We start from the raw sequence: 56808 nt of genomic DNA, 5'->3' as shown, positions 1-56808 counted from the left end.
CGAACAGTTCGGCGGCATGGACCAGATGGCGGAGGACAGCCCCAACGCCGGTGACACCGGCGGCCAGGTCCTCGTCGTGGTCTCCGCGATCAAGGAGGCGGAGCTGACCAAGCTGTGCCAGAGCGTCGAGCTCGGCGGCACCTATCTGCACATCACCGCGGGCGGCAAGGGCACCCCCGTCACCGCCACCGACCTGACCACCGACTCCACCGTGCTCACCGGCAAGACCGCGGACTTCGACAACATCGAGATCGGCGGCGACGCCAGCACCTTCACCAAGGCCGGCGTCAAGGGCCCCCTCGGCGTCTTCGGGCAGCAGGCCGACAAGGTCACCATCACCAAGCTGCGGCAGACCAACTGGGCGACCACCGCCGTCAAGTTCCGGCTGCCCGACCTCAACCTCGGGTTCAGTTCGAAGGGCTGCTGAGCGTGGCCCCCGCGCACCAGGAACCCCCGGCCGGGACCACCGTTCCGGCCGGGGACCGCCGTCCGCCGAGCGGCTTCTCCGCCTGGCGCGGCCGCCGCCCCTTCTGGGGCGGTCTGCTGCTCCTGCTCGGCGGCGGGGAGATCCTGCTCACCGAGCAGGCGTCCATCTCGGTCGTGCTCCAGGCGGGCGCGGGCGGCATCGCCGCCTATCTGCTGCCGGTGGTGATGGCCGTGTGCGGGATCCTGCTGCTGGCGAACCCGGGGCAGCGGCTCTTCTACTCGGTCGTCGGCGTGCTCGTCTCCCTGGGCACCTGGGTGACCTCGAACCTGGGCGGCTTCTTCGTCGGACTGCTTCTCGGCCTCATCGGCAGCTGTCTGGCGTTCGGCTGGCTGCCCGACCAGGAACCGCGCCGACGGCGGCGCCGCGGGCCGCGCGCGAGCGCCCCAGTCGATTGAACGGACGCTCCACCAGGTAGTGGGAGGCGAGCGCGGCGGCGATGCTGGCCACGACCGTGGCCGTCCCCTGCCACGGCTCCGCCACCACGTCGGCGGAGAGCCGGCTCAGCGGGTAGTGCCACAGGTAGAGGCCGTAGCTGAGGTTCTGTCCGATCCAGACCAGCGGCGTCAGGGACAGCGCCCGGGTCAGCCACGCACGGGGCCGCAGCTCCAGCGACGCCACCAGTACGGCGGACAGGACGGCGGCCACCAGGAAGCCGGCCGTGTACCAGGACGCGGTCCACGCGCTGGCACCGGTCAGCGGCACCTGCCAGACGATCAGGGCCAGCACCCCGAGTGCGGGCCAGGCCAGCCGTCCCGACCACCGCGCCAGCACGGCCAGCAGCCGGTCCTCCCGGTGCAGCCGGGCGACCACCAGGGCCAGCAGGGCGCCGATCAGCAGTTGGTCGGCGCGGGTGTCGGTGCCGTTGTAGATGCGGTGGGCCGCGGTCTCGGACCACAGTGTGAGCCGCCACAGCACGGGTAGCAGACACAGCACGGCGGTGGCGATCAGCACGGCCCGCGCCCCCACCCGGCGCAGGAGGAGCAGCAGAAGGGGCGGCCAGAGCAGGTAGAACTGCTCCTCCACACCGAGTGACCAGGTGTGCGAGAGCAGGGAGGTGTCGCTGGAGTAGACACCCGGCTGGGCGGCCCTGACGATATTGATCAGGAAGGTGGCGGACAGCACGACGGCCGTCCACGCCTGGTCGAGGGACGGCAGGTCGGTGGTGAGAGCGAGGAGCGCGCACACCGCGCACACCGTCAGCAGCGCGGGCACCAGCCGCAGCCAGCGCCGCAGGTAGAACCGGCCCATCGCCACGTCGCCGGTCCGGGCGAACTCGACCAGCAGCAGCCGTGTGATCACGAAGCCGCTGATGGTGAAGAAGATGTCCACCCCCAGGGCGCCGCCCGGCAGTACGCCCGGCGCCAGGTGGTAGACCATGACCAGCGCGACGGCCAGGGCACGCAGCCCGTCCACGCCGCGGACCCGGCCGCCGGCCGCCGCGGAGGGGAACCCGCGGCCGCCCCGTGCGGGCCGGCCCCGTACCCGTACCGGCATGAGTTCGAGCGCGGGAGCGGGCCGGTCGCCGTCGCGACCGGCCCGCCGGTCCAGTTGTACGGTGCCGTCGGTACCGGGTCTGTCCGTCCGGCCCTCCTCCTCGCCGAGGTCGGCCGCCTCGCTGGTGGCGTCCGCGCCACCACCCGTCACTTCCGTGGTCCGTGTGCTCTCCATGGACAGCGCGTGCCCACACAGCGCGGGCGCACGCCGTTCCTCATCGAATACTCAGGAAGAAACGTCAGGGACCCGGGGCCGGCCGGGCGTCCGGACGTCGGGGCTACGGGGTGACGGGCGGCCAGGTCACTTCAGCGGCGCGGCGAACAGCGGAACGACCTTGTCCAGGGCGTACACCACCGACAGCACCGAGTCCGTCGCGAAGGCCGAGCTGAGCGTCTCGTCGTCGAACACCACGTCACGGCCGTCCTTGACGGAGGGGACCGCCTGGTACAGCGGATCGTCGGTGATCTTCGACGCCTCGACCCCGATCGGGGTCATGACGGTCAGATCGGCGTCGAGCAGGTCGAGGTTCTCCCGGGAGAGAGTGACGGAGAAGGACGCGTCGGCCCTGGCCTCCACCTTCGGGTTGTTCGTGAAGCCCAGACGCTCGACGAAGTCGACCCGGCCGGTGCCGTGCACGTACGCGCCGAACGTGCTGCCGGTCCGGGAACCGAGCGTGATGGTCTTCCCCTTGAACTCCGGGTGCGCGGCGGCCGACCGGGCGAACTTCTCCTCCGTCTCGGCGATCAGCGCCTTGCCCTTGCCGGCGAGTCCCAGCGCCGTCGAGACCATCTCGGTCTGCTTCTCCCAGGAGGTCTTGTACTGCTCGCCCCCGCGGGGGACGCCGATGGTGGGCGCGATCTTGCTGAGGGTCTCGTAACGCGTCCGGTCGCCGCTGGACTTGGTGTCCAGGATGAGATCGGGCCGCAGGGCGGCGATCTTCTCGAACTCCGGCTCCAGCGTGCCGATCATCCGCGGGCTCTTGTCGTACCTGCCCTTGGCCCAGGGGCCCACCCCGTCCCCGCCGAACGCCAGCCAGTCGCTGGCACCCACGGGCTGCACGCCGAGCGCCAGCGCGGCCTCCGCGTCCCCCCAGCCCAGGGCCACGACGCGGGTCGGCTTCTCCTCGACCGTGACCTTGCCGAACTTGGTCGCGACGGTGGCCGGGAAGGCTCCCGCCGAGGCGCCGGAGGAGTCCTCCGCCCCCTTCGGCGAGGCGCCGTCGCCGGACGACGAGCCGCAGGCCGTCAGGGGCAGCAGCAGGGCGCAGAGCGCGACCCACAGTGCGGCCGGGGCCCGCCGGAGACGGCGGGCCGGGGGAGTGGAGGCTGTTCTTCGCATTCGCATGAAGTGAGGTTAGCCTATCCTAATTTTCTATGAAATAGCGGTGGTCCTCCCGCTCTTCCCCGTGCTCGCCGGCCCCCGGTCCCGTCCCCGCTCCGCCGCCGGCGCGGCGGAGACGTGGTGCCGCCCCATCGGCACGATCAACGGTGTCCCCGACGCCGGATCCTCGGTGACCGAGCAGCGCATCCCGAACACGTCGGTGACCAGCTCGGCCGTCACGATCTCCGACGGCGCCCCCTCCGCCACGATCGCACCGTCCTTCATGGCGATCAGATGACCGGCGTACCGGCACGCCAGGTTGAGATCGTGCAGCACCGCCACCACCGTGGTGCCGTACTCCCGGTTGAGGTCCGTCAACAGGTCCAGCACATCGAGCTGATGGCTGATGTCGAGGAACGTGGTCGGCTCGTCCAGCAGCAGGATGTCCGTACGCTGCGACAGCGCCATGGCGATCCACACCCGCTGCCGCTGCCCGCCCGACAGCGCCTCCACCGGCCGCGCCGCCAGCTCGAGCACATCGGTGGCCAGCAACGCCTCCGCCACGGCCGCGTCGTCCTCGGCCGTCCACCGCCGGAACCACCCCTGGTGCGGATAGCGGCCCCGCCCCACCAGATCGCTCACCGTGATCCCGTCGGGCGCCACCGGACTCTGCGGCAGGATGCCGAGCACCGTGGCGACCTCCTTCGTCGGCATCTCCTGCACGCTCCGGCCGTCCAGCAGCACGCTCCCGGAGGTCGGGGCCAGCAGGCGCGCCATCGAGCGCAGGAGCGTCGACTTCCCACAGGCGTTCGGCCCGACGATCATGGTGATCCCGCCCGGCGGGATGTCGACGCTCAACCCCCCGACGACCTCGCGGCCGTCATAGCCGAGCCGGACGTCCCGCGCCCGCAGAGTGTGCTCCGCACTCATGTGCAGGTCCCGCCTTTCACGCCGTGAGTGGTCCGTGGTGTCCGCGCCCCGCCGTTCATCCGCCCCTGCCCACCCGGTTGGCGCGGGCCAGCAGCCACAGCAGGTACGGGGCGCCGACCACGCTCGTCACCACCCCCACCGGGTACTGGGTGGACCCCAGCAGATGCTGCGCGGCGAAGTCCGCCACCAGCACGATCAGCGCCCCCGTCAACGCTGCGGGCAGCAGCGCGGCGCCCTGACGGGGCGACAGCCGCCGGGCGATCGGCGGCGCGACGAACGCGACGAAGGCCACCGGCCCGGCCGCGGCCGTCGCCACCCCGACGAGCAGCACCGCACAGCCCAGCAGCGCCCGCCGGCCGGACTCGACCCGCGCGCCGAGCCCCGCCGCGGTGTCGTCGCCGAGTTCCAGCGCCGGCAGCGTCCGCGCGGCGAGGAAGGTCAGCGGCACAAGCACCGCGAGCGCCACCATCAGTGGCCACGCCTGCTCCCAGGACCGGCCGTTGAGGCTGCCCGTCAGCCAGGCCAGCGCGTCCTGCGCCACCGACAGGTCCGAACTGGTCAGCAGGTGCGACACGACGGCGGACAGCGCCGCGCCGACACCGATGCCGACCAGGACCAGCCGCTGGCCGGCGACACCCCTGCGCCAGGTGAGCCCGTAGATCGCCGCCGCGGCCAGTACCGCCCCGGACAGCGCGCTCGCGGAGAGCCCGTAGCCGCTGACGCCGAACCCCGCACTGGCCAGCACCGCCGCCGCGCTCGCGCCCGAGCTGACACCGATGACGTCGGGGCTGGCCAGCGGATTGCGCAGCAGGGTCTGGAACACGCTGCCCGCCAGGCCGAAGGCCGCTCCCACGAGCAGCCCGATCAGCGCGCGCGGCAGCCGCAGTTCGACGACGACGAACCGGGAACCGGCATCGCCGCCACCCAGCAGGGCGGCGAGCACGTCCCGGACCGGGACCACCAGGTCGCCGTACGCGACCGACACGCACAGAGCCGCCGCCACGGCCACCGCGAGCCCGACGCGGACCGCGGTCCCCCTGGCCCGGCCCGCCCGCCGCACCCGGGCGACCTCTCGTACGGCGCCCGCCAGGTGCTCCTGACGGACCCCGGCCGCCGCCGCGGGCCCGGTCCCTCCGCCCGCGGCCCGTCCCCGCGCCACCGACACGTCGGATCCCCTCACCACTCCACCGGTCACAGCTCCACCAGCCGGCGACGACGTACCAGGACGATGAACGGAACCGCGCCGAGCACCGCCGTCACGATGCCGACCTGCACCCCGCCGGGCTGGTCGAGCAGCCGGCCCACGACGTCGGACACCAGGACCAGCACCGGGGCCAGCAGCGCGCTGTACGGAAGGACCCAGCGGTAGTCGGGGCCGGTGAACAGCCGGGCGGCATGCGGCACGACGAGGCCCACGAAACCGATCGGGCCGGCCACCGCGGTGGCCGCCCCGCACAGCAGCACCACGGCCGCGGCCGCCGCCAGCCGGGCCCGGCCCACGCGCTGCCCCAGGGCCCGCGCCAGGTCGTCCCCGAGGGAGAGCGCGTTCAGCCGCGGCCCCAGGGTCAGCGCGAAGACCACTCCCACCGCGACGAACGGCAGCGCCTGCCACAGCACCTCCGGGTCCGGGACGGAGAGCGAGCCGACCCGCCAGAATCGGAAGCGGTCGAAGAGCACACGGTCCCTGAGCAGCAGCGCCGTGGTCAGCGAGCCGAGGACGGCACTCGCCGCCGCGCCCGACAGGGCGAGCTTCACGGGCGTGGCGCCCTCCCGCCCCAGCGAGCCGATCCCGTAGACCAGGACGGCCGCGAGCAGCGCGCCGAGGAACCCGCACCAGAGGTACTGCGTCGGCGCGGTCAGTCCGAGCACACCGATCCCGAACACCACCGCCACCGACGCCCCCGCGTTGACCCCGAGAATGCCCGGGTCTGCCAGGGGGTTACGGGCGACGCCCTGCATGACCGCCCCGGCGAGCCCCAGTGCGACACCCACCAGCAACCCCGTGACCGTGCGCGGCACGCGCTCCTCCCGCACGATCAGCCGGCCCTTGTCCGACACATCGGGGTCGAGGAGACCGGCGACGACGTCCCGCACGGAGACGTCACCGGGACCGACCGCCAGACTCGCCCACACCGCGGCGACGAGCAGGACCACCGTCGCCACCACACCCAGGGCGAGCGCGGGCCGGCTCCGGACGGGGCGGACGTTGCCCGCGGCGGACTCCGGCTCGCGCGACGGCTCGCACGCGGATCCTCGCGCCGCTCCGCCCGCCACGGGTCCGGCCGTCACGCGTCACCGCCTTCCACGTGGTGCGCCCCACCCTGCATCCGAACCGCCCTCAGCCGTGCGTCACCGTGCGCGGGCGGACAGGCGCCGGCGGCGCACGGAGCGTCGTGATCTCGTGAAGTAAGGTGAGCCTAACATTACCTGCGTCTTCCCTGAACTGCCCTCGCACCGGAAGAACCACGGTCCAACCCCCGACGCCCCCACCCGCCGTCACGGAACCCGGGCCATTACCATCTGCGGGTCGTACACACCCGATCGCACCCCGGGCAGCTTCCGCCCGATCCGTACCTCCGCACCCTCCCCGACCCGACCGGAAGCAGGAGAGCACGTGAAACCACCGCCCTACCTCGCCGAGGACAGCCGCTACACGGCCATGCGTTACCAGCGCTGCGGCCGCAGCGGCGTCCAACTGCCGCTCGTCTCCCTCGGCCTCTGGCACAACTTCGGCGACACCAGCCCCCTGGAGACACAGCGCGCCGTCCTGCGCCGCGCCTTCGACCTCGGTGTCACCCACTTCGACCTCGCGAACAACTACGGCCCGCCGTACGGCAGCGCCGAGGCGAACTTCGGCACCATCTACACCCAGGACTTCCGCCCCTACCGCGACGAACTGTTCCTCACGACCAAGGCCGGATACGACATGTGGCCAGGCCCTTACGGCGAGTTCGGGTCGCGCAAGCACGTGCTCGCCAGCCTGGACCGGTCGCTGGCCCGGATGCGTGTCGAGTACACCGACGTCTTCTACTCGCACCGGTACGACCCCGACACGCCGCTGGAAGAGACGATGGGCGCGCTGGACTCCGCCGTACGACAGGGCAAGGCCCTGTACGCCGGGCTGTCCAACTACCCGCCGGAGAAGATGCGGGAGGCGGCCGGCATCCTGCGGCGGCTCGGCACCCCGCTGCTGATCAATCAGCACGCCTACAGCCTGCTGGACCGGGGCATCGAGGACAACGGCCTGATAGCCGCCTCCGCGGAGGAGGGCGCCGGGGTGATCGCCTATTCCCCGCTCGCCCAGGGCCAGCTGACCGGCAGGTACCTGAACGGTGTGCCCGCCGACTCCCGGATGGCCGTCGGGCACTTCCTCACCCGCGACCAACTCACCGACGCCAAGCTCACACTGCTGCGCGCACTGGAGAAGATCGCGCGGGAGCGGGGCCAGAGCCTGGCCGAGCTGGCACTGACCTGGGTGCTGCGCGACCGGCGGGTCACCTCCGTACTGATCGGCGCGAGCGGAGTCGGGCAGCTCGAGCAGAACCTCCGGGTCCTGGAGGCCGCACCGCTGGAAGAAGGGGAACTGTCCGCCGTCGAGAGCGCGCTGGAGGAGTACGCGGCGGCCACCTCCTGAGCGCGGCACGGCCGGCGGGCCCGCCGGACCACGCTCCGGGGTGAACGGCGGTGTACGGCGGTGTACGGCGGTGGCGCCCGCGTGCCGGGGAGCGCCGGTGCCGGGCCGTACGATGAGCCTTACGGTCCGGCACCGGTTCCGGCGCGGCCCGCGCCGCAGTCCCGACGCGTCATCGCCGTCCGCGGCGTCACCGCGCCGGCCGGTCACCGCGGCTGTGTCGTTGCGGTCCGGCGGGGCGGCCGGCCGGTGTGATGTCATCTGACGGCACCGGCGCGGGCCCCGGGCCGCCGGGAAGCGACATGTGGGAGGTGGCCGTGTCGGACGAGGACGGTGCGCGCGCGGGAGTCGCCGCGCGGCTGCGCCTGATGGAACGGGCCCCCGAGCTGATCGGCACCACCCTCGACCGGGTGACCACCGCGCAGGAACTCGCCCAGTTCCTGTGCCCCGGACTGTGCGACGCCGTCGCGGTCGACCTGCTGCCCGACGACGCTCCGGCACACCGGCCACCGCCCGTGGCCCTCCTGGAGCGCGTCGCGCAGACCGGCAAGCCGGACCTGGTGGACGCGTGCGGCCCCGCCGGGGACCGGGCCGGGCAGCACGCCGACACCGCGTGGGCACGGGCCCCGGCCGAAGGCCGTGCGGCCACCGTGCCCACGGCCGCGGACGGGGCCCCGCCGACGGCGCTCCGCGTCCCGCTCCTCGCGCACGGCCGGGTCCACGGCGCGCTGCTCGCCGTCCGCGAGAGCGAGCGCTTCACCGACGACGAGACGGCGGCCATGGCCTTCGTGGCCCGTCTGGCGGCCGTCCACCTCGGGCACGCCGGCCGGCACTCGGCGGTGCGCGACACCGCGCTGAACCTGCAACGGGCCCTTCTGGCGGAGCCCGGGCGACCGCACCCCAACCTGGAACTCGCCACCCGCTACCTGCCCGCGGGCGGCGGCGCCCTGGTCGGCGGGGACTGGTGCGAGAGCGTCCGGCTGCACTACGGCCGCACGCTCCTCGTCGTCGGAGACGTGATGGGGCACGGCCTGGACGCGGCGGTCGACATGAGCGCCTACCGCTCCGCCCTGCGGTACATCGCCTCCACCGACCTGCCGCCCCACCGGGTGCTGCGCCAGGTCGACGCCGCCGTCGCCGAGAGCGACCACCGCCGCCCGGCGACCTGCCTGCTGGTACGGATGGACCCCGTGCGCGGCAAGGCGTCGGTGGCCGCCGCCGGTCATCTGCCGCCGGTGGTGTTCTCCGGTGACGGCACCGCCCGCGTGCTTCCGGTGTCCGTCGGCCCGCCCCTGGGGACGGGGTTCGGCGGCTACGAGCTGACCACGCACACGATCACACCGGCGGAGACGCTGCTGATGTTCACCGACGGCCTGGTGGAACGCCGGGACGAGGACATCGACGTGTCCCTGCGCCGGCTCGCGGCCCACCGGCTGCCGCCCGGGGCGCCGGTCGAGGACGTGCTCGAGCGGATCCTCGGCCTGGTGGACCACCACCGCGCGGAGGACGACGTGGCGCTCCTCGTCGCCCGTATCCGGCCCCGCCCCGGCAGGCCCGGGCACCCGGCGGGCCTGGCATGATCGGACGTATGGGTGAACGCGTTATCGCCGCGTGTGACGGGGCGTCGAAGGGAAATCCCGGGCCGGCCGGCTGGGCCTGGGTCATCGCCGACCGTGCTGAGGAGCCGGTGCGGTGGGAGGCCGGAGCGCTGGGGAAGGCGACGAACAACGTCGCCGAACTCACCGCCCTGGAGCGCCTGTTGGCGGCCACCGACCCGGCGGTGCCGTTGGAGGTCCGGATGGATTCGCAGTACGCGATGAAGGCGGTGACGACCTGGCTGCCGGGCTGGAAGCGGAAGGGCTGGAAGACCGCCGCGGGCAAACCGGTGGCCAACCGGGAACTGGTCATGACGATCGACGAACTGCTGGGCGGCCGCTCGGTGGAGTTCCGCTACGTGCCCGCGCACCAGGTGGGCGGGGACCGGCTGAACGACTTCGCCGACCGGGCGGCGAGCCGGGCGGCGCTCACCCAGGAGGACGCGGGCAGCGCGCTCGGCTCCCCGCCGCCCCCGCCCGCGGCGGACACGGCGCGGCCGAGGTCCGGGCCGGGTTCAGGTGCCGGTGGCGGGTCACGGTCGGGGGGCGGAGCGGCGCGGAAGCGGGCCTCGGGCAGGACCCTGAAGGCGAAGTTCCCGGGCCGGTGCCGGTGCGGGGGTGCCTACGGGGCCGGTGAGCAGATCGCCAAGAACGCGGACGGCTGGGGGCACCCGGCGTGCGCGACCGCCACCGGCGGCGGCGCGTAGCGCTTCCCGGGGCACTCCCGCACCCGCCCGCCGGCTGCCCGTACCGTGTCCGTGCCCGTGATCCGGGGAGGGAGCTGTGCCGACGACGCGTACGAACGGACGGCAGGTGGGGGTGGTCGCCTCGTTCGACTTCGAACGGGAGGAGGAACCGCGCCGGTGGGTCCCCGACCCGGTGCGGTGCTGCCGCGGCTCTGAGGCCGGTGTGCACCGCGCTCCCGCCCTGCCGCCCGCCCCGTACCCTGACAGCGCGGAGGGACTGATCGACGGCGGCCCCGGGTCCTTCGGACGGGGCGAGTGGGAGGGGCGGGCCATGGGTGACCTGGGGGAGCGTCACGCGGTGGCGGGGGCGGACGACGTGGTGTCGGTGGTGATGGCGGCGGCCCGGCTGGTGATGGGGATGTCGGCCCGGGCGCTGGCCGAGGTGGACGAGTCGATGTCGCTCCCTCAACTACGGACGCTGGTGGCCCTGGAGGGGTGCGGGCCGGTCAAGCTCGTGGAACTGGCCGACGTGCTGGGGGTGAACCCGTCGACCGCGCTGCGCGCGGTGGCGCGGCTGGAGAGCACGGGGCTGGTGGACCGCCGTACCAATCCGGACAGCAGGCGCGAAGTGGTTCTGTCACTGACGCCCCGGGGAGAGGAACTGGTGAAGAAGGTGCTGGCACACCGGCGACGCGAGGTGGAGAAGCTGGTGGAAGGAGTGCCGGCGCAGGTACGGGCCGGTCTGGTCGACGGCCTGTGCGCCCTGCTGGCGGCGGCGGGCGACCGGTCCATCGCGGTGCCCGGGACCGCGGAGGAGTTCCGCAGGACGGTGCCCTGATCGGCGGTCGGCCGGCAGCCGCAGGGCGGGCACCTCCCGCCGGACCGTCGCCCCCTCCTCGTCGAAGCGGGGCAGCACCACCGGCGCGGTCACCGCGCCCGGCCGCTCGTACAGGCTCAAGCACGGATCGACGTCTCCGAGCGCCAGATTCCAGCGTCCCTCGCCCGCCTTGCTCCACCGGTCGCCCAGCGTGCCGTTCGGCACCACGGTCCGCCCGCTCGCCGCGTCCATGAGCACCGGCATCCAGCGGCGTGTGCCCGCCTCCGCGTCCCGCGCCAGGTTACGGCACCTGCCGCTCGACGAAGAACTCGCGCAGGATCACGTGCCCCATCGCCATGGCCAGGGCCCCGTCGGTGCCCGGATGCGGATGCAGCCACTCGTCGGCGAACTTCGTCGCGTCGGCGTAGTCCGGGGAGACCACCACCACCTTCTGACCGCGGTACCGGGCCTCGGCCATCCAGTGCGCGTCCGGGGTCCGGGTCACCGGCACGTTGGAACCCCACAGCATCAGATACGCCGCGTCCCACCAGTCGCCCGACTCCGGTACGTCGGTCTGGTCGCCGAAGACCTGCGGCGAGGCGATCGGCAGGTCCGCGTACCAGTCGTAGAAGGACAGCATCGGCGCGCCGATCAGCGACATGAAACGCGCGCCGACCGCGTGGGAGGCCATCGACATCGCCGGGATCGGGGAGAATCCCGCGATCCGGTCCGGCCCGTACTCCCGCAGTGTGTGCACGTGCGCGGCGGCCGCGATCTCCAGGGCCTCGTCCCAGCCGATCCGCACCAGACCGCCCTTGCCGCGCGCCGACTGGTACCGGCGCCGCTTGTCCGGATCACCGGTGATCTCGGCCCAGGCCGCGACCGGGTCACCGCCGAGGCGCCGCTTCGCGTCGCGGAACATCTCCACCATCACACTGCGCGCGTAGGGGTACCGCACCCGCGTGGGGGAGTAGGTGTACCAGGAGAAGGACGCCCCGCGCGGGCAGCCCCGCGGGGCGTAGTCGGGCCGGTCCGGACCGGTCGAGGGATAGTCGGTCGCCTGCGTCTCCCAGGCGATCAGACCATCCTTGACGTATACCTGCCAGGAGCACGAGCCCGTGCAGTTCACCCCGTGCGTGGAGCGCACCACCTTGTCGTGCGACCAACGCTCCCGGTACGGCTCGTCGTTGACTTCTGATCATGGCGAAAGACCGCCCGTCCTTCGGGTGTCGTCGGTGACCGCTGTAACAACCGCCCGGCGGCGAGCAGTCGTTCGGCCGCGTCCCCCACGACTCGCTCCGCCTTGTCCTTGCCACGCCACATGCCGGAAACTCCCCTCGGAGGTCGCGCGACCGGACCGGTCGTCTTCGGCGCGCACCTCAACGGACGAGGGTCAGATTGCTCCTGTCAGCACGGTCGCGGATAACGCTTTTTCGCCACTTGGATGTGTCTGGACGTTATTTTTCTTGCGCTTTGCAATGATCCGCATGCCAGTCCGTGAGGCGTGTGTGAACCAGGAGGCGCGGAGGGGTGGCCTCCGCCCGGACGGCAGGGCCCGGTCGCCCTCCGCCGGGCGCCTCGAACTCTTTTGTTTTCGTCACGTACGAGTTCTATTTTTTTATGCGCAGCAGTCTCGCGGGATACTCGAGTCCCATAAGAGTGCACGGCCTTTGTCCGAAGGGAACACCGGGCCGGTATTCAACCGGCCGTCGCCGGGATTCCGTTGGCCGTGCCGGTGCGAAAGGCGTCCCTGGAAGTTATTGTCACCCGGCGTATGCTCATGCATACTGCTGAAGGCGTCCTGGGGGTCAATTGCGGGAAAGGATGGTTCACGGCGTGCCGGCACGGCAGTTACCGCTTTTGTCCATCGGCCGACATGTTCTCCGCTCGGCGCGTACCTGTTCCTTTCGGTGCGGCGACGCCTGCGCCCAAGACGCTCCGAACACCTCGGGGAACACCTACTTCGGAACCGTCCTGCGTGAGGCGATCTCGCGCCGGGCCGTCCTCGGCGGCGGGGCACTCGCGCTGCTCGCCCCGTCGACCGGCCTCACCGCGCGGACCGTACCCGCGGCGCCCGGGCTGTCCGGGGCGGAGCCCGGCGGCCATCCGGACTTCGAGCCCGTGCCGCCCGACAGCCGGGATCGCGTCACCGTGCCCGCGGGATTCGAGTACGAGGTGCTCATCGGCTGGGGAGACCCGGTTCTCCCGGACGCCCCGCCCTTCGACTTCGACCGGCAGACGGAATCCGCGCAGTCCCGCCAGTTCGGCGTGAACAACGACTACTGCGCCCTCGTCCCGCTGCCGGGCGGCGACCGCTGGCTGATGGTCAGCAACCACGAGTACGCCACCGAGCCGCTGATGTACCCCGACTGGGACCCCGCGGCGCCGTCCGAGGAGCATGTGCGCACCGCCTGGGCCGCGTACGGGATGTCCGTGGTGCTGGTGGAGCGCTCCGCGCGCGACGGGCGCCTGCGGGCGCGCGCCGACGGGCGGTGGAACCGGCGCATCACGCTGACCACCCCCTTCGAGCTGCGCGGGCCGGCCGCCGGGTCACCGCGCCTGCGCACCTCCGCGGACCCCGAGGGACGGCACGTCCTGGGGACGATGGCCAACTGCTCCGGCGGCACGACCCCCTGGGGCACGGTGCTGTCGGGCGAGGAGAACGCGCACATGCCGTTCGCGTACGCGGAGCGCGTGACGGACCCGCCGACGAGGGAAGGCCTGCGGCGCCACGGTTTCGCCGAGGGCGCCTCGCCGCGCGCCTGGGAGACGTACGACACCCGCTTCGACCTGGGGCGGGAGCCGAACGAAGCGCACCGCTTCGGCTGGATCGTCGAGATCGATCCCCTCCGGCCCGACTCGGTACCGGTCAAGCACACGGCGCTCGGCCGCTTCAAGCACGAGGGCGCCAACATCTCGGTCGCCCCGGACGGCCGGGTCGTGGCCTACATGGGTGACGACGAGCGCTTCGAGTACCTGTACAAGTTCGTCTCGGACGAGCGCATGCGCGAGGGCGACGACCGGCGCTCCCGCGAGCACAACAAGCGACTGCTGGACTCCGGCACGCTCTACGCGGCGAGATTCACCGGTGACAGCCCCGCGCGCGAGATCGACGGTCGGGGGAAGCCGCCGCGGGACGGCGAGTTCGACGGTACGGGCACCTGGATCCCGCTGGCGCACAACGACCGCAGCTTCGTTCCCGGCATGACCGGCGACGACGTCTACATCTTCACCAGGCGGGCGGCGGACCTGGCCGGGGCGACCCCGATGGACCGGCCGGAGGACGTCCAGCCGCACCCTCGTACGGGCCGGGTCTACGCGGCGCTGACCAACAACGACTACCGGGGCGCCGCGGGGGTCCCGGGGCCGGACGAGGCCAACCCCCGCACGCGCAACCGCGACGGGCACATCCTGGAACTGCGCGAGCGCGGTGACGACCCGGCATCCGAACGTTTCGTGTGGCGGCTGATGCTCGTCTGCGGTGACCCGCGGTCCCCGGGGACGTACTACGCGGGCTTCGACAAGAGCCGGGTCAGCGCCATCTCGTGCCCCGACAACCTGGCGTTCGACGAGCACGACAACCTGTGGATCGCGACGGACGCCGGCCGTCGGGGCGGGCTCAACGACGGGCTCTACGTGGTCCCGCTCAGCGGCCCGGAACGTGGCCGCGTCCGGCGCTTCCTGACCGTGCCGACCGGCGCGGAGTGCTGCGGCCCGGTCATCGGCCCCGACTTCGTGCTGGTCTCCGTGCAGCACCCCGGAGAACTGCCCGAAGCCGACGCCCGGGACCCCGCCTCGCACTGGCCGGACGGTGGCGACAGCCAACCGCGCGCCGCGGTCATCGCCGTACGAAGAACCGACGGCGGTCCTCTTGTCCGAAGACGGCCGTGACACAGGTCCGTCTTCCGAGGGCGGCCGTATTTCCGCCCTCGCCGCATTCGTATCCGCATTCGTATCCAGATCCGTATCCGCATCCTCTCCGTCGCCGTGAAAGCTCCGCAAGGGCAGGGATGTGGTCCCGCACTTTCGTAACTGCACGTTCCTGATCGGTGTTCCGTGACGGAAGTCCAACAGAAAGTAGATATCCGCACGCTATTGGTTCGAGTAAGTGGGTGACCGTGCAGTCGTCTGTGAACTTTTCCCCGGCAGCAGATTTCTACGACCAGACACGCGGAGGTGAGGCGCGGGGCCGCAGGATCGCCCCCGCCATCAGCCGTCGCACCGCGAAGGACGAGCTCCTCCTCGACGCGGGAACGGGAACCGGTGTGGTGGCCCTCGCCCTCACCGAACTGGGGCACACGGTGATGGGGATCGACCTGTCCCACTCCATGCTGACGAAGGCGGTCGGTCGCGTCGGCCAGGTCGTGGCGGCCGCCTCCCTCACCGCCCTGCCCTTCCCACCGGCCACCTTCAGCCAGGTGTACAGCGTCTGGGTCACCCATGTCGTCGGGGACCTGCGCAAAGGACTCGCCGAGGTCCATCGCGTCCTCGAACCCGGCGGGCGGTACGTGGTGATCCCCGGCATGATCCTCTTCGACGACCACCCCGTCAGCAGGATCATGGAGGAGATCCAGTCCCGTACCGCCGAAGCGGACGACCGGGCCGAACACGTCGTACCCCTCGCCGAGTCGGTCGGTTTCAAGGCCGTAGAGGTCGGTGAACTGGAAGCCGCGACGCACGAACACAGCCCCGAGCAGATCGCCTCCGGCCTGGAACAGCGCATGCTGTACCACCTGTGGGCCGTGGACGACGCCGTGTTCGACGAGAAGGTCGCGCCGCTCGTACGGGAGTTGCGTGCCCTTCCCGATCCGGCGGCCCCGGTCGTCCGGCGGACCCGGCGGCAGATCCTCGTCCTCGAAAAGCAGGCGTGACCGTGACCGGGACGAGCCCCCTCGACATCGCCGCCGAGGTCGCCGGCACCCCTCTGATCGCCATGCTCACCGAGCCCGGCTCGCCGGCCGTGCCCGAGGTGACCGAGGAACTCGGCAAGGCCGGCATCCGCGCCGTGGAGATCACCCTCACCTCGCCCGACGCCCTCCGCTCCGTGGCACGCGGTGTGGCCACCGGTGCCGCCCTGGTCGGTGCCGGGACCGTCCGTGACCGCGAGACCGCCGCGCGGGCGGTGGACGCGGGTGCGCACTACCTCCTCACCCCCGGGGTGCTGCCCGAGGTGCTGGACGAGGCGCGCACGCTCGGCGTTCCGGTGGTGTGCGGTGCCTTCACCACCACCGAGGTGATGGAGGCGTGGTGGCTCGGCGCCGCGCTGGTGAAACTGTTCCCCGCGCGGCTGGGCGGCCCGGCCTACCTGGCCTCGCTGACGATGGCCTTCCCCGACATCCCCATCGTCCCGACCGGAGGCATCACCGCCGACGACGTGTCGGACTACTTCACGGCTGGTGCCCATGCCGCCGCGCTGGGACGGCCGCTCGTCGGTGACGCCCTGCGCGGCGGGAGCCTTCCGGACGTGCGGCACCGGGCAGCCGACCTGCTCGACCGGGTGCGCGCCGCACAGGCCGGATAACCGCCCCTCCGCCCCTTACGCCGCGGCGCCCGGCGCAGCGTGCGCGCGGCGTCGGCCACAAGCCCCGCTGCGCGGCGGGCGCTCCTCGACGGGCGACCTTGCCGGTCGCGGCACTAGCCGAAAGGGACTCCCTTGGGCCTGGACCATTCCTTCGAACTCGATCGCAGGGCCGAGCAGATCGACGCCCTCGCGGCCAAGCGCAAGAACGTCATCGCCTCGGACCAGATGGTCGAGGGCCACTACCCGATCTTCGCCGACCGTGCCCAGGGAGCCCACTTCTGGGACGTCGACGGCAACAAGTACCTGGACTTCTTCCTCTCCTACGGAACGGTCATCCTCGGCCACGCCGACCCGGACGTGGACGAGGCCGTCGTCAGGGAGATCCGGCGCGGCTTCGCCACCGGCCTGATGAAGCCGATCCAGACGGAGCTGATCAGCGAGCTGCTGGAGATCATCCCCGGTGCCGAGATGGGCATGCTCCTCAAGACCGGGTCGGACGCGACCGGCGCCGCCGTACGGCTCTGCCGTGCCTTCACGGGACGCGACCGCGTGGTGCGCTGGGGCTACAACGGCTGGCACGACTGGTGCGCCCAGTGGGACCACGGCATTCCCGCCGTCAGCCGCGCACTGGTGGACACCTTCACCTACAACGACCTCGACTCACTGCGCGCGCTCCTCGAACGCCACCGGGGGCGGATCGCCTGCGTGGTGATGATGCCGTTCATGATCGAGCGCCCGGCCCCCGGCTTCCTGGAGGGCGTGCGCGAACTGACGCGCGAGCACGGCACCCTGCTCGTCTTCGACGAGATCCGGTCCGGTTTCCGCCTCGCGATCGGCGGCGCGCAGGAGCACTACGGTGTCACCGCCGACCTGGTGACCCTCAGCAAGGCGTTCGCGAACGGCTATGCGATCTCCGCGCTGACCGGGCGTGCCGATGTGCTGCGCACCCTCGACACGGTGCACATCTCGTCCACGTACTACGCCAACGCCGACGCCATGGCGGCCGCCCTGGCCACCGTGCGCAAACTCCGTTCGGGAGAGCACCTCGAGCGGGTCCGGCAACTCGGCGAACGCCTCCAGAGCGGACTGCGGGAACTCGTCGCCGCCTACCGGGCACCCATGAAGGTCGTCGGCCACCCACCGATGCCGTTCCTCGACTTCGGCTTCGGAGGCGAGGAGCGCGACCAGCGGGCGAAGCGCTCGTTCTACGCGGCCACCATCCGTGAGGGCGTCTTCCTGCACCCGAACCACCACTGGTTCGTGTCCGCCGCCACCACCGAGCAGGACATCGACACTGCGGTACGCGCCGCACGGAGCGGCTTCGAGGCGCTGGCCAGGGACGGTTGGCTCGCCGGGGAGAGGGCGGAGGCGGTATGACCGATTCCCGGACGGCACGCCCCCTGCCGGTTCAGGCCCCACCGACGCGCCCCCCGGTCGCGCACCCCGTCACCGGTCCGCCCGCCCCCGCCGGCCACGGCTGGGGCATGCTCCGGCCGCGTACCGCCACCGAGCGGCACTGGGCCGAGGAGCAAGAGGTGATCGGCCCCGGACTCCAGGCCGTGATGCTGCTCTCCCGGCTGTGTGTCGCCGACGCGGACGGCGCGGTGCTCACCGACATCGACGGGAACCGGATCATCGACTTCCAGGGGGCCGGTGGCGTCAACTCGCTGGGCCACGCCGAACCGCGCTTCACGGCCGCTCTCGCCGAGGAACTCACCCGGGCCACGGCCGGTGCCTTCGCCACGCCCGCCCGCCTGGAGATGGTGCGGGTGCTGCGGGACTTCCTGCCCGACGACCTGGACACGATCCAGCTCTACAGCGGCGGCACCGAGGCGGTCGAGGCGGCCCTGCGGCTGGCCAAGTCCGTCACGGGCAAACACGAGTTCCTCTCCTTCTGGGGCGGCTTCCACGGCAAGACGATGGGGAGCCTGGCCCTCACCGCCGGCGCCCGGTCCGGGCTCGGGCCGCTGCCGCCCGGTTACTTCTCCGCCCCGTACGCCAACTGCTACCGCTGCCCGTTCAAACTCGCGCCGCCCGGCTGCGGGTTCGCCTGTGTCGAGCACGCCCGCGATGTGATCAAGGAGAACTCCACCGGGGCGTTCGCCGCGATCGTGGTCGAGCCGGTGCAGGGCCGGTCCGGCAACGTGGTGCCGCCGCCCGGCTACCTCACCGCCCTCGGCGAGGTGGCGGAGGAGTTCGACGCCCTGCTGATCGCGGACGAGATGATGACCGGCTTCGGGCGTACGGGCGCCGCGTTCGCCCACCAGCACGAGGACGCCCGCCCCGATGTGCTCACCGTCGGCAAGGGCATGGGCGGCGGTTATCCCGTCACCGGGGTGATCGCGGCCGGGTCCACCATGGCGGCGGCGCCCTTCTCCGACCCCAGCGCGAGCTCGTCCAGCTTCGGCGCCTTCCCCATGGCCTGCCGGGCGGTGGCCAGCACGACGTCGATCCTCACGAGTGACGGACTCGTCGGGAACGCGGCCGAACGCGGCCGGGAGATGCTGTCCCAACTCCTCGACCTGACCGAACTCGCCCCGCTGGTGGGCGAGGTGCGCGGCGCGGGGCTCGCCCTCGGCATCGAGCTGGTCGCGGACAAGGAGACCCGCGAACCCGCTCCGAAGAGCGTGGTGCGACGCGTCTACCTCGACCTCATGGAGGCCGGTGTGCTGGTGATGCTGGGCGGCAGCACGTTACGGCTCTACCCGCCGCTCTCCATCGGCCGGGAACAGGCCGGGACGGCCGTCGGCATCATCCGCGAGACGCTGATCCGCGCGCGAGGTGAAGGATGACCGTCACGCTCGACACGGACCGTCTCACCGAGACGGCGGCACTGGCCGCCTCGGCCGCCGCGGAGGAGCTCCTGAGACGTCGCGCCGCGCCGCACCAGGTACGCGTCAAAGAGGGCGACGCACCGGTCAGCGACGCGGATCTGGCGGCCGAGCGCCTCGCCCTGGCCGTACTGCGGGAGCGGACCCCGCGGTTCGAGATCGTGTCCGAGGAGGAGAGCCCGGAGGGCGGTGACGACGGCCGGCCCACCTGGATCGTCGACCCTCTGGACGGCACCACCAACTATCTGCGCGGACTGAGCGACTACGCGGTGGCCCTCGCCCTGGCCGTCGACGGCCGGACGGTGCTGTCCCTGATCCGCCTGCCCGAGTCCGGAGCGGTCTACCGGGCCGTCGCCGGTCAGGGCGCGTACCGCGACGACGTACGCCTGCGCGTGTCGGTCCCACGGACCGGCCGGCCGTTGGCGGGCACCGGCTTCGGTACGGACGGCGTGGTACGCGGACAGCAGCGCTGCGTGGCGGACCGCCTGCTCGACGCGGGATTCGAGATCCGGGAACCGGGCAGCGCCTCCACCGGGCTGTGCCGGGTCGCCTCGGGCGCGTACGACGGATACCTGGAGTTCGGCATCGGGGTGTGGGACACCGCGCCCGGTGCCCTGCTGGTCACCGAGGCGGGGGGAACGGTCACCGGCTGGGGAGGCGAGACGTTCGTGGCGGCGCGCGGACACCTCGTCGCCGCGGCACCCGCCTTCCACCGGGCCCTCGTCGAGGCCGGGGGCCCGCGCCCGCCGGCGGCCGAGCCGGGAGGTCGGGCATGAGGGTGGCGATCGTGGGGTTCGGCACGGCCGGCACCGCGCGGCTGAGCGGCTACCGGTCCGTCGAGGACGCCGAGGTGGTGGCCGTCGTGGAACCGTCCGAGGAGCGCCGCCGGGCCGCGGCCCGGCTCCTCACGGGCGGGCGTGTCTCCGCCACGCTCGGCGAGCTGTTCGCGTCGGGCGGCCCGGACGCCGTGGACGTCGTGGACGTCTGCTCGCCGCCGGTGTTCCACGTGCCGCTCACCCGTGCCGCGCTGGTGGCGGGGCGCCATGTCATCTGCGAGAAGCCGGTGGCGGTCCGCGCCGAGGAGGCGCGCGGCCTCGCGCGCGAGGCGGCCGCACGGGGCCGGCTGCTGTTCCCGTCGCACAACTACGGGACCTCACCGGTGATGCGGACCCTGCGGGAGGCCGTGGCCGACCGCCGGATCGGCCGGCTGGAGTCGGCGACGTTCCGCGTCCTGCGCGACCGTCACGCACGCGGCGTACCGGGATACGCGCCCGACTGGCGCCGCTCCCGCGCGCTGGCGGGCGGCGGCATCCTGCTCGACCACGGCACGCACTGCGTCTACATGGCGCTGCGGCTGTTCGGCCGGGCGCCGGAGAAGCTGTCCTGCACGGTCGTACGGCCCGGCGGTGATCCCGACGCGGTGGACGAGGCGGCCCGGCTGCGGCTCGAGTTCGGCGACGCCCGCTGCGACATCGAGCTGAGCTGGACCAGTGGCGAGCGGTCCAACCACTACGGGGTGGCCGGATCCGCGGGCCTGGTCCGGATCGACGACGGGCAGGTCACCGTCCGGTCCGCGGCCGGGGTCCGGCGGCACGCGCTGGTCTCGCCCAGCAAGGACCAGACACACCTGGAGTGGTTCCCCCCGATGTACGCGGACTTCCGCCGGGTCCTGGCCGATCCCGCGCTGTGGCACGAACCCGCGCGGGAGATCGTCGACACCGCGCGCGTCGTGGAGACGGCGTATCTCTCGGCCGCCGAGGACGGCCGGGTGATGCCCCTGTGACCAACGCGTGGGCGGCCGGCCCCGATGGACGGACGGCCGCCCGCGTCACCGGGCGGATGGCCGCCCGTTCACCGGGCGGATGGCCGCCCGTTCACCGGGGCCGGACCGCCGGTCAGCCGGCGGTGTCCGGCGCGAGGCCGAGCGCGCGGCGGAGCAGCGGCCCCTCGCCGGCCAGGTTGTCGAAGGCGCTGGAACGTTCGTGGGAGGCGAAATAGTGGCAGATCACGCGGTCCTCGATCGCGGGCAGCCAGGCGAGCCGGCCGGACCGGTAGGGCTCGCCGAGGTCCAGCGTCCGGTCCTCGCCGAGCCGCCCGCCGAGCAGGGAGTACGCCATCTGCGTCACATAGCGCGGCGCGAAGCTGATCTCCCGGGGCAGCGCCGCCAGGATCCGCTCCAGGAACGCCGGGTCGAAGAACGCGGCGGTGTCGGCGGCCGCGAACCCGCAGCACATGTACGGCACGTACGGCGTGCCCGGCAGGTGTTCGGCGATCCAGTGCACGCCCTGCGGCTCCCAGCCGAACTCCGGCGAGTACAGGAAGGCCGGCCGGCGCGCGGGCGGCGCGGCGGCCCACTCGATCAGCGTGGCCGGACGCGACAGGAAGACCACGTCACTGTCCATGCCGACCACCATCGAGGCCTCGCTGAGCAGGAAGTAGTCCACGAGCTGCAGGACACGGACGTTGTTCCGGCGTACGGCCCGGAGCACCGGGTGGTCCACCAGCAGCGCCTCCACCCGGCGGTCCGCGTCGGCCCGGCCGATGATCCGCGCCTCGGGGACGTGCCGGCGCAGCCGCGCCGTGTCGCGCCCGGTCAGCGTTCCGTCGTCGTGCACGACAGGGGTCACCTCGGGCCAGTGACGGGCCAGGGACTTGGCGGCGAAGAGGTAGAGGGGCACGTGGTCGGCGGAGACCAGGCTGTGCACCTCCACCCCGTGACGGCCGGTGAACCGGGGGGCCCTGGTGGCCAGCAGCCGCCGGGTGAGGGCGAACGCCCCGTCCTCGGCGTCGGGAAGGGACTGACCGGCGGCGGGGGACACGGCTTCCGGGGATACGGCTTCGGTCCTGTTCATGCGGGTCTCCTCGACTCCGAGCACGGAAGGAATAAATGTGTCGACACTGGATGATTATGGTCAAAACCCCTGTGCTGGAGAAGAGTTGGCGTTCAGCTTCTTCGACGCTCACCAGGCCGAGGCGGTGCGCGAGGCGACGGCGCTGCTCATTCCCGGCCCCGCCGACGCCCCGGGCGAGAGCGACCCGGGCGCGCGCGAGGCGGACGCCGTGCGCTACGCCGACCGGCTGCTGGGCGCGTTCACGGTCGAACCGCCGCTCATCTACGCGTCCGGGCGCGACGACGGCACGTTCCTGCCGCTGACCCCCGCCCAGCGGGTGGGCTGGCGCCGGCGTGTCGAGGTACTCCAGGAGGCCTACCGCACCGGGATCGCCCTGCTGGACCGCCTGGCGGGCGGCGACTTCGCCGCGGCCCCGGTGCCGGCGCGGCACCTGGCGCTGCGGGCCCCGGAGGCCGAGGAGTTCCGCGGACTGCTGTTCGACCATGCCGTCGAGGCGACGTACGGCGATCCGGTCTACCGGGGCCTCGCCCCCGGCCGCGCGGCCCGCCCGGGGCGTCCGGCCCCCGGCGGGCACCACCACCTGGGGATGCCCCGGCCGCCGGCCCGCCCCGGGCCCGGCGCCGCGCCCCGCTCGCCCCGTACGGCCGGGCACGCGGACGCGGCCGCGGGACCCGCGGCGCCGCGCCCGTACACCGGTGACGGCGACGACCCCGTCGCCGTCCTGGCCCGGCACTTCACCGAGGCCGCCCGAGCCCTCGCCGCCGGAGGATCCGATGGCTGAGCGAGCCGTGGTGATCGGCAGCGGTCCGGGCGGGGCGGTGGCCGCCATGGTCCTCGCCGAGAACGGCTGGGACGTCATCGTGCTGGAACGCGGCCCGAACCACTTCGCCGACCTGCGCGATCCCGCGCCCGGCCACACCTTCTCCGCCGACGAGATCAAGGGCCCGGTGCGTGGCTTCGAGTACCCCGACGCGCTGGCCGAACCGCGCGTGTACCACGACCGGGCCTTCCCCGGGCCGCCGTACACCGGTTTCGTCAACGCGCTGCCGGCCGCCGTCGGAGGCGGCTCGGTGCACTGGGACGCCAAGACGCCCCGGCTGTGGGACCTGGACTTCGCCAAGCGCACCCTCCTCGGTCCCCTCCCGGAGTGTGATGTCGTCGACTGGCCGTTCGACTACGCCGAACTCGTCCCCTTCTACACCGAGACCGAGGCGCTGCTCGGCGTACAGGGCGCCCTGGCGGCCCTGCCTGCCGCCCCGACGCTGCGCCACGCGCCGCGGGACCTCGACTTCCCGATGCCCCCCGGGCCGGACCAGGCGTCCTCGGTACGGGTGGCCGACGCGGCACGGCGGCTGGGCCTCGCGCCCTATCCCATGCCGATGGCCGCCAACTCCCGTCCCTACGGGGGCAGACCGGCCTGCACCGACTGCGGGACGTGCTGCGGCTACGGCTGTCCGAACCAGTCGCGCGGCAGCGCGCTGCCCGCGTTGCGCCGGGCCGTGCTCGCCGGCGCGGAGGTCCTGCCGCTGTCCACCGCCACCGGTGTCCGGTACACGGGGCGCAGGGCCGGCGGTGTGCGGTACGTGGACGCGGCGGGCAGGAGCCGTGAACTGGGCGCCGACCGGGTGGTGCTGGCGGGGTCGGCGGTGGAGAGCTGCCGGCTCGCCCTGCTGTCGGAACTGCCCGATCCCTCGGGCCTCCTCGGCCGCCACCTGATGTTCCACTGGTACTCCGTCGCGTACGGGCTGTTCCTGACCGAGCGGGTGCGCGGCGACCGGGGCCGCAACATCACCCATGCCCTGGACGACTTCGCCGATCCGGAGCACCCCGGGGCCCGCGAGGCGGCGCGTGAGGCGGGGCTCACGTACTTCCGGGGCGGTGTGGTGGAGCTGGGGGCCGGTCCGCCGGGACGGGTGGGGGAGGGCCGGATCTACCGCCGTCTGCTGCGCGGGCTCGCGGACGTGCCGTACGGCACCGCGTTCAAACGGCTGATGCGCGAAAGCCCGCTGCGCGACCGGCTGCTGGGCGTCCAGATGCACGGCGAGGACGTCTCCCAGCGGGACAACCGCGTCGGTCTCGATCCCCGTACGCGCGACTGGCTGGGTGTGCCGGTGCCCCGCATATCCTGGGCGCCGCACCGCCACGAGACGACGGCCCAGCGCTTCTACCTGCCACGACTGGCCGCCCTGCTGCGCGCGGCCGGGGCCGACGAGGTCGCGGCCGTGCCCGAGACGCGCTCCCGCGCGTTCCCCGGTGAACCGGCCACCGTGCCGGGCAACTTCCACACCCTCGGCGGCATGCGGATGAGCACGGACCCGCGCGCCGGCGTCACCGACGGCGTCGGCCGCCTGCACGCCCTGGACAACGTCTTCGTCGCCGACGGCAGTCTCTTCCCCACCTCCGGGGCGCACAACCCGACCCTGACGATCATGGCCACCGTGCTGCGGAACACCAGGAGGACGACGTGAGCGCCGACCGCACCGCCCGGACGTCCACGGAGCCCGCCGGCCGGCCCCGGGGCCCCCGGCCCTATGTCTTCGATCCGGCCACCGCGCTGGGCTGGCAGAACATCGGCCTCGACGGTCTCGGCTGCTTCCTGCGCTCGGTCGAGGCGGTGCTCCTGCACCGCGGTTACGGCGCGAAGGAAGTGGCACAGGGGCTGGCCGGGCCGCTGGACCTGGTGCGCCGGGGCGAGTGGTACGGGCCGATGAGCGAGTTCCCCGCGTGCACCGCGCGCTGGTACCTGACCGGCATCGGGACGGGCTCGCGGCACTGGCCGCGGATCGCCGCGCTGGTCGAGGGCGGCACCCCCGTGGTGCTGATGCCCGACGGCCACCACTGGCCCGGCGACGAGCACGAGGGGAAGGAGCACTTCCACCACCACATGGTCCTCGCGCACCGGTTGGACGAGGAGGGACTGCACCTGCTCGACACCGACGCCCCGGCGACCGCGGGGTACCGGCGGGTGCTCCCGGTCACCGACGCGCTCAAGGAGTCCTGTACCCGGTACGCGGTGCTGGAGCGCGTCGAGCCGCCGGCCGAGCGCCGGCCGGAGGAACTGGCCGCCCGGCTGGTGCCCGCCTCCCTGCTGCCCCTGGCGCGGGACATCGCCGAACTGCGGGCCTTCCACGGGCGGGTGTGGTCCGGGGCCCGGCTGCCGCTGCTGCTGGCCAAGGGCATGGACGTACTCGTGCTCGGCGACATCCAGCCGCAGCTCTTCCTCCTCGGGCACGCACTGGCCGGGGCCCGGGACGAGCGGACGGCCGAGGTCTCCCGTGCCTGCCTGGCCGCCGCCGCCCGCGCCCAGAAGCTCGGTCTGCTGCTGCTCGGACTGCACCGGTTCCGGGCGGAGGGCGTCTACGCGGTGGCGCACGAGGAGGTGGCGCTGCTGGCCGGGAGCCTGGACACGCTGCTGGCCGCGATGTGCCGGCACGCCGCCGCGGTACGCCCGCGTGCCACCGGCGACGGAAGCCGTCTCGTACGACGGCTGCGCGGCGAGACCCACTGGTGCTTCGGCGAGGAGAAACCGCCTGCCGAACTGAGTTTCGGATAGGCGGGCAACCGGACAAAAAAGGTCGTAAATGCCCGACGAAAGAGAAAGGAGGGGCTGGTTGTCGATATCTGTCGATCCCTTTTCGGAGTTTTTTGTAAAGATTGACTTCTGTTGGGTGATTCATTAGCGTATGGCTCGGGTTTTGCGTCCCGGTGTCGTGAAACAAAGGGGATTCTTGATGTCTCTGACCAGTGGCAACGACGTCAGCGTGCCGTCGAGGGAGGAAATCCTCGATGACATCCGCAGGGTTTTGGTGGAGCAGTGCGAAACCCCACGGGAACGCGCCGAGGCCCTCACCGAGAAGGAGTCGATGTCCTCCCTGGAACTCGACTCGATCACCCTCGCCTACGTCTTCACCTATTTCGAGCAGAAGTATGATCTGACCTTCGAGAACGACGACATCGACCCGATGCGCTACACCACCGTGGGGGAACTGCTCGACACCCTGGCCGACCGGCTGGCAGCGTGCGAAGCTTCCGGGGTGTCCGAAGCATCCGGCGCGTCCGACGCTTCGGACGTCCGGTGACGGGAAGGGGCGGGACACCCCCCGGCTCCGACGCCGACTCCACGGCGCCCGACGACCGGCTGCTGATGGACACGTACATGTCCCAGTACCGGCTGCCGGCGCTCGCCGCCGCCGACCGGCTCGGCATCTTCACCGCCCTGGCCGACGAGCCCGCGCCCGCCGAGGACCTGGCGCGGTCCCGCGGCCTCGACACCCACGGCACCACCACGCTCCTCTCCCTCCTGACCGCCCTCGGCTTCCTCACCGTGCACGGCCGGGAACACCACCTCACCCCCTCGGCCCGCGCCTTCCTGCTGCCGGGCACCGCGCGCTACTGGGGCCCGATGCTCGGCCTGGGCTGGGACGAGAGATGCACGGCCGTCCGGCACGTCGTCACGAACGGCACGCCACACGGCTACCGGGGGAAGGACATCTGGCGGACCCACGGACGGTCGCCGCGCCAGGGCGAGCTCTTCGCCCGCGCCATGCACGCGCACTCCGCGGCTCCCGCCGCCGCGCTCGCCGACCGGCTCGACCTGTCCGGCTGCGCGTCCCTGCTCGATGTCGCGGGCGGGATCGGGACCTTCTCCATGGCGCTGGCCCGGCGCAACCCGCGGCTCGGGGCCACGGTCATGGACCTCCCCGTGGTGGCGGCGACCGCGTCCCGCGTCCTGGCCGACGCCGGGCTGGCCGACCGGGTGGTCCTGCGCCCCGGTGACATGTTCGCGGACACCTGGCCGGCCGGCCAGGACCGGGTGCTCCTCGCCGACGTGCTCGGCGACTGGGACGACGAACGGTCCCTGGTGCTGCTGGCCAGGGCGCGCGGTGCGCTGGCCCCGGGCGGCCGGCTGCTGATCCACCAGGTGATGCCCGACGACTCCCGCCACCTGTCGCCGACCGCCGCCGGCTACTCCATGGCCCTCGCGGTGATGACCGGCGGCCGGCTGCGGGCCCTGCCCGAACTCGCCGCACTCCTCCACGAAGCGGGATTCCCGCGGTACGAGACCACCCCGACGTACGGCCACTACGCGCTCGTCACCGCGCGGCCCGACCAGTGACCCTTCCGGCGGCGGGCCGCCGCGCGGCGGTCGCTCCTCGACGGGCACACCCTGCCGGTCGCGGCACCGGCTCCCACCGGACCCCACTCCGCACGCGAACTGGAGCAGACATGGACACCCCGCCCCGCGTCACCGCCGTCATCACCAGCCGGGAGCGCTTCTCCTACGCCGAGGAGTCCCTGAAGAGCTTCTACGAGCACACCCGCGTCCCCTGCCATGTCGTGTACGTGGACGTCAACTCCCCGCGCGACCGCTGGGAGCGCCTGCGGCGCCTGAGCGACGAACGCGGCTTCACGGCCGTGCGCGTCAACAAGTACGTGTCGCCGAACTGCGCCCGCAACATCGGACTGCGCTACGCCGTGGGCGAGTACGTCGTCTTCCTCGACAACGACGTGGAGTACACGCCCAACTGGCTCGAACCCCTCCTCTCCTGCGCCGACGAGGAGAAGGCCGCCCTGGTCGGCCCCCTCTACCTGCACGGACCGCTGCAGGAGCAGACCGTGCACATGGCCGGCGGCGACATGGAGTTCTCGGGCACCTGGGGCACGAGGAGCTTCGTCCAGACCCAGCGGCACTTCATGAAACACCTCTCCGAGGTGCCCGCCGAGGAGCTGCGGCGGCAGCGGTGCGACATCATCGAGTTCCACTGCGCACTGGTGCGCCGCTCGGTGTTCGACCAGGTCGGCGGCATGGACGAGGGTTTGCTGACCACCCGTGAGCACCTGGACTTCAGCCGGCGGGTGCTCGATGCGGGCGGCACGGTGTGGTTCGAGCCGGCGTCCGTGATCACCTACCGGATGCCACCACCCTTCGCGCTGACCGACCTGCCGTATTTCATGCTGCGCTGGAGCGACGCCTGGACCGCCGAGACCCTGAAGCACTTCGCCAACAAGTACGGGATCGAACCCAGTTACGTGGAGCGGGTCGCCAAGAACCGCAAGGGGCGCCAGTGGCTGTTGTTCGAGCAGATCAAGCGGTACCTCCCGGACACCCTCGGCGAGCGGGGCACCACGGCGGTCAAGCGCGCCTTCCAGAAGGTGGAGCCGATCGGCAACCGCGTCCTCGTGGAGCTCCTGGCACTCCGCGAGCCCCCGCTGGAATGGCGGTGCCACCACGGGTCCGGCAGCCCGGCCCGTGAGCCGTCCGCGGCCGGACCCGTCTCAGCCGCCTCATGAGCCCGCCCCGTCTCACGAGCCCGGCCCCGCGCGGTCCCGGGTACGGACGGGTGTTCGTCCTCACCGGTGTCCCCGGCAGCGGCAAGTCCACGGTCGGCGCGCTGCTGGCGCGGCGCTTCGACCCCGCGGTACTGATCGAGGGCGACGTGCTGCGCCGCATGGTGGTCGCCGGCCGGGCCGAGATGACCACGGACCCGTCTCAGGAGGCGGTGCGCCAGTACGGTCTGCGCCTGCGCCACCTGGCGTACCTCACCCGCTCGTACGCCGCCGAGGGATTCACCGTGGTCGCCGAGGACAATCTCCTCGGGGCCCACCTGGGGGAGTTCGTCGGTCTCCTGGGGGACGCGCGCCCCCGTCATGTGATCGCGCTGGCACCCGACAGCGCGACCGTCCTGCGGCGGGACGCGGCCCGGTCCGGCCGGGCGTACGACGAGACCGGTCGGTACGCCCGCGAACTGGACCAGGTCCTCCGCCGGGACACCGCGCGGCTGGGCCTCTGGCTCGACACGTCGGAGCAGAATCCGGAGGAGACCGTCGAGGAGATCCTGGCGCGGCTCGACGAGAGCGAGACCCCGTGACGGACCTCTTCCGGGCGACCGGTGAAGACGTCGCGGCCGCCGTGGGAACGCACCGCCCGGCCCGGCTCGCCCGAGCGGGGCCACCGCCGGACGACGGCTGCGCCGAGGTGCGCCAGGCCGTGGTCGGTCCCGCACTCGTCCACCACTGCGCGGCCCTGCTGAGTCCCGCCGAGCGGGCCAGGGCGGCCCGGGCACGGCCCCCGGCACGGGACCGCTTCACCGTGGCCCGCGGCCTGCTGCGCTCGGTCCTCGGCGGACGGCTCGGGCTGCACCCGGCCCGGGTGCCGCTGGCCGCCCGGTGCCCGGCCTGCGGCGGGCGGGACCACGGCCCGGTGCGCCTGATGGCGGACGGGACCGACTGGCGGCTCTCCGTGTCCCACGCCGGTCTCCTGGTCGCCGTCGCCGTCGACTACGCCGGCCACCCCGTGGGCGTGGACGTGGAGACCGCCGCCAGGACCGCCGACCCGCGCGTACTGGAGCCCCGGCTGTTCGGACCGGCCCAGCGGCCCCGACTGGCCCGGCTCCCCCCGGGGGAGCGCCGCACCGCGCTCCTGACGGCGTGGACCGGCGCCGAATCGTACGCCAAGGCGTCCGGCACCCCGCTGGGGGCCGCCCTCGCCCGTATCGGCGCGACGGTCGACGACGACGGCCGGGTGGCCGTCGCACGCCCCGACGCGCTGGGGGGCTGGTGGGTGCGGGCCGTACCGGCCGGCGCCCCCGGTCACGTGGCGTCCGTCACCACGCGCGACGGCACCGGGCTACGAACCGACTGAGCGAGACACACGAGGGGAGCGCGATGCGGCACACACGCGAAGGAGACGACGGGAGCGGGACCACCGGGCGGCTGGAGGCCCTGGTGCGCGAGAAGCTGGCCGAACGGATCGGGGACGACCTCGCCGGGTCCATCGGGCGCGGCGAGGAGTTCCACGACCTCGGCATCGACTCCCTCGACATCGTCACCGTACTCGCCGCACTCGAACGCGAGTGCGCCGTCGACCGCATCGTCGACGGCGAACTGTGGGACGTCGCCCACTCGGTCGACGCGCTGGTGCGCCATCTGTCCGAGCACGGCGCCTTCCCGGAGCGGGCGTGAACACGGCGCGGCGCGGCCGGGACACCGCGCGCTCCGTCGCCGTCACCGGACTCGGCGTGCTCTCCCCGGGCGGGAGGGGCACCGACGCGCTGTGGCGGGTCTGCGAGCGGGGCGGCGCCGCCTTCCGCACCGTCGAGCACTTCGACGTCTCCCGTACCGGCGCGCGCGTCGCCGGATTCGTCCCCGACACCGGCGACGCCGACACGCCCGCCCCCGGGCAGCCCGGCAGACTGCCGTACCTGCTGCACCGGGCGACGAGCGACGCGCTGGCCGACGCCGAGGCGCGCACCGGCCGCCGACGCGTCCCCACCGCCCTGGTGGTGGGCACCACCGACAGCGGCGGCTGCCCCTCCGCGGCGGCCTGGCGCGCCTGGCGCGACGGCCGGGCCCCGGCCGCCGACGCCGGCTGGACCCCGTACGCCGCACCCGGCTGGGACGGGCCCGTCATCCGGGTCGGCAACGCCAGCGCCGCCGGTGCCACCGCACTCGGCGTCGGCGCCGACCTGGTGCGCGACGGCCTCGCGGAACGCGTCCTGGTGTGCGGCGTCGACACCGTCACCGAGACCGCGTTCCAGGGACTCGCCTCGTTGCGTACGCTCAGTCCGCGCGGCTGCCGCCCCTTCAGCGCCCGCCGCTCCGGCATCCGGGTGTCCGAATGCGCCGCCGCCGTCGTGCTGGAACGCACCGCCCCCGACGCCCACGCCCATCTGCGCGGCTGGGGCAGCAGCAACGAGGCCCGCCAGGCGGCCAGACCCGACGTCGAAGGGCTGGCCAAGGCCGTACGCCGCGCCCTGCGCGACGCCCGCACCGCACCGGACGAACTCGGCTACGTCAACGCGCACGCCGCCGGGACCCGCCACGGCGACGTGGCCGAACTCCATGCCCTGGCGGAGGTGCTGGGCGACCACCTGCCCCGCGTCCCCGTCGTCAGCAGCAAAGCGGCGCTGGGCCACTGCCAGGGCGCCGCGGGAACGGTGGAGGCGATCGTGACCGTACTGACCCTGGCGCGCGGCCAGGTGCTCCCCACGCTCGGCCTGGCGGACCGCGACCCGCGCTGGCACCACCTGAACCTGGGCGAACAGAGCCCCGGCAGCCCGCCGGAGACCGGCATGACCATCTCCTGCGGCCTGGGCGGCTCCAATGTGGCGGTGGTGTTCGGCCGTGCGGCGTGACATCGCCCGGATCGCCGGCACCGCCGTGCGGTCGACACCCCGGCGGATCCCCCCGACACCCGCGGACACCACCGAGTTGCCCCGCATGCCCCTGGCGGTGCGCGACGTGCTGGGCCCCCAACTCCTCGCCACCGCCCGGGAGGCACTCGACGCCGCGGGCGTCACCCCGGAGGAGGCCCGCGAACTGGGCTGCGTCACCGCGTCCCACCGCGCCACCGACGCCACCTCCGCGTACATCGCCGAGGTGCTGGCGGGGCCGGGCCCCCGGTGGCTGGCACCGGAGTGCTTCCTGCACTACTCGCCGCACTCGCTGACCGGGCGGCTGTGCATCGAACTGGGCCTCGACGGCACCGCGGTGACCCTGACCGGACCCGCCGGCGGCGTCGACGCGCTGGGCTACGCCGCTGGGATGATCACCTCGGGGCGGTGCGCACGGGTCCTGGTCGCCACCGCGCACTGGCCGTCTCCCGCCGGGCCGGGAGACGCCACCCCCACGCCGCTGAACACCGCCGCCGTCGTGCTCGGCCCCGACGGCGAGGGGGGCGGTGTCACCGACTGGCGCCCGGGCGGCGGCCATCCGGCCGTACGGGCCGGGCGGGACACCCCGGCGGACGACGGCGACACCAGCGCGCCCTTCGCCGTGCTCGCCGACTGGTACGCGCGGCGGTCGCCGGACGGCATCGAACTGCGCGGCGGTGGTTCCCGCGTCGCCCTCGTCCCGGGAGGCACCGCATGAGCGCGGCGGACATGAGCGCGGCGGACCTGCTGACGACGCTCGCCTGGCGCGCCGCGCACACCCCCCGCCGCACCGCGCTGGAGCACCGGAGCACCACCGTCACCTGGGAGGAGCTGTACGCGCGGGTCACCCGGGCGCGCGCCCGCCACCGGACGGCCGGCGACCGGACACCGGGCCGGCGCGTCGGGCTGCTCGGGAGCAACCACCCGGACACCGTCGTCGCGCTCCTCGCGGTGGCCGCGAACGGCACCGAGGCGGTGCTCCACGACGCCCGTGCCACCGCCCACGAACGCGCCCGGACCGCGGCCCTCGCCACCGTCACCACCTGGCACGCGCCCTCCCCGGACGACGAACCGCCGCCGACGGGCCCGCCGGCCGCGGCCTCCGGTCCGGAGCGGCCCGCGCGGTACTTCGGACTGGTCACCTCCGGCACCGGAGGCGAGCCCAAGGTCGTGCGCAAGCACTGGGGCGTCACCCTCGCCAACGCGGCGGCCTTCGCCGACGCCGCCGGTTACGGCCCCGACGACCGCGTCCTGTGCACCACCCCGCTGCACCACGCCTACGCGTTCGGCGTCGCCCTTCTGCCCGCCCTCCTCACCGGCGCGACCCTGGTCCTCGCCCCGCACCCCGCCGGCCCCGCGGCGCTGGCCGCCGCGCTGCGGGACTCGGGCGCCACCGTCGTACAGAGCGTGCCGTTCCTCTACCGCGCCCTGCTGGACGCCGGCCGGCTGACGCCGGCCCCCGCGCTGCGGGTGTGCGTCAGCGCCGGCGAGCCGCTCACCGCCGAGCTCGCCCGGGACTGGCGCGGAAAAGTCGGCGTACCGCTGCGCGACCAGTACGGTGCCACCGAGTTCGGCCAGATCGCGTTCTGCGTCGACGACCCCGACGACCCCGACGACCCCGGCTCCCCGGACGAGCAGGCTCCTGCGATGCGCCTGATGCCCGGCATCGAGGCACGGCTGCGCACCGAGGACGGCCGCCTGCTGGAACATGACCCGCACGCCTCCGGTGAGCTGTACCTCCGCCAGGACGGCACCGAGGTCACCTACTGGGGCCTGCCCGGACTCGGCCGCGCCGCCCACACCGACGGCTGGTTCCGCACGGGGGACACCGGGCGGCTCCCCACCCCCCGCACCGTCGTGGTCGAGGGCCGCACCACCCGCCGCATCTCGGTGGCCGGCCGGAAGGTGGACCCCGACGAGGTGGAACGCGCCGTCCGAGCGGCCCCCGGGGTGATCGAGTGCAAGGTCGCCGCGCCGCCGGAGGGCACCGAGGGACACGGCGACCGCTTCGTGGCGTTCGTGGCGGTCGAACCCGGCGTCACCGAGACCGGACTGCGCCGCCACGTGGCCCGCACGCTGTCCTCGTACAAGGTGCCCACCCGCTTCCACCTGCGGGACGCGCTCCCGCGCACCGGCACGGGGAAAATCCACCTGGCCCGCCTGTGGCAGGAGGTGACCGCGTGAGAAGGGATGGTCCTCCGATGAGCGTCCTCGACGACATCTCCGCCGGACGGTACGCGCTGCTCTTCCCCGGCGCGGGGTCGCAACTGCCCGCGATGGCCCGCCGGCTGTGCCGGTCCTTCGGCTCCGCCGTCGACGTGCTCCGACGCGCCCACGAGGCGACCGGACTCGACCTCCTCCGGCTCTGCCGCGACGGCACACCGGCCGAGCTGGCGCCGCCGGAGGTCGCCCACCCGGCGATCGTCGCGACCGCCCTCGCGGGCAGTGCGGCGCTGCGCGAGCACACCGGAACCCGCTGGGCGCCGCCCGCGCTCGTCGGCGGCCACAGCCTCGGTCACTTCGCCGCCCTGGTCGAGGCGGGCGCCCTCGGCTTCCACGACGCCCTGCGCATCGTCGCCCGGCGCGCCCGGCTGATGGGGGAGGAGACCCGCCGCCGGCCCGGACTGATGGCGTCCCTCTCCGGTCCGGAACCGGGCCGCGTGGCCGACTGGTGCGCCGCCTGCCCGCCGGACCTGGGCGTGGTGGTCCCCGGCTGTTTCAACGGACCGGCGCGGACCGTGGTCTCCGGTGACACCGCGGCGGTGCGGTGGGTCACCGCGCGCGCCGTGCGGGAGGAGGACGTCCGGGTGCGGGAACTGACCGCGGGCGTGGCGTCCCACTCACCGCTGATGGATCCCGTGCAACGGGCGCTGGCACCGCGGCTCGCCGCCGTCCCGCTGGCCACGCCCACCGTTCCCGTCCTGCTGGGCAGCGACGGACGCGCCGCCCGCCGCACCGGTGAGCTGCGCGAGGACCTGCTGCGCCAGCTCTCGGCGCCCGTGCGGTGGAACGACGCGATGCGCACCGTCGTCGACGCCGGTCTCACCACCGTCCTGGACACCGGACCGGGCCAGGTGCTCGCCAAGGCCGCCCTGCTGCACCCCGAACCCGTCGCCGTGGCACTGAACTTCATGCGGCCCCTGGAAAAGGCGGTGCCGCTGCCGTGAAGCCCCCTGGCACCGTACCCCGCGGGCGCTCCGCCCTGGTGATCGGCGGCAGCCGGGGCATCGGCCTGGCCACCGCACACGTGCTGGCGGCCCAGGGCCACCGGGTGACGGTCGCCTCGCGCGGCGGCGAGGGACCCGAAGGGTTCGCCTCCGTCCGCTGCGACGTGTCCGACAGCCGCCAGGTCGACGAGGCGTTCGCCCGGACCGAGGAACGACAGGGGCCCGTGCAGATCCTGATCGCCGGCGCCGCCATCCGGGAGGACGGCCTGCTGATGCGGACCGACGACGCGTCGTTCCGGCGCGTCGTCGACACCAACCTGACCGGGACCTGGCGGGCCGTGCGCCGCGCCGCGCCCGCGATGGTCTCCGCCGGCTGGGGCCGCATGGTCCTCCTCTCCTCCGTCGCGGCGGCCCTCGGCGTGGCCGGACAGGTCTCCTACGCGGCCGCCAAGTCCGGTCTGACCGGACTGGCCCGAGGAGTGGCCCGCGAACTCGGCCCGCGCGGGGTGACCTGCAACGTCGTGCTGCCCGGCTTCGTCGACACCCGGCTCACCGCCGACGTGGCGGCCCGGCGCCGGGCCGCCGTCCTCGCGAGCACGCCGCTGAACCGGGCGGCACGCCCCGAGGAGATCGCCGCCGTCGTGGCCTTCCTCGCCTCCGAGGCGGCGAGTTACGTCACCGGCGCCGTGGTCCCGGTGGACGGGGGGCTGGCCATGGGCTGCTGACACCGGGCGCCGACGCCGTCCCGCCCACCGGCGCTCCCGCGCGCTCCCGCCCCCGCCGGCCCGATTCGCCGGACTCACCCTTGGCCGACTCACCCTCGACCGACCCGCCGACCCGCCGACCCGCCGACCCGCCGACCCGCCGACCTGACCCAGCTGGACCGACGAGGGCCCGACCCGCCGACCCGAAGGCCCGACCCCGCCGGACCGACGAAGGCCCGCCCCCGCCGCTCGAACCGCACCAGGAGCCCTCCATGCGGACGCTGCTCGTGGACAACCACGACTCCTACAGCTACAACCTCTTCCAGCTCATAGCCCGGGCGACGGGCGCGGAGCCCGTGGTGCTGCGCAACGACGACCCGGCGCTGCGGCAGGTGGATCCGGACGCCTTCGACAGCCTGGTGATATCCCCCGGGCCGGGGCACCCCGGCCGGGCACGCGACCTCGGGCTGGCCGCCGGCCTGCTGTCCGCCTGCGGGCTGCCCACCCTCGGGGTGTGCCTGGGCCATCAGGGCATCGCGCTGGCCGCCGGCGCGCGCGTGCGCCCCGCGCCGACGCCCCGGCACGGCCACCTGAGCCCGATCCGGCACCGCGGCGAGGACCTGTTCGCCGGTCTCCCGCAGAACTTCACCGGCGTCCGCTACCACTCGCTGGCCGTCCCCGAGCCCCTGCCCGCCGCGCTGGAGGCGACCGCCTGGGCCGAGGACGGTGTGGTGATGGGTCTGCGCCACCGCACGCTGCCGCGCTGGGGTGTGCAGTTCCACCCCGAGTCCGTCTGCACCGAGTTCGGCCCGGAACTGATCGCCAACTTCACGCGTCTCGCCCACGCCCACCGCGCCACCGCCCGGGCCGCCGCGCGCCGACCCGGCCGCCCGGCGGCCGGCCCCGCGAAGGAGACGACCGGCCCCGCGGAGGCGACGACCGGCGCCGGCCCCGGTCGTCGCCTTCGCGGGGCCGGCGAACCGTACCGGCTCCACGTCCGCCGGCTGCGGACGGAACCGGACACCGAGACGGTCTTCCGCACCTTGTTCGCCCGTGCCGCGCACTCCTTCTGGCTCGACAGCTCCCGGGTCGAACCGGGGCTCGCGCGCTTCTCCTTCCTCGGCGACGCGACCGGGCCACTGGCCGAGACGGTGCGCTACCGGGCGGGCTCGGGCGAGGTCGAGGTCACCGCGGCCGACGGCACCGCGACCACCGTCCCGGGCAGTGTCTTCGACCATCTGCGTACCCGACTCGCCCGCCACCGGATCGACGCCCCCGGCCTCCCCTTCGACTTCACCTGCGGCTACGTCGGCTACTTCGGCTACGAACTGCGCGCCGACTGCGGATCGCCCCTCAGCAGGCCCTCCACCGCCGACGACGCGGGATGGATCTTCGCCGACCGGCTGGTCGCCGTCGACCACGAGCACCGCACGACCTATCTGCTGTGCCTCTCGCGCCCCGACCACGCGGACCAGCGCCGGGCCGAGCGCTGGCTGCGCGAGACCGCCTCGACGATCGCCTCCCTCCCACCGCCGCCCGCGCGCGTGCCCGCCCCGGCCCCCGCCGCCCCCGGGCCGCCGGAGAGCCGGCTCGCCAGGGACCGGGAACGCTACCTGGCCGACGTGCGCCGCTGCCGTGCGGAACTGCGCGCCGGCGAGAGCTACGAGATCTGCCTGACCAACACCGTGCGGATCCCCGCGAGCACCGACGCGCTGTCCGCGCACACCCGGCTGCGCCGCCTGAACCCGGCGCCGTACGCGGCCTACCTGAGGTTCGGCGAGCTGGAGGCGGCCTGTTCCTCACCGGAGCGCTTCCTGCGCATCACGGCCGACGGCACCGTGGAGAGCAAGCCCATCAAGGGCACCGCCCCGCGGGGCGCCGACCCCGCCTCCGACGCGCGGCTCAAGCGCGACCTCGTCACCGACCCCAAGACCCGCGCCGAGAACCTGATGATCGTGGACCTGCTCCGCAACGACCTGGGCCGCGTCTGCGAGATCGGCACCGTCCACGTGCCGCGCCTGATGCACGTCGAGTCGTACGCCACGCTCCACCAGCTCGTCTCCACCGTGCGCGGCACACTGCGGCCGGGCACCGACGCGGTGAGCTGCGTACGAGCCTGCTTCCCCGGAGGCTCCATGACCGGCGCCCCCAAGCTGCGCACCATGGAGATCATCGACCGGCTCGAGGGCGCGCCGCGCGGTGTCTACTCCGGCTCCATCGGCTACCTCGGGCTGGGCGGCGGCGCCGACCTGAACATCGTCATCCGGACCGCAGTCCGCTCGGGCGGACGGTGGACCGTCGGAGCCGGCGGCGCCATCGTGCTCGACTCCGACCCGGCCGAGGAGTACCAGGAGATGCTCCTCAAGGCCGGAGCGCCGGTACGGGCGCTGTGCCCCGACGGTCCCCGCGACGAGCCGCCGGCCGGGGCCGGGGCCGTGGACGAGCACGACGCCACGGACGCGGACACCGCGCGCGAACAGCCCTCGCACGCCCCGGCCCCGTACCAGGCGTGACGCCCCGGCCCGCCCTCCTGAGCACACCCGCACGCCCACCCGCGGACACACGACCGCGCACACACCCGCCCGGGACCGACGGCCCAACGACCCGTCCGAGAACCGGAACCAGAAGGAGTCATCATGATCGACAGTCGTCTGCTCGACATCCTCGCCTGCCCCGTCTGCGCCGAGCGGCTCGAACTCGACCCCGACCACGCCCGTATGACCTGCCTCGGCGCCGCCTGCGGCCGGCGGTACCCCGTCGTCGACGGCATCCCGGTCCTCGTCGTCGGTGCCGAGGCGCCGGCGTCCTCGGCGGGCTGACGTCCGTTGAGCCGGCCCACGGGGGCGGGGCGGGACGCGGTGACGGATCAGGAGAAGGCCCCGGCCCGCCGCACGGCCGGGACCCGCTGCCCACGAGGACTGCTCACGCTGTGGAGCGTCGAGATGTGGGAACGGTTCAGTTTCTACGGCATGCGGGCGATCCTCGTGCTCTTCCTCGCCGCGCCGCCCGACGACGGGGGACTCGGGCTCGCACCGCACCTGGCGGCGGCGGTCTTCGGCGTGTACGGAGCCCTCGTCAACCTGCTGGCGCTGCCCGGCGGCTGGCTGGCCGACCGGGTCCTCGGCTCGTACCGGGCGGTGCTGTGGGGCGGAGTCGTCATCACCCTGGGCCACTGCGTCCTGGCCCTGCCCGTCGGCGCCGGGGGAACCTACCCCGGACTGCTGCTCGTCGCCGTCGGCACCGGCCTGCTCAAGCCCAGCATCTCGACCGCGCTCGGCGGACTGTACGACGCCGAGGGCGACGCGGACACCGCGAAGGCCCCCGCCCGACGCGACGCCGGATTCTCGCTGTTCTACATGGGCATCAGCGTCGGGGCCTTCGCCGCACCGCTGGTCACCGGCTTCCTCGGCGAACGGGTCGACTGGCACATCGGGTTCGGTGCGGCCGCGGTCGGCATGCTCATAGGTCTCGTCGTCTGCCTCGCGGGCGGCGGCCGGCTGCCCGACACGGCCCGTAGGCCGACGGGGACGGCCGGTCCGCCCGGGACACGCCGCATGCTCGGGGCGGTCGGCGGCGCACTCGCTGTCGTCGGCATCGTGCTCGGCGTCACGACGCTGTTCGGAACGACCTTCATCGACGGCGTCATCCAGGCCGTCACGCTGCTCACCGTCGTCGTCCCGATCGCCTGCTTCGCCTCCATGTTCCGCGCCGCCGGCCTGGAACCGGTGGACCGCGACAGACTGCGGGCCTATGTGTGGATCTTCCTCGCGGCGGCCATGTTCTGGATGATCGCCGAGCAGGGCGGCTCCCTGATCAGCCTGTTCGCCCGGGACCACGTCGACCGGACCCTGTTCGGCCGGCAGTTCCCCACGAGCTGGTTCCAGTCCCTGGGCCCGCTCTACAGCATTCTGCTGGCCGGTGCGTTCGCCGTGCTGTGGCTGCGCATGGGCCGCCGGCAGCCGAGCACGGCGGCCAAGTTCGCCCTCGGCCTGTTCGGCCTGGGTCTCGCCACGCTGATCATGGCGGGAGCCGGCCTGGCCTCGGCGGACGGCGGGCGCGTCTCCCCGCTGTGGCTGCTGGCCGCCTTCTTCGTCCAGATCGTGGCCGAGATGCTCCTCAGCCCCACCGGCCTGAGCGTGACCACCCGACTGGCCCCGGCCGGCTTCACCCACCAGATCATGAGTCTGTGGTTCCTGTCGGTCGCGATGGGCAGCGCGCTCAGCTCCCAGGTCGTACGGGCCACCACCGTATGGCCGGTGGGCACCTACTTCGCGGTGCTCTCCGCCGCCGCGCTGCTCTGTGCCGCGGCCGTCGCCGCCGCCCGCGGGAACCTCAGCAGGCTCATGCGGGGGGTGGCCTGACACCGTACCGGCCACGCGAGCCCGGCCCCGGCGCTCCCGGAGCCGGGCCCCTGCCGCCGCCGTGAACAGACACACGTCCGCGCAAGCACCGGGCACCGGGCGGCACGCAGCCGGAACCGAGCTCCGGACGCCGGATCACGGCGCTCCGGCACCCGACGACGTCGCCGACATCCACGCCGCGTACAACTCGGCGTACCGGCCCTCGCGGGCGACCAACTCCTCGTGCGTCCCCTGCTGGACGATCCGGCCCTTGTCGAAGACGAGCACCCGGTCGGCCGCCCGCGCCGTGGACAGCCGGTGCGCCACCGACACCGCCGTACGACCACGCGTGGCGTTCTCCAGGGCCTGCTGGAGGCGCTGCTCGGTGGCCGGGTCCACCGCGGACGTCGCCTCGTCCAGCACCAGCAGATCCGGGTCCGCGAGATACGCCCGCGCCAGTGCCACCAACTGCCGCTCACCCGCCGACAGAGCCTCGCCGCGCTGCCCCACCGGCGTCCGCAGCCCCTGCGGCAGAGACTCCAGCCAGCTCCGCAGACCGAGAGTGGCCAGCGCCCGGCGCACCTCGTCGTCGGTCGCGTCGGGGCGCCCGTACCGGATGTTCGCGCCGACCGTGGTGTCGAACAGGAAACCGTCCTGCGGGACCATCACCACCCGCTTCCGCAGCGACGAGAACCGCACCTCCGACAGCGGCACACCGTTCACCGTCACCCGCCCCGACGACGGGTCCGCGAGCCGGATCAGCAACTTGGCGAACGTCGACTTGCCCGAACCCGTCTCACCCACGACGGCCACCCGGGTGCGCGGCGCGATGTGCGCCGAAATCCCGTGCAGCACCGGCGGGCCGGCCGGATAGGCGTAACCGACCTCCTCGAAAAGCACCTCCATCGGGCCCCGTTCGAGGTCCACCCCGGCCTTCCCCGGGTCGGCCACATCGATGGGCGTGTCCACGACGGCCAACGCCCGACGCCAGCCGGCCAGCGCGTTCTGCAGCTCGTTCAGCACTTCCGTGCTCATCTGCGCCGGCCCGATGAACAGGGTCACCAGGAACAGGAACGCCACCAGCTCACCGGCCGTGAGACGGCCGTGCACACCCAGCACGACGCCCAGGCTCACCACACCGCCGATGGCCAGCGCCGCCGCCACCTCACCGCTGGACAGCGTGACGGCCACCAGCCGCTGCGCCCGGCTCTGCGCCCGCCGATGCTCCTCCACCGCCGTGTCGATGCGCCGTCCGATGAGGTCACCGGCACCGTACGCGCGGATCACCGCGGCACCGACGACGGCTTCGCCCGTCGCGGCGAGCATGTCACCGGCCCGGGCGCGCACTCGTCCGTAGTGCTGCGACAGCCTGCGCTGCATCGGAGGGGACACCAGCAGCAACGGGACGAAGACCGCCCACACCATCAGCGTCAGGACCCATGAGTAGGCGAACATCACCGCGCTGCCCACCACCAGTTGGCACAGGCTCACCAGCAGCATCCCGCCGAACTGCAGGAAGATGCTGAACTGGTCCACGTCGCCGGTGACCCGCGCCACCAGGTCGCCGCGCCGCTCGCCGCTCAGCGCGGGCGCCGACAGGTCGTGCACCCGCCGGAACGCCTTGACGCGCAACGTGGCGAGCCCCGCCTCCGTACTGCGGTAGAGACGGTGGTTCATCAGGTACGTGACCCAGGCGGTGGCCAGCACCACGACCGCGCAGACCGCGACCGTCGTCAGGACGAAACCGGTCTGCGGGCTCCCCGGCCGCTGGATTCCCTGGTCCAGGGTGATCTGCACCGCGATCGGCACCACCACCCGCCCCGCCGCGGCCAGCAGCGCCAGCCCCGCCACGACGAGGAGACCTTCCCGCAGCCCGGGGGAGACCTGGAGCGCCCGCCGGAACGTGCCCGTGGCGCTGCCGCTCTCGCGGGTGATCCGGCTCATGCCGTCCGTCCTTCCTCGATCGCCGCGACGCCGGAGCCGTCCGGGCCGGCGGTCCGCCGCTCCTCACGCTCGTAGGCGGTGACCAGTTCCCGGTATCCGGCGCACCGCGCCAGCAGTTCCTCGTGGGTGCCGCTGTCCACGACCCGGCCGCGCTCGATGTGGACGACCTGGTCGGCGAGTGCGATGGTGGCCTGCCGGTAGGCGACCAGCACCAGGGTGGACGGCACCCGCGCGTCGCGCAGACGCGTCAGGATCCGGCCCTCCACCTGCGGATCGATGCTGGAGGTCGCGTCGTCGAGGACCAGCAGCCGCGGCCGCCGCACCAGGGCGCGGGCCAGCGCGACGCGCTGCCGCTGACCGCCGGAGAGGGTGGCGCCCCGCTCGCCGACCCGGGTGTCCAGCCCCTGCGGCAGCGCGCGTACGACATCGGCGGCCTCCACCGCCTCCAGCGCCTCCCAGACCCGCTCGTCCGGGACCTTCAGTCCCAGCAGCACATTGCCGCGCACGGTGTCGTCGAAGAGGAGCGCCTCCTGCGGCACGAACGCCACGGCCGAGCACACCTCGCCGGAGCGCATCTCCCGGGCGTCCTTGCCGTCCATCAGCACATCGCCCTCCAGCGGGTCGACGAGCCGCACCATCAGCGCGGCCAGCGTCGACTTGCCCGAACCGGTCGGGCCGACCACGGCCACGGTCCGCCCCGAACCCACCCGCAACGTCACGTCGTGCAGCACGTTCCCGGCGTCGTAGGCGTAGCTCACACCGCGCGTGTGGAGGCTGATCGGACCGGCGTCGGCGAGCCGCAGCTCCCCCGTGGACCGGTCGCCCTCGGCGTCGAGGACGTGTCGCACCCGCGACCAGCCGACCGAGCTGCGCGGCAGCTCGGCCAGCACCCAGCCGAAGGCGCGCACCGGGAAGGCGATCATCGTGAAGAGGTAGGCCACCTGCACCAGTTCGCCCACGGTGATGGCACCGGCCGCCAGCCGTACGGTCCCCACGGCGAGTACGGTGAGGATGCCGAGGTTGGGCAGCGCGTCGAGCATCGGGTCGAAGCGGCCCCGCGTCCGGCCCACGGCGATGTTGGCGTCCCGCAACCGCTCGGCGGCGGCGGCCATCCGCTCCGTCTCGTAACGTTCCAGACCGAGCGTCTTGACGACGACGGCGCCGTCGAAGCTCTCGTGCGCGATGTCGCTGACCTCGGCCCGCAGGCTCTGCGCGCGGGCCGCCAGGGGGGACAGCCTGCGCTGGTAGAACACGTTCAGCAGCCCGACCGCGGGGAAGACCAGCAGGCTCACCCCGGCGAGCACCGGGTCCACCAGGGCCATGGAGACGACGGCGGCGAGCAGCATGACGACCACGCCGATCGCGGTGGGCAGCGGCACGATCGGCGCCCACACCGCCTCCACGTCCGAGCTGACGTTGGAGAGCAACTGGCCCGCAGGGTGACGCTGGTGCCAGGAGAGCGGGAGGCGCAGGTAGTGGCGCGCGACCTTGCGGCGGTAGGTGGCCTGGAGCCGGAACTGCATGATGCCGGCCCCGACCCGGCGCCCGATGACCCCGACCACGCGGAGCATCGCCACCCCGAAGATGGCGAGCCCGGCACCGGTCAGCGCGGCCGTGGTGGTCCGGCCGGCCTCGAACGCGGGCAGCACCACCCGCTCGGTGATCCGGCCCAGCACCCAGGACGTGGCGACCGGGGCGACGCCGTAGAGGCAGCTGGCCAGCAGCGCCGCGGTGAAGATCCACGGCTCCTCACGGACGGCGACGGAGAGGACGCCCAGCCCTCTGCGGAGCGTCGAGCTGTCTGTTCCGGACACGGAGAGGTTCCTTTCGTACGGCGTACGCGTGGCCGGGCGACGCGCGTGACGCCGTGCCGTCGACGTGCACGCCGGTCACTGGCGGGCGCCGGCCGGTTCCGGCAGCGCGTCCAGCAGCGCCAGGTCGGCGTCGTCCAGCCGGATGCCGGCGGCGACGGTGTTGTCCGCCAGGTACCGGGGGTTCTTGGTGCCGGGGATCGCCACCACGTGCGCGCCCCGGGAGAGCACCCAGGCCAGGGCGGTCTGCGCGGGCGTGATGCCCCGTCGCCCGGCGACCTCGCGCACGCTCTCGGCGAGCGGCAGGTTCGCCGTGAAGTTCTCCGGGAGGAAACGCGGATTGGTCCGGCGGTAGTCACCGTCCGGTACGTCGTCCGCCGAGCCGAACCGTCCCGCGAGGAAACCCCGGCCCAGCGGGGAGTACGCGATGAGCACGATGCCCTCGCGCGCGGTGAACGGCAGCAGCTCCGCCGCCCTGTCCCGGGTCCACAACGACAACTCGCTCTGCACCGCGGCGACCGGGTGGACGGCCTGGGCGGTGCGCACCTGGTCCGGCGTCACGTCGGAGAGTCCCAGCATCCGTGCCTTGCCGGCCGACACCGCCTCGGCCATGGCGCCCCAGGTCTCCGCCAGCGGGACCCGCGGATCCACCCGGTGGAGCTGGTACAGATCGACGTGGTCGGTGCCCAGCCGGCGCAGGGACGCGTCGATCGCGGCGCGTACGTGCTCGGGACGCCCGTCCCGCCGCAGCCGGTCCGCACCGGTGACGAATCCCACCTTGGTGGCCAGGAACGCCCGCTCCCGGCGGCCGGCGAGCGCGCGGCCGACCAACTCCTCGTTGGTGTACGGGCCGTAGACGTCAGCGGTGTCGATCAGGTTGGCGCCGAGGTCGAGGGCGCGGTGGATCACGGTGACCGACGTGGCGTCGTCCCGGCCGCCGGGATCGTAGGCGTACGACATGCCCATGCACCCGAGGCCGATGACTCCCGGCGACTGTCCGTCCGGTCCGATCCGAAGCGTGCGCAAGGCGGTTTTCTCCTCATGGTCGACGGGCCGGCACACAACAGGAGCGGGAGGGCGGGAGAGCGCGAGCGCCGGACCGGCGGTGCGGGCAACGGCGCCCCTGTCCGGCCCTGTGCGGGAACGTGTCCCCGTCCGCCCGCCGGTCCGGCCTGTGGGACCGCACGGAGAGGGTGCCCCCGGCCGGGCGACGGGGCCCCGGTCAGGCGATGGCGCCCTCGGTCCAGGCCCGCTTGAGGATCTCGTCGACCGTCTCGTCGACGGTCTGCGCCGAGGTGTCGAGCCAGAGCCCGATCCGGGGTGTGACGTCCCGCAGCACCCGGTCCAGGTCCTGCGGCTGCCAGTCCGGCCCGTAACCCGACTTGGCCCGCTTCCGCTCGCGCTCGGCGACGGCCTCGGGGTCGGGCGCCAGGACGACGACGGCCAGCGGCCGGCTCGTGATGGACTCGGTGATCTCGGCCAGGTGCTCACCCAGCAGGACGTCCTGGACGATGGTGGTGAAGCCGGCCCGGCAGTAGGCGTCGGCCGACGCGGCGGCCAGCCGGTGCCGCAGCCTGAGTTGGGCGACGGCCTCCGGCGGTGCGTCGGCGGTCATGTTCACCTGACCGTTGACGATCATGCGGCGGAAGAAGTCACCGCGCACGTGGACGGAGCGTGTCAGGCGCTCGGCGAGTGCCTGCGCGACGGTCGACTTGCCCGCCGCGGAAATACCCGAGATGACGATGACGCCGTTGGTTTCCGCGTCCCGCGGAGGCGTGCTGGTGATACCGGTCATGAAGGGAAGGAATTCCTCTCTTTGGTGCCGACGGCGCGAAGGGCGGCACGGCGGCAATGTGGCGTGTCGCTAGGCACGTTCGAGGACGAGGAGGTCCATGGAAGCGGGCCGATGGGTGGAAACGCCCCAGGTGCCGAGTCGTGGCTCCTGGCACATGCGCAGATCGTAGCGCGCCGCCACCGCCTGGATGTGTTCCAGCCGGTAGGCGATGGCGTATGTCGGTTCCTCCTTCGAATGCACGAAGTAATTCCCGTGGTCGTGCGTGAAGCTGAACGCGGTGTTCCCGCGGGAGATGTTCTCGGCCACCTTGTCGTCCACCAGGTACGCGGTGGCGAAACACCGCCCCCCGGCCCGGAGCACCCTAGCGGATTCCGCGAGGTAGTTGTCCATTTCCTCGGGCATCAGGTGACTGATCAGCCCGACGAGCGCGGCGATGTCGAAGGACGAGTCCTCGGCGGGGAAGCGGAAGTCGGATGCCGAGAGCCTGCCCTCGGGGTTGTAGATTTCCTGGCGGATGTCGACGTGTTCGAAACGGAAGTTCGGGTGGCGCGCGCCGATGGTCGAACTGCACCACTCGATCGCGTGCGGCACGATGTCGAAGCCCAGGTACGAGCCCTCGGTGAGCATGTCCGTCAGGGGAATCGCGACGCGCCCCGCGCCGCAGCCGGCGTCGAGCACGTCGTGGGACGGGCCCATTCCCAGTTCGTCCCGCATGTAGGCGGTGATCTCGCGGCCGACCTTGAGGAAGTCGCCGTTGCCGATGAATCGGCGGTATCGGCGGGGCGGCAGGAACCGGTGCTCCCGGCCGCGCACTCGGTCCAGGAGATCCAGCAGGCGCAGCCCGGCACGGTAACTGGATCCCCGTAATCGGTCGATGCCACCGGACCGGCGGAGCGACGAGGTGTACTTCGTCGCCCTGAGCGACTTCAACTCCGACTGGTTCCCCGGCACAGGTGATTCCTCTCTCCCCGGTATCGGGCTTCGACGTCACGGGCGGGGCGGCGGCGCAACTCGGCGGGAGCGCGGCCGGTGCCCGCCCGTCCGGTCAGCATGTCGACCGGTGGTCCAACGGCCGACGGTCTTTCGAGCCCCCGTCTCATTCCCTCACGTCATTCTAGGATTCCGAAGACCGGATTGCGATAACGGCGAGGGAAGTGAGCTGCGCACCGAGAATCGAATAAGACATGTGTGCGGCTCTGATTCGGCGGCTCCTCCGACGACAACCACCGCTCTCACCGCGGGCGCGGCGCCCGTCCGCCGCCCAACCGGCCGAGGACGCACGGCGGTCCCGAAAACGCCTGGCGCATCGGGGTGAGGACCGGTAATAGGGTCCCCGCGATGATGACTCACTCTGCCGACAGATTGGGGGCCCCGTCCGCGGGAACCAGGTGCACGCGAACGTCTTGTCGTGGCCGCAGTCGACCTGTCCACCGAGCAGGGGTACGACGCCACGACGGTCGCGCAGATCGCCGAGCGCGCCGGGGTCACCAAAAGCACCTTCTTCCGGTACTTCCCTGACAAGCGAGAGCTGTTGGTGGCCGGGCAGGAGACGCTGAGCCGGCTGCTGACCGAGGGGATCGCCGAGGCGCCCGATGACGTCGGCCCGCTCGAGGCGGCCGCCGCCGGTCTTGAACGCGCGTCGAGCGCGATGGGACCCATGAATCGCGAGCTCGCCCCGCGCCTGAAGGCTGCCGTCGCCGCCAGCGTCGAGCTTCAGGAGCGTGACGCCCTCAAGACCGTCAGCCTCGCGGCCGCGATGACGGCCGCCCTGGTCGCCCGCGGCCTGTCCGACCCGGCCGCGGCCCTTGCTGAACCACGTCACCAACCTCCGTGGACAGAACACCTAGCACTCTGCTTCGTCGGGCGCGACGACTTCGCGCTGCGCGGTCTGTGCGACGCGCGCGAGCAGCGTCCGTAGTTGCTCGGTGTCCGTGGGGTCGAGGTCGGTGAGGAGGCGTGCTTCGGCGGCGCCGAGGCTTTCACGTACCTGTGCGAGGCGGGCGCGTCCGGTGTCGGTGATGAGGACCTGGCGGGCGCGCCGGTCGCGCGGGTCCGGCTTGCGGGTCACCAGATTGTGAGCTTCGAGGTCGTCGAGGAGGTAGGTCATCACGGTGCGGTCGAGACTCACCTCTTTGGCCAGGGCGAGCTGCGAGGGCGGCTCGCTGCCGCCGGCCAGGGCCACCAGGACCAGGTAGCCGCGGGCTCCGCCGGGCAGGTCCGCGACGGAGTCGGTGGCGACGCGGCGGAACGCCGCGGAGACCATGCGGATCGCCCAGCCCAGGTCGGTGTCCAGCGCCAGGGATTCTGCCTCGGCGCGCGGCTTCTTGTTCTCGGACGTGGATGCGCTCACCCGCATACCGTACTACATGCGCTCAACGACAGATGTTCTTGTAAGCAGAACATCTGCGAGGCATAGTGGATGGTGGAAGGGCGCCGGACGCGATCCGCACCGCGCGCCGAACGCACCACGGCAAGGAAGATCACCATGAGCGCCAGCACCGCTTTGCAGGGCCACATCGCACTCGTGACCGGAGCGACCTCCGGCATCGGCAAGGCCATCGCGCAGAACCTGGCCGCCCAGGGCGCGAACGTCGTCCTGCACGGCCGCGATCAGGCCCGGGGCGAAGCCTTGGTCAAGGAGATCGCGGCAGAGGGCGGCACCGCCCGTTTCACCGCCGCAGACCTCACCGACGCCGATGACACGCTGCGGTTGGCCGCTGAGGCCGGAGCGGTGGACATCCTGGTCAACAGCGCGGGCCTCTACGAGTTCGCCCCGACGGCTGCGAGCGATGCCGCGAGCTTCGACCGACAGGTCGCGGTCAACACGCGGGCCCCGTTCCTGCTGGTCGGCGCGCTGGCACCGGCTATGGCCGAGCGCGGGCAGGGCTCGATCGTGATCGTCGGCTCCAGCGCGGCCCGTATGCCCGCCCCCATCGGTGCGGCCTACGGTGCCTCCAAGGCCGGTGCCGAGATACTCACCCGCTACTGGGCGACCGAGTTCGGTTCGTCCGGTGTGCGGGTCAACACCGTCTCGCCCGGACCCGTGCACACCGAGGGCACGAAGGCGATGCTCGGTGAGCACACCGCGATGCTGGACAGGACCACCGCCCGTGGCCGCGCCGGAGACCCCAGGGAGATCGCCGAGGTCGTCTCGTTCCTGGTCAGCCCGGCCAGCTCCTACGTCAACGGCGCCGTCCTGTTCGCCGACGGCGGCGAGCTCAGCGCCCTGCCCGCCTGAAGGAGCTCCGCGTTGAACGTCTTCATCATCGGCGCCACCGGCTTCGTCGGCGGCGCCCTGGCCCGGCACCTTTCCGCCGAAGGCCACACAGTCACCGGCCTGGCCCGCACCAAGAGCGCTGCCGCCACCCTCGACTCCCAGGGCATCACCGCCTTGGCAGGCGACCTGGAGGAGCGCAGAGCTGCCGTCATCGAGGCGGCACAGGCCGCCGACGCGGTCATCTATGCCGCCCAGGCCGGACCGGAACAGGAGACCGCAACCGTCCAGGAACTCACCCGGGCCCTGACCGGTACGGATAAGACGCTGATCTTTCTGTCCGGCAACGGGGTGCTGGTGCAGCGCACCGCGGGCGCCTGGAGCCCGGACGTCTTCGCCGAGGACGACCCGTTCACGCCCGAGCCCCTGGCCGACTACCGCAAGGCCGTTGAGGACACTGTCCTGGCCGCCGCCCGGCACGGGCTGCGCGCGATGGTCATCCGGCCCGGTCTGATCTGGGGGCCCGGTGATCACGGTCACGTGTCGATGGTCTACCAGTCGGTGGCCGCGACAGGGGCAGCCTGCTACATCGGGGAAGGGCTGAACACCTACAGTCACGTCCACATCGACGACGTGACCCGCCTGTTCACCCTCGCCCTGGAAAAGGGCCGGCCCGGGGGGCTGTACCACGCCGTGGCCGGAGAGACCCCCAACCGCTGGATCGCCGAACGCGTCGCCGCCGACCTCGGCGTCGAGGCACGCAGCCTCACCCCCGAAGAGGCCAGCGGCGTGTGGGGCGAATTCGGCGCCCTCATCATGTCCGTCTCCGGCCGCATTCGCGCCGTCCGCGCACAGCAGGACCTCGGCTGGCAGCCCCAGCACACCGACATGCTGACCATGATCGGCGAGGAACGCCCGCACCGGCCGGCCACCCTCGCAGGGTGACCACCACTTCGCCACCGCCACGCGTCACCCGCGGTGGCGAAGCCCTCCCCCCCCCAAGCGCCTCGATACCTCCTTCCCCTCAGCACACCTGACTCGACCATTTCCCTCCATGAAAGGCCCCTGCCATGAGCACTGCCGGCTGGCTTCCCGGCGGCTTCACCGTGCAGCAGATCGACATCAACAACACTCGCCTCTCGGTCGCGGTCGGCGGCAGCGGACCGGTCCTGGTCCCGCTTCACGGCCGGCCCCAGACCTCACGCGGCTGAGCCCGCGTCATGCCCAACCTCGCCCAGAACCACACCGTCGTCGTGCCCGACCTGCGCGGCGGCTTCGAGCACTACCGCACCCTCCTGGACGACGGCCGTGAGAACCGCGCCCCGCTCGCCGAGCGGAAGCTGCCCATGCCCGTCCTCGCCGTCGGCACCACCCACTCCGGGCACCGCCACCGCCCAGGCCCCCGGCCCCCCACGCCGGCAACGTCCAGGGCGCGGTCGCCCCGACCGGGCACGTCGTCGCCGAGGAAGACCCCGACTGGTTCACCAAGGCGGTGACCCGGTTCCTCGCCTGACGTCCGATCCGCTACCCGGCTGGGCGCGATCGGCGTGGTCCTGCCCGCCATGGTCGACATGGCGCCGACCCTGGTCCCGATCGCCGCAACCGGACTGGCCCTGGTGATGATCGGCGCCGTGGCGATGCACCTGCGACGCAAAGAGATCCCGGCGCTCGCGCCCAGCGGAGTACTGCTGATCCTGGCCGCGACAGTGGCGTGGGGCCGGTTCGGACCATACGCGTTCTGATCCGGAGTGATAACGGCACGGTCATGACCTCGCCGCCCGGCGCTGCCCCTCGCGACCGAGGTGGTGTCGGGGCGCGGTGTGGTCAGGACGGCGACGGTCGCGTCGAGGTCCTCCGCCGCGGTGCCGATCTCCCGGGCCGGGAAGCCGAGTTGCCGGCCGAGGGTGTCGAGCCGGGCGCCGATGCGCATCTCGCTTGCGATGTCTTTGGCCGCCCGCTCGCGTTCACCGTCACGGCGGCAACCTCGGCGAGGAGACGAAGCTCCGGGTCGGCAAGTACGACTACCACGACTGCGAGCGGGGCTCCACGTACCCCAAGTGCGTGGGCGATTGACGGCTCGCCGAGAGCGGCGGCGTAGGTGTGTTCGGTGTGCGGAGGGCCGCCGCGCCCGTCAGGACCAGGGCAGCACGAGCGCTCCCCACGCCACCATCGGCCCGAACCCGACGATGCCGCAGGTGTAGCCGATGATCTGGCGGTAGAAGCGCCCGCGGTCCACTCCGCGGACATTGCTGAGGACCAGGGCGCCGTTCGTGGAGAACGGCGAGACGTCGACGATCGTGGTGGAGACCGCGAGGGCGGCGATCAGGCCGGCGGCGTTGAGGTGGCTGGAGAGCAGCAGCGGGACGGCGATCGGGATGATCGCGGTGAGGATGGCCGTGGAGGAGGCGAACGCGGACGTGACGGCGACGGTGAAGCAGAGCAGGAGGGCGACCACCAGCGGGGTGCCGAAGCCCGCGGCGTGCTCGGAGATCTTGTCGATGATGCCCGCGTGCTCCAGCATCGCGATGTACGTCATCATTCCGGCGACCAGCAGCAGTGTGTGCCAGCTGATGCCGTCCACCGCCTTCTCCTGACGCCTGGTGTCCAGCAGCGCCAGGACCGCACCGGCGGCGAGGGCGAGGACGCCGATCTCCAGCTGGAAGCCCAGGGCACCCACCACGAGAACGGCGAGCGAGGCCAGCGTGAGCCCCTGGTGCCAGGTGAGCCGGGCGGACGCCGTGGCGCTGTCTCCCGACTCCTCCTCGGCGACGGGCGGCAGCGTCCGGTTGCGCAGCGCGGCGAAGGTGATCACGGACAGCAGGACGTTGACGGCGAAGCTCGCGAAGAAGAGCGTCGCCGGGGCGACGGAGAGGTCGGTGTCCCGCACCATGCCGAGCACCAGTGCCCCGGAGACGGCGAGCGGGGAGAAGGCCCCCGCGTGGGCGCCGCTGATCACCAGCATGCCGGTCATCAGCGGGTTGATGCCGTAGCGGAACGCGAAGTTCATCGCGATGGGCACCAGAATGGCGACCGCGGCGGGGGTGAAGGTGCCCAGCGCGGTGAGCACGCCGGCGAGCAGGAACAGCACCCAGGGGATGAGCGAGACCCGGCCGCGCACCAGGCGCACCCCCGCCGCGACGAGGAGGTCGACGGTGCCGTTGCGGCGGGCTATGGCGAAGAGATACGTGACGCCCACGATGGTGATGAAGAGGCCCACCGGGAAGCCTTCGAAGATCTCTTCCTCGGTCAGGCCGAGGGAGGCGGTGCCGATCGTGAACGAGGCGACGAAGGCCAGGATGCCGATGTTGATCGGCAGGACGGTACCGACGACGAACATCACGAGCAGGGCGCCGACGGAGATCAGCTCAGGAGACATCTTTGTCCTCGTGTGGGCAGGGGCAAGGGGGAACGCGACGGCCGGATCGGCGGCACGCGCGGAGCGGACGCTGGACGTCCTCAGGCGGCCACGGCCGGGGCGGGTACGAAGATCTCGGCGTCGCACAGGATGCGTGCGGCACGCCTGACGGTGACCCGGGCGGGCCCGTCCGGGGTGAGGCCGGACGCGTGGACGGCGAGGACACCGGCCGGGGTGCCGATGCGCAGCGCGGAGCTGCCCGGCGCGGTGGACGCCTCCGCGACGACGGTGCCCTCCCGCAGATTGGCGACGGCCACGGCGACGGCGGAGGTGAGGCCGATCGCCGGGTGGGGGGCGTTCATGGACAGCATGCGCGCGGAGACGTCGTAGTCCTCGGCCGCGATCCGCTCGCCGAGCGTGCTCGTGTACGGGACGGGCGGCCCGACCAGACCCACCTTGGGCACCGCGTCCCCCGGCCTGTCGCCGGGCCGGAGCAGGCCCATGCGGGCGGCGGCGCTGTGGCGTACCGCGCGCAGCCAGGGGATCTCGGCCCGCGTCTGCTCCAGGGTCTCCGCGCCGGTGCGGCCGGCCCGTCGCGCGTCGACGAACACCACGGGTGCGCCCGCGTCGACCATGCTCACGTACGGCGGCGGAAGCGCCGCACCGCCCGGGCCCGCCGGGGCCGTGGAAAGCTCCTCGGCGGCCGAGCCGGTCGGCAGTCCGGCGCCGGTGCCGCTGCCGACGGGGTCGTGGAAGGTCAGCCCCACGGCGACCCCGCCGGAGAGCGTGCCGGGAACGGTCTGGGTGCCGAACTCGTGAACGACACCGCCGGTGGTGTCCACCTCGGCCCGGAGGATCGCCCCGGTGTTGGTGTTGTGCATCGTCACCCGGGTGCGGTCACCGGTGAGGGGCACCAGGCCCTTGGCCACCGCGTACAGCGCGATGGCCGTGGCGCAGTTGCCGCAGTTGCTGCCCCATTCGACGGTCCCGGTCCCGATGCCCACCTGGGCGAAGAGGTAGTCGACGTCGATGCCCTCGCGCGAACTGGCGGCGACGACGGCCGCCTTGGACGTGGTCGGGGTGGCACCGCCCACTCCGTCGAGGTGGACGGGGTCCGCCGCGCCGTAGGCAGCCACCAGAAGGCGTTCCAGGTGGGCCCGGTCGGCGGGGACGTGCACTTGGTTGAAGAGCCAGCACTTGCTCGTGCCGCCACGCACCAGAGTCGCGGGGATGTGCATGTAGGGAAGAACTTTCTGTGCGGTGAACGACGTGTGAACCGTCGAGCTGCGATGACTTTCGCAAACCGCAGGGTTGAGCACAATGTCTGTCTTCTTCAGCAGCCTTTAGTAGGGCTAAACTCGGATGATGTTGAACGTACGACGTCTGCTGCTGCTCACCGAAGCCGCCGAGCGCGGCTCCCTCACCGCGGCGGCGGAAGCGCTCTCCATGACGACCTCGGCCGCCTCCCAGCAGATGTCCCTGCTGGAGCGGGAGGTCGGACAGCCTTTGCTGGAGCGACTGCCACGCGGGGTGCGGACCACCGCCGCGGGCGCGGCGCTGGCCGAGCGCGGCAGGGCCGTCCGCCGCGAGCTCCAGGCCGCCCAGGCGGACGTGCGCGAGTTCGCCGACCTGGACCGGGGAACACTGCGCCTGGGCTCGTTCCCCACGGCCAGCGCCTCGCTGCTCCCGCTCGCCCTCACCCGGTTCAGCGGGCGGCACCCGGCGATCCGCACGGTGGTGCGCGCGGGCGTGCTGGAGCGGTTGCGCGAGATGCTCCACGTGGGCGAGGTGGAGCTGGCCCTGATGTGGGAGTACGAGTGGAACCGGATCCAGGACAAGGACCTGGCGCTCGCTCCGCTGCTCGACGACCCGACGGTGCTGGTCGTCCCCGCCGACTCCGAACTGCTCACCCGCCCCGCGGTGCGCCTCGGCGCCCTCGTCGAACAGGAGTGGATCATCCGCGCGGAGAACCACCCGGTTGCGGAGGTGCTGCGGCGCAGTTGCCGGCTGGCCGGCTTCGAGCCGCGTATCGCCTACGAGTCGCACGACTACCAGGAGGCGCAGGCCATGGTCGCCGCCGGGCTGGGCATCGCGCTCGCCCCACGCCTCGCGCTGACCAACCGGCGCAGCGACGTGCGCCTGCTCGCCTTCGCCTCGGACGCCCCGGCCCCCGTCCGGCGGATCCTGCTCGCCAGCCCCCGGCACCGCGCCGCCACACCGACGGCCCGGGCCATGGCGCGGATCCTGCACTCGGTGGCCCAGCAGTTCACGGACTCGGGCCTGGACCGAGCCCAACTGGGGGCGGTGCGTCGCGGCGGCGGCGCTCGCCACTGACGCCTTCGGCCATCCATCGGATTGCCGTCCCCACGCCGCGGCGGCGCTGAGCAGGCGCCCGCCCCGGGGCGCCTGCCCCGGCCTCGGCTCCCGTACGGAGGTCGCCCCCTGTGATCCCGCCGGTCTGTACGCCGAGCACCTCCTCGCCGAAGCCGGAGAGCCCGAAGCCGGCGAACTCGATGCCGGACAACCCCGCGTCGGAGAACCCGAAACCGGTGACCCCGGTCCAGACGCGCGCTTCCGCAGGAGCCGGGGCCGCCCTCGCCGAGGACGGCCACCGAGCGCCCGGCCCTCGCGTCCCGCCCCGAAAATCGCGGGCGCCGGCCGGGCCGCGAGCGGTACGGTCCGGGCATGGAGGACGAGGACGGTTACTTCGGAGAAGAGATCGCGGCCACCTATGACGAGTCGTCGGCGGCCATGTTCCGGCCGGAGGCGGTGGACCCGGCGGTCGACCTGCTGGCCGGCCTGGCCCGCGACGGACGGGCGCTCGAATTCGCCAGCGGCACCGGCCGGATCGCCCTGCCGCTGGCCCGCCGCGGTATCCCGGTCCACGGCATCGACATGTCACGCGCCATGACGGCCCGGCTGCGCGCCAAGCCCGGGAGCGACGCCGTCGACGTGACGATCGGCGACTTCGCCACGACGAGGGTCCCGGGCACCTTCGCGGTCGCCTACCTCGTCTTCAACACGATCAACAACCTCGTGACGCAGGACGCCCAGGTCGCCTGCTTCCACAACGCCGCCGCCCACCTGAGGCCCGGCGGCTGCTTCGTCGTCGAGGTGGGGGTCCCGGACCTGCGCCGGCTGCCGCCCGGACAGGACGCCGTGCCGTTCGAGATCGGCCCGACGCGATGGGCCTTCGACACCTACGACGTCACCACCCAGGCGATGAGTTCGCATTACGTCAAGATCGTCGACGGGCGCGCCGAGCACTGGTCCGTCCCGTTCCGGTACGTATGGCCCGCCGAGCTCGACCTGATGGCACGACTCGCCGGCCTGCGGCTGCGCGACCGCTGGGAGACCTGGACACGGGAGCCGTTCACCGCCGAGAGCCGGCGGCACGTCTCGGTCTGGGAGAAGCCCGTCGACTGACCGCGGCCGTAAGGCGGGAGTCGCAGGCGGACCGTGGTGCGACGAGGGCCTCGTCGGCCGGTACCCGCGTGACGGACGCCCCGGTTTTTCGCCGCCCGGCTGGACACCGTCCATGTGCTGCTCCGGCCCGTTCCCGTCGGAAACCGGGGTGACTGCTGTTCACCCGTGGCGCTTGAGGACTCCTCCGCGCACGGCCTCGGCGGCAAGATCAACCCGCCGCTGCGGCCCCGTGACGACGTCGAGGCGCTCTGGGAGCACCTGCTCGACGGCACCGTCGACTGGGTCGTCAGCGACCACGCGTGCTGCCGCGAGGAGGTGAAGTTCGGCGAGCCCGAGGACGACGTCTTCCTCGCCAAGGCCGGCTTCGGCGGCGCCGGGTACCTCCTCCCCGGCCTGCTCACCGAGGGAACGAAACGCGGCCTGTCGCTGGGCCGGATCGCCGCGCTGACCTCCTGGAACCCGGCCCGGCGCTACGGACTGCGCACCAAGGGCAGCCTCGCCCCCGGCTTCGACGCCGACATCGCCCTGGTCGACCCGGGCCGCGCCTGGACCGTGCGCGCCGCGGAGTCGGAGTCGACGCAGCAGTACACCCCGTTCGAGGGCTTCGAGCTGACCGCCCAGGTCACCGACACCTTCTTGAGGGGCAACCACATCCTGCGGGCGGGCAAGGTCGTCGGTCCGCCCCTCGGCGCCTACCTGCACCGTCCGGCCGGCGCTGCCTGAGCCTGGGCGCCCTGCCGGCCCCGGCGGACCGGACGGCACGACACGGATCCTGGACCTACCGACGCCGGCCACGGCACCGTCGGCACCCCCCGTTCCGACGCGTGGGAACGGGGGCTCCCGCCTGCGTCCTATCGGGTTCCAATCGACCACCGACAGGGTGGCCCGCGGACAGAGGAAACCACTTCCCTCGCAGGAGGCCGCTTTGCCGTCCCCGATCACGCGCCCGGGCGCCGTCCTCGCCGCGTCGCTCGCGACCGTTCTCCTCACAGCGCCCGGTGCGTCGGCGGCGGAACCACCGCCGGCGAAGTTCACGAACCAGCAGAGCAAGCTGTGCATCAGACTCCAGGACAACCAGCTCATCAGCGACTGCTACGGAACATCGCGCGAGATGACCTGGACGCTGGTCGCACCCCACCTCGCGCCGGTCGAGTACCGCTACATGCGCAGCAGGTTCAACAGCGGTTGTCCCTGGGTCGACGGGACCACGATCACCCTGACGCCCTGCACCGACGGAACGCAGCAGGTCTGGGTCATGGTCCGCTACGAGCCCCAGGCACCGCCCGCCGGCATGGCGGGGCTCCGGCTGCAGAGCCTGAACACCAGGAAGTGCCTGGACACCGACGCGGCACGGGACTGGGCGATCGTGCCCAACACCTGCAGCAACTTCTCCACGTCGCAGCAGTGGAACATCCCGCTGGACGCCTTCAACGCCATCTTCACCGAATGAGGAAGGAGGACTGACGTGCTGTCATCCATCAGACGTGCCGGGCGGGCCGCTGTCGTCGCTGTCGCGACCTTGCTGGCGGCGTCGCTGTCGCCGGGGCCGGCGACGGCGGACACCGGGAAGACCTGGCTGGTGAACCAGGTGAGCAACGAGTGCGTGCAGGGGCAGGGCGAGGCCGGGACCGTGGACTCCGGGTGCATCGGCTTCACCCAGGACATCGAGTGGCGCTTCGCGCCGGTCCCCGGGATGCCCGCGTCGGTCGAGTACGTCAAGCTCGACGCGTTCGCCG

55 protein-coding genes and 1 pseudogene (2 of these 56 only partly in view) are annotated in these 56808 nt (G+C 72.8%); 41 read left to right on the top strand and 15 right to left on the bottom strand.

The features are described 5' to 3' along the window. Positions 1-427, top strand: partial view of a DUF6230 family protein gene (locus tag IG02_RS0100530; protein ID WP_030740081.1) — the 3' portion only. 215 nt of this gene lie to the left of the window's left edge; only the last 427 of its 642 coding nucleotides appear in the window; the start codon falls outside the window, past its left edge; its stop codon occupies positions 425-427. A 2-nt stretch (positions 428-429) separates the two neighbouring features. Beyond that, positions 430-882: a DUF6114 domain-containing protein gene (locus IG02_RS0100525; RefSeq protein ID WP_051764231.1), complete on the top strand. Its 453-nt coding sequence runs from the start codon at positions 430-432 to the stop codon at positions 880-882. Here IG02_RS0100525 and IG02_RS0100520 read toward each other — a convergent pair. The 5 genes from IG02_RS0100520 to IG02_RS0100500 form a co-directional block, all read right to left on the bottom strand. Continuing rightward, positions 788-2155: an acyltransferase family protein gene (locus IG02_RS0100520; RefSeq protein ID WP_234314556.1), complete on the bottom strand. Its 1368-nt coding sequence runs from the start codon at positions 2153-2155 to the stop codon at positions 788-790. The genes IG02_RS0100525 and IG02_RS0100520 overlap by 95 nt on opposite strands. Before the next feature lie 126 nt (positions 2156-2281). After that, positions 2282-3325 (bottom strand): iron-siderophore ABC transporter substrate-binding protein, encoded by a 1044-nt coding sequence (locus tag IG02_RS0100515; protein WP_324604710.1) that lies wholly within the window; start codon positions 3323-3325, stop codon positions 2282-2284. A 27-nt stretch (positions 3326-3352) separates the two neighbouring features. Further along, a complete protein-coding gene (locus IG02_RS0100510; protein ID WP_078854070.1) occupies positions 3353-4231 on the bottom strand; it encodes an ABC transporter ATP-binding protein in 879 nt (292 codons plus the stop codon). 55 nt (positions 4232-4286) lie between these two features. Continuing rightward, the gene (locus IG02_RS0100505) at positions 4287-5411 is read right to left on the bottom strand and encodes a FecCD family ABC transporter permease (RefSeq protein ID WP_420707695.1); all 1125 of its coding nucleotides are present in this window, start codon (positions 5409-5411) and stop codon (positions 4287-4289) included. Between the two features lie 11 nt (positions 5412-5422). Further along, positions 5423-6520, bottom strand: a complete 1098-nt coding sequence (locus tag IG02_RS0100500; RefSeq protein WP_107055495.1) for an iron ABC transporter permease — start codon at positions 6518-6520, stop codon at positions 5423-5425. A gap of 370 nt (positions 6521-6890) precedes the next feature. On the opposite strand from IG02_RS0100500, the gene IG02_RS0100495 reads away from it, so the two are divergent. The 4 genes from IG02_RS0100495 to IG02_RS0100480 all read left to right on the top strand — a co-directional run bounded on the left by IG02_RS0100495 (position 6891) and on the right by IG02_RS0100480 (position 10981). After that, on the top strand, positions 6891-7865 hold the full coding sequence (locus IG02_RS0100495) for an aldo/keto reductase (RefSeq protein WP_051764366.1): 975 nt from the start codon (positions 6891-6893) through the stop codon (positions 7863-7865). Positions 7866-8179: 314 nt separating this feature from the next. Then, on the top strand, positions 8180-9442 hold the full coding sequence (locus IG02_RS35770) for a PP2C family protein-serine/threonine phosphatase (RefSeq protein ID WP_037801903.1): 1263 nt from the start codon (positions 8180-8182) through the stop codon (positions 9440-9442). Then, positions 9439-10164, top strand: a complete 726-nt coding sequence (locus tag IG02_RS0100485) for a ribonuclease H family protein (protein WP_030740062.1) — start codon at positions 9439-9441, stop codon at positions 10162-10164. The genes IG02_RS35770 and IG02_RS0100485 overlap by 4 nt, the downstream gene beginning before the upstream one ends. Before the next feature lie 76 nt (positions 10165-10240). Further along, the gene (locus tag IG02_RS0100480; RefSeq protein WP_234314555.1) at positions 10241-10981 is read left to right on the top strand and encodes a MarR family winged helix-turn-helix transcriptional regulator; all 741 of its coding nucleotides are present in this window, start codon (positions 10241-10243) and stop codon (positions 10979-10981) included. Between the two features lie 15 nt (positions 10982-10996). Here IG02_RS0100480 and IG02_RS35765 read toward each other — a convergent pair. After that, positions 10997-12283 (bottom strand): annotated as a pseudogene (locus tag IG02_RS35765) (molybdopterin-dependent oxidoreductase); the annotation flags it as partial. A gap of 513 nt (positions 12284-12796) precedes the next feature. Here IG02_RS35765 and IG02_RS0100470 point away from each other — a divergent pair. The 7 genes from IG02_RS0100470 (at position 12797) to IG02_RS0100440 (ending at position 21095) form a co-directional block, all read left to right on the top strand. Next, positions 12797-14851 (top strand): PhoX family protein, encoded by a 2055-nt coding sequence (locus IG02_RS0100470; RefSeq protein ID WP_234314554.1) that lies wholly within the window; start codon positions 12797-12799, stop codon positions 14849-14851. A gap of 239 nt (positions 14852-15090) precedes the next feature. Further along, positions 15091-15831: a class I SAM-dependent methyltransferase gene (locus tag IG02_RS37565; RefSeq protein ID WP_051764227.1), complete on the top strand. Its 741-nt coding sequence runs from the start codon at positions 15091-15093 to the stop codon at positions 15829-15831. 2 nt (positions 15832-15833) lie between these two features. After that, positions 15834-16481, top strand: coding sequence for a bifunctional 4-hydroxy-2-oxoglutarate aldolase/2-dehydro-3-deoxy-phosphogluconate aldolase (locus IG02_RS0100460; RefSeq protein WP_030740052.1), 648 nt, complete (start codon positions 15834-15836; stop codon positions 16479-16481). 132 nt (positions 16482-16613) lie between these two features. After that, positions 16614-17858 carry an aspartate aminotransferase family protein gene (locus IG02_RS0100455; RefSeq protein ID WP_051764223.1) on the top strand — a complete coding sequence of 415 codons (1245 nt, stop codon included), beginning with the start codon at positions 16614-16616 and terminating at the stop codon, positions 17856-17858. Next, complete coding sequence (locus tag IG02_RS0100450) at positions 17855-19273, top strand: aspartate aminotransferase family protein (RefSeq protein ID WP_051764221.1); 1419 nt, start codon at positions 17855-17857, stop codon at positions 19271-19273. The genes IG02_RS0100455 and IG02_RS0100450 overlap by 4 nt, the downstream gene beginning before the upstream one ends. Next, complete coding sequence (locus tag IG02_RS0100445; RefSeq protein WP_051764220.1) at positions 19270-20088, top strand: inositol monophosphatase family protein; 819 nt, start codon at positions 19270-19272, stop codon at positions 20086-20088. The genes IG02_RS0100450 and IG02_RS0100445 overlap by 4 nt, the downstream gene beginning before the upstream one ends. Then, entirely contained in the window at positions 20085-21095 is a 1011-nt protein-coding gene (locus tag IG02_RS0100440; protein WP_078854068.1) for a Gfo/Idh/MocA family protein, read from the top strand. The genes IG02_RS0100445 and IG02_RS0100440 overlap by 4 nt, the downstream gene beginning before the upstream one ends. Before the next feature lie 112 nt (positions 21096-21207). Here the strand turns inward: IG02_RS0100440 and IG02_RS0100435 are convergent, their stop codons facing one another. Then, complete coding sequence (locus IG02_RS0100435) at positions 21208-22164, bottom strand: hypothetical protein (RefSeq protein WP_030740040.1); 957 nt, start codon at positions 22162-22164, stop codon at positions 21208-21210. An 85-nt stretch (positions 22165-22249) separates the two neighbouring features. Here IG02_RS0100435 and IG02_RS37560 point away from each other — a divergent pair, with 85 nt between their 5' ends. From IG02_RS37560 to IG02_RS0100350, 17 genes are all read left to right on the top strand, one after another. Further along, a complete protein-coding gene (locus tag IG02_RS37560; RefSeq protein ID WP_030740038.1) occupies positions 22250-22945 on the top strand; it encodes a hypothetical protein in 696 nt (231 codons plus the stop codon). Further along, positions 22938-24632, top strand: coding sequence for a GMC oxidoreductase (locus tag IG02_RS0100425; RefSeq protein WP_078854067.1), 1695 nt, complete (start codon positions 22938-22940; stop codon positions 24630-24632). Before IG02_RS37560 ends, IG02_RS0100425 begins: the two co-directional genes overlap by 8 nt. Further along, the gene (locus IG02_RS0100420; protein WP_030740034.1) at positions 24629-25717 is read left to right on the top strand and encodes a hypothetical protein; all 1089 of its coding nucleotides are present in this window, start codon (positions 24629-24631) and stop codon (positions 25715-25717) included. The genes IG02_RS0100425 and IG02_RS0100420 overlap by 4 nt, the downstream gene beginning before the upstream one ends. Before the next feature lie 178 nt (positions 25718-25895). After that, complete coding sequence (locus tag IG02_RS0100415) at positions 25896-26243, top strand: acyl carrier protein (protein ID WP_158712216.1); 348 nt, start codon at positions 25896-25898, stop codon at positions 26241-26243. Further along, positions 26240-27280, top strand: coding sequence for a methyltransferase (locus IG02_RS0100410; protein ID WP_030740030.1), 1041 nt, complete (start codon positions 26240-26242; stop codon positions 27278-27280). The genes IG02_RS0100415 and IG02_RS0100410 overlap by 4 nt, the downstream gene beginning before the upstream one ends. Before the next feature lie 110 nt (positions 27281-27390). Beyond that, positions 27391-28455 (top strand): glycosyltransferase family 2 protein, encoded by a 1065-nt coding sequence (locus IG02_RS0100405; RefSeq protein ID WP_051764218.1) that lies wholly within the window; start codon positions 27391-27393, stop codon positions 28453-28455. Further along, positions 28452-29033, top strand: coding sequence for an AAA family ATPase (locus tag IG02_RS0100400; protein ID WP_051764216.1), 582 nt, complete (start codon positions 28452-28454; stop codon positions 29031-29033). Before IG02_RS0100405 ends, IG02_RS0100400 begins: the two co-directional genes overlap by 4 nt. Next, on the top strand, positions 29030-29806 hold the full coding sequence (locus tag IG02_RS37555; RefSeq protein ID WP_051764214.1) for a 4'-phosphopantetheinyl transferase family protein: 777 nt from the start codon (positions 29030-29032) through the stop codon (positions 29804-29806). Before IG02_RS0100400 ends, IG02_RS37555 begins: the two co-directional genes overlap by 4 nt. A 23-nt stretch (positions 29807-29829) precedes the next feature. Continuing rightward, on the top strand, positions 29830-30126 hold the full coding sequence (locus IG02_RS0100390) for an acyl carrier protein (protein ID WP_030740021.1): 297 nt from the start codon (positions 29830-29832) through the stop codon (positions 30124-30126). Next, complete coding sequence (locus tag IG02_RS0100385; RefSeq protein WP_030740020.1) at positions 30123-31298, top strand: beta-ketoacyl synthase N-terminal-like domain-containing protein; 1176 nt, start codon at positions 30123-30125, stop codon at positions 31296-31298. The genes IG02_RS0100390 and IG02_RS0100385 overlap by 4 nt, the downstream gene beginning before the upstream one ends. Continuing rightward, positions 31288-32034 (top strand): beta-ketoacyl synthase N-terminal-like domain-containing protein, encoded by a 747-nt coding sequence (locus tag IG02_RS0100380; protein WP_030740017.1) that lies wholly within the window; start codon positions 31288-31290, stop codon positions 32032-32034. The genes IG02_RS0100385 and IG02_RS0100380 overlap by 11 nt, the downstream gene beginning before the upstream one ends. Next, a complete protein-coding gene (locus IG02_RS0100375; RefSeq protein ID WP_030740015.1) occupies positions 32031-33500 on the top strand; it encodes a class I adenylate-forming enzyme family protein in 1470 nt (489 codons plus the stop codon). The genes IG02_RS0100380 and IG02_RS0100375 overlap by 4 nt, the downstream gene beginning before the upstream one ends. A gap of 17 nt (positions 33501-33517) precedes the next feature. Beyond that, complete coding sequence (locus IG02_RS0100370) at positions 33518-34483, top strand: ACP S-malonyltransferase (RefSeq protein WP_051764212.1); 966 nt, start codon at positions 33518-33520, stop codon at positions 34481-34483. Next, complete coding sequence (locus IG02_RS0100365) at positions 34480-35208, top strand: SDR family oxidoreductase (protein WP_037801774.1); 729 nt, start codon at positions 34480-34482, stop codon at positions 35206-35208. The genes IG02_RS0100370 and IG02_RS0100365 overlap by 4 nt, the downstream gene beginning before the upstream one ends. 251 nt (positions 35209-35459) lie before the next feature. After that, on the top strand, positions 35460-37700 hold the full coding sequence (gene pabB / locus IG02_RS0100360) for an aminodeoxychorismate synthase component I (RefSeq protein WP_063756703.1): 2241 nt from the start codon (positions 35460-35462) through the stop codon (positions 37698-37700). Positions 37701-37823: 123 nt separating this feature from the next. Beyond that, positions 37824-38006 (top strand): Trm112 family protein, encoded by a 183-nt coding sequence (locus IG02_RS0100355; RefSeq protein WP_030740003.1) that lies wholly within the window; start codon positions 37824-37826, stop codon positions 38004-38006. Positions 38007-38045: 39 nt separating this feature from the next. After that, entirely contained in the window at positions 38046-39548 is a 1503-nt protein-coding gene (locus IG02_RS0100350; protein ID WP_051764210.1) for a peptide MFS transporter, read from the top strand. A gap of 135 nt (positions 39549-39683) precedes the next feature. On the opposite strand, the gene IG02_RS0100345 is transcribed toward IG02_RS0100350, so the two are convergent. The 5 genes from IG02_RS0100345 to IG02_RS37550 all read right to left on the bottom strand — a co-directional run bounded on the left by IG02_RS0100345 (position 39684) and on the right by IG02_RS37550 (position 46028). After that, positions 39684-41471: an ABC transporter ATP-binding protein gene (locus tag IG02_RS0100345; protein WP_037801772.1), complete on the bottom strand. Its 1788-nt coding sequence runs from the start codon at positions 41469-41471 to the stop codon at positions 39684-39686. Then, the gene (locus IG02_RS0100340) at positions 41468-43285 is read right to left on the bottom strand and encodes an ABC transporter ATP-binding protein (protein ID WP_037801770.1); all 1818 of its coding nucleotides are present in this window, start codon (positions 43283-43285) and stop codon (positions 41468-41470) included. Before IG02_RS0100340 ends, IG02_RS0100345 begins: the two co-directional genes overlap by 4 nt. 75 nt (positions 43286-43360) lie before the next feature. After that, complete coding sequence (locus IG02_RS0100335; protein WP_030739993.1) at positions 43361-44308, bottom strand: aldo/keto reductase; 948 nt, start codon at positions 44306-44308, stop codon at positions 43361-43363. 196 nt (positions 44309-44504) lie between these two features. Continuing rightward, positions 44505-45077 (bottom strand): AAA family ATPase, encoded by a 573-nt coding sequence (locus IG02_RS0100330; RefSeq protein WP_051764208.1) that lies wholly within the window; start codon positions 45075-45077, stop codon positions 44505-44507. A 69-nt stretch (positions 45078-45146) separates the two neighbouring features. Further along, positions 45147-46028, bottom strand: a complete 882-nt coding sequence (locus tag IG02_RS37550; protein WP_051764206.1) for a class I SAM-dependent methyltransferase — start codon at positions 46026-46028, stop codon at positions 45147-45149. A 457-nt stretch (positions 46029-46485) separates the two neighbouring features. Here IG02_RS37550 and IG02_RS0100320 point away from each other — a divergent pair, with 457 nt between their 5' ends. Continuing rightward, positions 46486-46995 (top strand): TetR/AcrR family transcriptional regulator, encoded by a 510-nt coding sequence (locus IG02_RS0100320; protein ID WP_078854063.1) that lies wholly within the window; start codon positions 46486-46488, stop codon positions 46993-46995. Here the strand turns inward: IG02_RS0100320 and IG02_RS0100315 are convergent. Next, positions 46921-47433, bottom strand: coding sequence for a MarR family winged helix-turn-helix transcriptional regulator (locus IG02_RS0100315; protein ID WP_030739985.1), 513 nt, complete (start codon positions 47431-47433; stop codon positions 46921-46923). The genes IG02_RS0100320 and IG02_RS0100315 overlap by 75 nt on opposite strands. A 129-nt stretch (positions 47434-47562) precedes the next feature. Between IG02_RS0100315 and IG02_RS0100310 the strand changes: the two genes are divergently transcribed. The 5 genes from IG02_RS0100310 (at position 47563) to IG02_RS0100290 (ending at position 50033) form a co-directional block, all read left to right on the top strand. Next, positions 47563-48315, top strand: coding sequence for an SDR family NAD(P)-dependent oxidoreductase (locus IG02_RS0100310; RefSeq protein WP_030739982.1), 753 nt, complete (start codon positions 47563-47565; stop codon positions 48313-48315). A 12-nt stretch (positions 48316-48327) separates the two neighbouring features. Then, entirely contained in the window at positions 48328-49236 is a 909-nt protein-coding gene (locus IG02_RS0100305; RefSeq protein WP_030739979.1) for an NAD-dependent epimerase/dehydratase family protein, read from the top strand. A gap of 125 nt (positions 49237-49361) precedes the next feature. Beyond that, on the top strand, positions 49362-49502 hold the full coding sequence (locus tag IG02_RS42395) for a hypothetical protein (RefSeq protein WP_158712215.1): 141 nt from the start codon (positions 49362-49364) through the stop codon (positions 49500-49502). A 9-nt stretch (positions 49503-49511) separates the two neighbouring features. Further along, positions 49512-49787: a hypothetical protein gene (locus IG02_RS42390; protein WP_234314552.1), complete on the top strand. Its 276-nt coding sequence runs from the start codon at positions 49512-49514 to the stop codon at positions 49785-49787. 36 nt (positions 49788-49823) lie between these two features. Further along, the gene (locus IG02_RS0100290) at positions 49824-50033 is read left to right on the top strand and encodes a DoxX family protein (RefSeq protein WP_324604714.1); all 210 of its coding nucleotides are present in this window, start codon (positions 49824-49826) and stop codon (positions 50031-50033) included. Between the two features lie 389 nt (positions 50034-50422). On the opposite strand, the gene IG02_RS0100285 is transcribed toward IG02_RS0100290, so the two are convergent. Next, a complete protein-coding gene (locus IG02_RS0100285) occupies positions 50423-51667 on the bottom strand; it encodes an SLC13 family permease (protein WP_030739973.1) in 1245 nt (414 codons plus the stop codon). Between the two features lie 80 nt (positions 51668-51747). Then, a complete protein-coding gene (locus IG02_RS0100280) occupies positions 51748-52884 on the bottom strand; it encodes a PrpF domain-containing protein (protein ID WP_030739970.1) in 1137 nt (378 codons plus the stop codon). Positions 52885-53011: 127 nt separating this feature from the next. Between IG02_RS0100280 and IG02_RS0100275 the strand changes: the two genes are divergently transcribed. From IG02_RS0100275 to IG02_RS37545, 5 genes are all read left to right on the top strand, one after another. Next, positions 53012-53980: a LysR family transcriptional regulator gene (locus tag IG02_RS0100275; RefSeq protein WP_030739967.1), complete on the top strand. Its 969-nt coding sequence runs from the start codon at positions 53012-53014 to the stop codon at positions 53978-53980. A 351-nt stretch (positions 53981-54331) separates the two neighbouring features. Then, on the top strand, positions 54332-55072 hold the full coding sequence (locus IG02_RS0100270; protein ID WP_030739965.1) for a class I SAM-dependent DNA methyltransferase: 741 nt from the start codon (positions 54332-54334) through the stop codon (positions 55070-55072). Positions 55073-55237: 165 nt separating this feature from the next. Then, positions 55238-55795 carry a dihydroorotase gene (locus tag IG02_RS0100265; RefSeq protein WP_234314551.1) on the top strand — a complete coding sequence of 186 codons (558 nt, stop codon included), beginning with the start codon at positions 55238-55240 and terminating at the stop codon, positions 55793-55795. Positions 55796-55997: 202 nt separating this feature from the next. Next, positions 55998-56522, top strand: a complete 525-nt coding sequence (locus tag IG02_RS0100260) for a hypothetical protein (protein WP_030739961.1) — start codon at positions 55998-56000, stop codon at positions 56520-56522. Between the two features lie 15 nt (positions 56523-56537). After that, positions 56538-56808, top strand: partial view of an RICIN domain-containing protein gene (locus IG02_RS37545; RefSeq protein ID WP_051764205.1) — the start only. 704 nt of this gene lie beyond the right edge of the window; only the first 271 of its 975 coding nucleotides appear in the window; the start codon lies at positions 56538-56540; its stop codon lies off the right edge, out of view.

Source organism: Streptomyces sp. NRRL F-5135, from assembly GCF_000719775.1.
GTDB lineage: Bacteria > Actinomycetota > Actinomycetes > Streptomycetales > Streptomycetaceae > Streptomyces > Streptomyces hebeiensis.
The sequence above is the reverse complement of the archived record's forward strand: the minus strand, read 5'-3'. Positions and strand labels throughout refer to the sequence as shown.

What these genes read in the sequence shown, in the direction of transcription:
- IG02_RS0100520 (WP_234314556.1), bottom strand. Translation starts at nt 2,155, where the DNA reads ATGGAGAGCACACGGACCACGGAAGTGACGGGTGGTGGCGCGGACGCC.
- IG02_RS0100515 (WP_324604710.1), bottom strand. Translation starts at nt 3,325, where the DNA reads ATGCGAATGCGAAGAACAGCCTCCACTCCCCCGGCCCGCCGTCTCCGG.
- IG02_RS0100510 (WP_078854070.1), bottom strand. Translation starts at nt 4,231, where the DNA reads ATGAGTGCGGAGCACACTCTGCGGGCGCGGGACGTCCGGCTCGGCTAT.
- IG02_RS0100495 (WP_051764366.1), top strand. Translation starts at nt 6,891, where the DNA reads ATGCGTTACCAGCGCTGCGGCCGCAGCGGCGTCCAACTGCCGCTCGTC.
- IG02_RS0100485 (WP_030740062.1), top strand. Translation starts at nt 9,439, where the DNA reads ATGATCGGACGTATGGGTGAACGCGTTATCGCCGCGTGTGACGGGGCG.
- IG02_RS0100450 (WP_051764221.1), top strand. Translation starts at nt 17,855, where the DNA reads ATGACCGATTCCCGGACGGCACGCCCCCTGCCGGTTCAGGCCCCACCG.
- IG02_RS0100445 (WP_051764220.1), top strand. Translation starts at nt 19,270, where the DNA reads ATGACCGTCACGCTCGACACGGACCGTCTCACCGAGACGGCGGCACTG.
- IG02_RS0100440 (WP_078854068.1), top strand. Translation starts at nt 20,085, where the DNA reads ATGAGGGTGGCGATCGTGGGGTTCGGCACGGCCGGCACCGCGCGGCTG.
- IG02_RS0100435 (WP_030740040.1), bottom strand. Translation starts at nt 22,164, where the DNA reads ATGAACAGGACCGAAGCCGTATCCCCGGAAGCCGTGTCCCCCGCCGCC.
- IG02_RS0100425 (WP_078854067.1), top strand. Translation starts at nt 22,938, where the DNA reads ATGGCTGAGCGAGCCGTGGTGATCGGCAGCGGTCCGGGCGGGGCGGTG.
- IG02_RS0100415 (WP_158712216.1), top strand. Translation starts at nt 25,896, where the DNA reads ATGTCTCTGACCAGTGGCAACGACGTCAGCGTGCCGTCGAGGGAGGAA.
- IG02_RS0100405 (WP_051764218.1), top strand. Translation starts at nt 27,391, where the DNA reads ATGGACACCCCGCCCCGCGTCACCGCCGTCATCACCAGCCGGGAGCGC.
- IG02_RS0100400 (WP_051764216.1), top strand. Translation starts at nt 28,452, where the DNA reads ATGAGCCCGCCCCGTCTCACGAGCCCGGCCCCGCGCGGTCCCGGGTAC.
- IG02_RS0100390 (WP_030740021.1), top strand. Translation starts at nt 29,830, where the DNA reads ATGCGGCACACACGCGAAGGAGACGACGGGAGCGGGACCACCGGGCGG.
- IG02_RS0100375 (WP_030740015.1), top strand. Translation starts at nt 32,031, where the DNA reads ATGAGCGCGGCGGACATGAGCGCGGCGGACCTGCTGACGACGCTCGCC.
- IG02_RS0100370 (WP_051764212.1), top strand. Translation starts at nt 33,518, where the DNA reads ATGAGCGTCCTCGACGACATCTCCGCCGGACGGTACGCGCTGCTCTTC.
- pabB (WP_063756703.1), top strand. Translation starts at nt 35,460, where the DNA reads ATGCGGACGCTGCTCGTGGACAACCACGACTCCTACAGCTACAACCTC.
- IG02_RS0100355 (WP_030740003.1), top strand. Translation starts at nt 37,824, where the DNA reads ATGATCGACAGTCGTCTGCTCGACATCCTCGCCTGCCCCGTCTGCGCC.
- IG02_RS0100345 (WP_037801772.1), bottom strand. Translation starts at nt 41,471, where the DNA reads ATGAGCCGGATCACCCGCGAGAGCGGCAGCGCCACGGGCACGTTCCGG.
- IG02_RS0100330 (WP_051764208.1), bottom strand. Translation starts at nt 45,077, where the DNA reads ATGACCGGTATCACCAGCACGCCTCCGCGGGACGCGGAAACCAACGGC.
- IG02_RS0100315 (WP_030739985.1), bottom strand. Translation starts at nt 47,433, where the DNA reads ATGCGGGTGAGCGCATCCACGTCCGAGAACAAGAAGCCGCGCGCCGAG.
- IG02_RS0100310 (WP_030739982.1), top strand. Translation starts at nt 47,563, where the DNA reads ATGAGCGCCAGCACCGCTTTGCAGGGCCACATCGCACTCGTGACCGGA.
- IG02_RS42395 (WP_158712215.1), top strand. Translation starts at nt 49,362, where the DNA reads ATGAGCACTGCCGGCTGGCTTCCCGGCGGCTTCACCGTGCAGCAGATC.
- IG02_RS42390 (WP_234314552.1), top strand. Translation starts at nt 49,512, where the DNA reads ATGCCCAACCTCGCCCAGAACCACACCGTCGTCGTGCCCGACCTGCGC.
- IG02_RS0100285 (WP_030739973.1), bottom strand. Translation starts at nt 51,667, where the DNA reads ATGTCTCCTGAGCTGATCTCCGTCGGCGCCCTGCTCGTGATGTTCGTC.
- IG02_RS0100280 (WP_030739970.1), bottom strand. Translation starts at nt 52,884, where the DNA reads ATGCACATCCCCGCGACTCTGGTGCGTGGCGGCACGAGCAAGTGCTGG.
- IG02_RS0100275 (WP_030739967.1), top strand. Translation starts at nt 53,012, where the DNA reads ATGTTGAACGTACGACGTCTGCTGCTGCTCACCGAAGCCGCCGAGCGC.
- IG02_RS0100270 (WP_030739965.1), top strand. Translation starts at nt 54,332, where the DNA reads ATGGAGGACGAGGACGGTTACTTCGGAGAAGAGATCGCGGCCACCTAT.